Origin of the sequence: Paenibacillus hubeiensis (assembly GCF_032334105.1) — a bacterium.
Lineage (GTDB): Bacteria > Bacillota > Bacilli > Paenibacillales > Paenibacillaceae > Paenibacillus > Paenibacillus hubeiensis.
Window position 1 is genome coordinate 861,787 of the sequence record NZ_JAVYAE020000001.1, and the last position, 57,671, is coordinate 919,457.

General features: G+C 50.5%; 48 protein-coding genes and 1 riboswitch (1 of these 49 running past the window's edge). Of the genes, 9 read left to right on the forward strand and 39 right to left on the reverse strand.

Annotated features, from left to right (window positions below):
• Positions 1–174: 174 nt before the first annotated feature.
• The 3 genes from RSX24_RS04140 to RSX24_RS04150 form a co-directional block, all read right to left on the reverse strand.
• Entirely contained in the window at positions 175–1,179 is a 1,005-nt protein-coding gene (locus tag RSX24_RS04140; protein WP_236415863.1) for a LacI family DNA-binding transcriptional regulator, read from the reverse strand.
• Between the two features lie 130 nt (positions 1,180–1,309).
• Complete coding sequence (locus tag RSX24_RS04145; RefSeq protein ID WP_236415865.1) at positions 1,310–2,314, reverse strand: globin-coupled sensor protein; 1,005 nt, start codon at positions 2,312–2,314, stop codon at positions 1,310–1,312.
• A gap of 345 nt (positions 2,315–2,659) precedes the next feature.
• On the reverse strand, positions 2,660–4,555 hold the full coding sequence (locus tag RSX24_RS04150) for a PrkA family serine protein kinase (RefSeq protein ID WP_236415866.1): 1,896 nt from the start codon (positions 4,553–4,555) through the stop codon (positions 2,660–2,662).
• 422 nt (positions 4,556–4,977) lie between these two features.
• On the opposite strand from RSX24_RS04150, the gene RSX24_RS04155 reads away from it, so the two are divergent.
• On the forward strand, positions 4,978–5,841 hold the full coding sequence (locus RSX24_RS04155) for a DUF2161 domain-containing phosphodiesterase (RefSeq protein WP_236415867.1): 864 nt from the start codon (positions 4,978–4,980) through the stop codon (positions 5,839–5,841).
• Between the two features lie 102 nt (positions 5,842–5,943).
• Here RSX24_RS04155 and RSX24_RS04160 read toward each other — a convergent pair whose 3' ends face one another.
• The 3 genes from RSX24_RS04160 to RSX24_RS04170 form a co-directional block, all read right to left on the reverse strand.
• Positions 5,944–6,570, reverse strand: coding sequence for an FMN-dependent NADH-azoreductase (locus tag RSX24_RS04160; RefSeq protein WP_236415868.1), 627 nt, complete (start codon positions 6,568–6,570; stop codon positions 5,944–5,946).
• A gap of 212 nt (positions 6,571–6,782) precedes the next feature.
• A complete protein-coding gene (locus RSX24_RS04165; RefSeq protein ID WP_236415869.1) occupies positions 6,783–8,006 on the reverse strand; it encodes an aminotransferase-like domain-containing protein in 1,224 nt (407 codons plus the stop codon).
• Between the two features lie 106 nt (positions 8,007–8,112).
• Complete coding sequence (locus RSX24_RS04170; protein WP_343259755.1) at positions 8,113–8,769, reverse strand: response regulator; 657 nt, start codon at positions 8,767–8,769, stop codon at positions 8,113–8,115.
• 381 nt (positions 8,770–9,150) lie between these two features.
• Between RSX24_RS04170 and RSX24_RS04175 the strand changes: the two genes are divergently transcribed.
• Complete coding sequence (locus tag RSX24_RS04175; RefSeq protein ID WP_236415871.1) at positions 9,151–9,561, forward strand: hypothetical protein; 411 nt, start codon at positions 9,151–9,153, stop codon at positions 9,559–9,561.
• The gene (locus RSX24_RS04180; protein WP_236415872.1) at positions 9,558–10,622 is read left to right on the forward strand and encodes a phosphodiester glycosidase family protein; all 1,065 of its coding nucleotides are present in this window, start codon (positions 9,558–9,560) and stop codon (positions 10,620–10,622) included. The genes RSX24_RS04175 and RSX24_RS04180 overlap by 4 nt, the downstream gene beginning before the upstream one ends.
• 335 nt (positions 10,623–10,957) lie before the next feature.
• On the opposite strand, the gene RSX24_RS04185 is transcribed toward RSX24_RS04180, so the two are convergent.
• The 6 genes from RSX24_RS04185 to RSX24_RS04210 form a co-directional block, all read right to left on the reverse strand.
• Complete coding sequence (locus RSX24_RS04185) at positions 10,958–14,326, reverse strand: GH36-type glycosyl hydrolase domain-containing protein (protein WP_343259756.1); 3,369 nt, start codon at positions 14,324–14,326, stop codon at positions 10,958–10,960.
• A 40-nt stretch (positions 14,327–14,366) separates the two neighbouring features.
• The gene (locus tag RSX24_RS04190) at positions 14,367–16,532 is read right to left on the reverse strand and encodes a glycoside hydrolase family 3 N-terminal domain-containing protein (protein WP_343259757.1); all 2,166 of its coding nucleotides are present in this window, start codon (positions 16,530–16,532) and stop codon (positions 14,367–14,369) included.
• Positions 16,533–16,710: 178 nt separating this feature from the next.
• On the reverse strand, positions 16,711–18,309 hold the full coding sequence (locus tag RSX24_RS04195) for a type 2 periplasmic-binding domain-containing protein (RefSeq protein ID WP_236415875.1): 1,599 nt from the start codon (positions 18,307–18,309) through the stop codon (positions 16,711–16,713).
• 55 nt (positions 18,310–18,364) lie between these two features.
• The gene (locus RSX24_RS04200) at positions 18,365–19,264 is read right to left on the reverse strand and encodes a carbohydrate ABC transporter permease (RefSeq protein WP_236415876.1); all 900 of its coding nucleotides are present in this window, start codon (positions 19,262–19,264) and stop codon (positions 18,365–18,367) included.
• Between the two features lie 20 nt (positions 19,265–19,284).
• On the reverse strand, positions 19,285–20,244 hold the full coding sequence (locus RSX24_RS04205) for an ABC transporter permease (RefSeq protein ID WP_236415877.1): 960 nt from the start codon (positions 20,242–20,244) through the stop codon (positions 19,285–19,287).
• Positions 20,245–20,256: 12 nt separating this feature from the next.
• The gene (locus RSX24_RS04210) at positions 20,257–21,021 is read right to left on the reverse strand and encodes an alpha/beta hydrolase (protein WP_343259758.1); all 765 of its coding nucleotides are present in this window, start codon (positions 21,019–21,021) and stop codon (positions 20,257–20,259) included.
• 465 nt (positions 21,022–21,486) lie between these two features.
• On the opposite strand from RSX24_RS04210, the gene RSX24_RS04215 reads away from it, so the two are divergent.
• The gene (locus RSX24_RS04215; protein ID WP_236415879.1) at positions 21,487–22,398 is read left to right on the forward strand and encodes a serine hydrolase domain-containing protein; all 912 of its coding nucleotides are present in this window, start codon (positions 21,487–21,489) and stop codon (positions 22,396–22,398) included.
• Positions 22,399–22,481: 83 nt separating this feature from the next.
• On the opposite strand, the gene RSX24_RS04220 is transcribed toward RSX24_RS04215, so the two are convergent.
• From RSX24_RS04220 to RSX24_RS04295, 16 genes are all read right to left on the reverse strand, one after another.
• On the reverse strand, positions 22,482–22,736 hold the full coding sequence (locus RSX24_RS04220; RefSeq protein WP_236415880.1) for an AbrB/MazE/SpoVT family DNA-binding domain-containing protein: 255 nt from the start codon (positions 22,734–22,736) through the stop codon (positions 22,482–22,484).
• 170 nt (positions 22,737–22,906) lie between these two features.
• Positions 22,907–23,371 (reverse strand): tRNA (uridine(34)/cytosine(34)/5-carboxymethylaminomethyluridine(34)-2'-O)-methyltransferase TrmL, encoded by a 465-nt coding sequence (gene trmL / locus RSX24_RS04225; protein WP_236415882.1) that lies wholly within the window; start codon positions 23,369–23,371, stop codon positions 22,907–22,909.
• Positions 23,372–23,619: 248 nt separating this feature from the next.
• On the reverse strand, positions 23,620–24,729 hold the full coding sequence (gene serC, locus RSX24_RS04230) for a 3-phosphoserine/phosphohydroxythreonine transaminase (protein WP_236415884.1): 1,110 nt from the start codon (positions 24,727–24,729) through the stop codon (positions 23,620–23,622).
• A 336-nt stretch (positions 24,730–25,065) separates the two neighbouring features.
• Positions 25,066–26,490: a type I glutamate--ammonia ligase gene (glnA, locus tag RSX24_RS04235; RefSeq protein WP_236415886.1), complete on the reverse strand. Its 1,425-nt coding sequence runs from the start codon at positions 26,488–26,490 to the stop codon at positions 25,066–25,068.
• Between the two features lie 527 nt (positions 26,491–27,017).
• Positions 27,018–28,082 carry a 3-deoxy-7-phosphoheptulonate synthase gene (gene aroF / locus RSX24_RS04240; RefSeq protein ID WP_236415888.1) on the reverse strand — a complete coding sequence of 355 codons (1,065 nt, stop codon included), beginning with the start codon at positions 28,080–28,082 and terminating at the stop codon, positions 27,018–27,020.
• A gap of 461 nt (positions 28,083–28,543) precedes the next feature.
• The gene (locus tag RSX24_RS04245; RefSeq protein ID WP_236415891.1) at positions 28,544–29,500 is read right to left on the reverse strand and encodes a 4-hydroxy-3-methylbut-2-enyl diphosphate reductase; all 957 of its coding nucleotides are present in this window, start codon (positions 29,498–29,500) and stop codon (positions 28,544–28,546) included.
• Between the two features lie 67 nt (positions 29,501–29,567).
• A complete protein-coding gene (locus tag RSX24_RS04250) occupies positions 29,568–31,028 on the reverse strand; it encodes a sensor histidine kinase (protein ID WP_343259759.1) in 1,461 nt (486 codons plus the stop codon).
• Position 31,029: 1 nt separating this feature from the next.
• On the reverse strand, positions 31,030–31,719 hold the full coding sequence (locus RSX24_RS04255; protein ID WP_236415894.1) for a response regulator transcription factor: 690 nt from the start codon (positions 31,717–31,719) through the stop codon (positions 31,030–31,032).
• A gap of 179 nt (positions 31,720–31,898) precedes the next feature.
• Complete coding sequence (locus RSX24_RS04260; protein WP_343259760.1) at positions 31,899–33,530, reverse strand: S1C family serine protease; 1,632 nt, start codon at positions 33,528–33,530, stop codon at positions 31,899–31,901.
• 140 nt (positions 33,531–33,670) lie between these two features.
• A complete protein-coding gene (locus RSX24_RS04265; RefSeq protein ID WP_236415896.1) occupies positions 33,671–34,333 on the reverse strand; it encodes a response regulator in 663 nt (220 codons plus the stop codon).
• Complete coding sequence (locus RSX24_RS04270) at positions 34,330–35,367, reverse strand: HAMP domain-containing sensor histidine kinase (RefSeq protein WP_236415897.1); 1,038 nt, start codon at positions 35,365–35,367, stop codon at positions 34,330–34,332. The genes RSX24_RS04265 and RSX24_RS04270 overlap by 4 nt, the downstream gene beginning before the upstream one ends.
• A gap of 6 nt (positions 35,368–35,373) precedes the next feature.
• Positions 35,374–36,405 (reverse strand): cell wall-active antibiotics response protein LiaF, encoded by a 1,032-nt coding sequence (gene liaF / locus RSX24_RS04275; protein ID WP_236415898.1) that lies wholly within the window; start codon positions 36,403–36,405, stop codon positions 35,374–35,376.
• Positions 36,406–36,588: 183 nt separating this feature from the next.
• Positions 36,589–36,774, reverse strand: a complete 186-nt coding sequence (locus RSX24_RS04280) for a hypothetical protein (protein ID WP_236415900.1) — start codon at positions 36,772–36,774, stop codon at positions 36,589–36,591.
• A gap of 115 nt (positions 36,775–36,889) precedes the next feature.
• Positions 36,890–37,426 (reverse strand): 3D domain-containing protein, encoded by a 537-nt coding sequence (locus RSX24_RS04285; protein WP_236416314.1) that lies wholly within the window; start codon positions 37,424–37,426, stop codon positions 36,890–36,892.
• Between the two features lie 448 nt (positions 37,427–37,874).
• The gene (gene thrS, locus RSX24_RS04290; protein WP_339277110.1) at positions 37,875–39,812 is read right to left on the reverse strand and encodes a threonine--tRNA ligase; all 1,938 of its coding nucleotides are present in this window, start codon (positions 39,810–39,812) and stop codon (positions 37,875–37,877) included.
• 429 nt (positions 39,813–40,241) lie between these two features.
• The gene (locus RSX24_RS04295; protein ID WP_343259761.1) at positions 40,242–41,195 is read right to left on the reverse strand and encodes a putative sporulation protein YtxC; all 954 of its coding nucleotides are present in this window, start codon (positions 41,193–41,195) and stop codon (positions 40,242–40,244) included.
• Between the two features lie 171 nt (positions 41,196–41,366).
• On the opposite strand from RSX24_RS04295, the gene RSX24_RS04300 reads away from it, so the two are divergent.
• The 4 genes from RSX24_RS04300 (at position 41,367) to RSX24_RS04315 (ending at position 44,852) form a co-directional block, all read left to right on the forward strand.
• The gene (locus tag RSX24_RS04300; protein WP_236415905.1) at positions 41,367–41,768 is read left to right on the forward strand and encodes a hypothetical protein; all 402 of its coding nucleotides are present in this window, start codon (positions 41,367–41,369) and stop codon (positions 41,766–41,768) included.
• A gap of 334 nt (positions 41,769–42,102) precedes the next feature.
• Positions 42,103–42,597: a cation:proton antiporter regulatory subunit gene (locus tag RSX24_RS04305; protein ID WP_236415906.1), complete on the forward strand. Its 495-nt coding sequence runs from the start codon at positions 42,103–42,105 to the stop codon at positions 42,595–42,597.
• A 4-nt stretch (positions 42,598–42,601) separates the two neighbouring features.
• The gene (locus RSX24_RS04310; protein ID WP_339277106.1) at positions 42,602–43,840 is read left to right on the forward strand and encodes a cation:proton antiporter; all 1,239 of its coding nucleotides are present in this window, start codon (positions 42,602–42,604) and stop codon (positions 43,838–43,840) included.
• 106 nt (positions 43,841–43,946) lie between these two features.
• The gene (locus tag RSX24_RS04315) at positions 43,947–44,852 is read left to right on the forward strand and encodes a YitT family protein (protein WP_236415909.1); all 906 of its coding nucleotides are present in this window, start codon (positions 43,947–43,949) and stop codon (positions 44,850–44,852) included.
• Positions 44,853–45,207: 355 nt separating this feature from the next.
• Here RSX24_RS04315 and RSX24_RS04320 read toward each other — a convergent pair whose 3' ends face one another.
• From RSX24_RS04320 to metA, 7 genes are all read right to left on the reverse strand, one after another.
• Positions 45,208–46,221, reverse strand: a complete 1,014-nt coding sequence (locus RSX24_RS04320) for a zinc-binding alcohol dehydrogenase family protein (protein WP_343259762.1) — start codon at positions 46,219–46,221, stop codon at positions 45,208–45,210.
• Positions 46,218–47,183 carry an aldo/keto reductase gene (locus tag RSX24_RS04325; RefSeq protein ID WP_343259763.1) on the reverse strand — a complete coding sequence of 322 codons (966 nt, stop codon included), beginning with the start codon at positions 47,181–47,183 and terminating at the stop codon, positions 46,218–46,220. The genes RSX24_RS04320 and RSX24_RS04325 overlap by 4 nt, the downstream gene beginning before the upstream one ends.
• A 239-nt stretch (positions 47,184–47,422) precedes the next feature.
• Complete coding sequence (gene mqnC, locus RSX24_RS04330) at positions 47,423–48,562, reverse strand: cyclic dehypoxanthinyl futalosine synthase (RefSeq protein WP_236415914.1); 1,140 nt, start codon at positions 48,560–48,562, stop codon at positions 47,423–47,425.
• 342 nt (positions 48,563–48,904) lie between these two features.
• Positions 48,905–49,294: a YybH family protein gene (locus RSX24_RS04335; RefSeq protein ID WP_343259764.1), complete on the reverse strand. Its 390-nt coding sequence runs from the start codon at positions 49,292–49,294 to the stop codon at positions 48,905–48,907.
• Positions 49,295–49,299: 5 nt separating this feature from the next.
• Entirely contained in the window at positions 49,300–50,478 is a 1,179-nt protein-coding gene (locus tag RSX24_RS04340; RefSeq protein ID WP_343259765.1) for an aminotransferase class I/II-fold pyridoxal phosphate-dependent enzyme, read from the reverse strand.
• Positions 50,471–51,658: a PLP-dependent transferase gene (locus RSX24_RS04345; protein ID WP_343259766.1), complete on the reverse strand. Its 1,188-nt coding sequence runs from the start codon at positions 51,656–51,658 to the stop codon at positions 50,471–50,473. Before RSX24_RS04345 ends, RSX24_RS04340 begins: the two co-directional genes overlap by 8 nt.
• Positions 51,659–51,682: 24 nt before the next feature.
• Positions 51,683–52,600, reverse strand: a complete 918-nt coding sequence (metA, locus tag RSX24_RS04350) for a homoserine O-acetyltransferase MetA (RefSeq protein ID WP_236415923.1) — start codon at positions 52,598–52,600, stop codon at positions 51,683–51,685.
• A 256-nt stretch (positions 52,601–52,856) separates the two neighbouring features.
• Positions 52,857–52,987: riboswitch (SAM riboswitch) on the reverse strand.
• A 449-nt stretch (positions 52,988–53,436) separates the two neighbouring features.
• Between metA and corA the strand changes: the two genes are divergently transcribed.
• Positions 53,437–54,372 carry a magnesium/cobalt transporter CorA gene (gene corA, locus RSX24_RS04355; RefSeq protein WP_236415924.1) on the forward strand — a complete coding sequence of 312 codons (936 nt, stop codon included), beginning with the start codon at positions 53,437–53,439 and terminating at the stop codon, positions 54,370–54,372.
• Between the two features lie 109 nt (positions 54,373–54,481).
• Here the strand turns inward: corA and RSX24_RS04360 are convergent, their stop codons facing one another.
• The 4 genes from RSX24_RS04360 to RSX24_RS04375 all read right to left on the reverse strand — a co-directional run.
• Positions 54,482–55,483 (reverse strand): HRDC domain-containing protein, encoded by a 1,002-nt coding sequence (locus RSX24_RS04360; protein ID WP_343259767.1) that lies wholly within the window; start codon positions 55,481–55,483, stop codon positions 54,482–54,484.
• A 228-nt stretch (positions 55,484–55,711) separates the two neighbouring features.
• The gene (locus tag RSX24_RS04365) at positions 55,712–56,590 is read right to left on the reverse strand and encodes an ROK family protein (protein ID WP_290371448.1); all 879 of its coding nucleotides are present in this window, start codon (positions 56,588–56,590) and stop codon (positions 55,712–55,714) included.
• Between the two features lie 25 nt (positions 56,591–56,615).
• Complete coding sequence (locus RSX24_RS04370) at positions 56,616–57,311, reverse strand: MOSC domain-containing protein (RefSeq protein WP_438286755.1); 696 nt, start codon at positions 57,309–57,311, stop codon at positions 56,616–56,618.
• Between the two features lie 24 nt (positions 57,312–57,335).
• On the reverse strand, positions 57,336–57,671 hold the end of the coding sequence (locus RSX24_RS04375) for a phosphodiester glycosidase family protein (protein WP_343260062.1). It continues 771 nt past the right edge of the window; only the last 336 of its 1,107 coding nucleotides appear in the window; its start codon lies beyond the right edge, outside the window; the stop codon is at positions 57,336–57,338.

The following is a 57,671-nucleotide window of genomic DNA, read 5'->3' on the forward strand; positions in this document are numbered from 1 at the left end:
AAGCCATACATAGAAGACCCGTTTATCATAATGAGTATAGTCTAAACGTCACAGGGTCGAAAATCAACACTTTTCCCCAGCATTTCGTGTTGAATTGTGTCGCTGATACCTGACGTTTCGTGAACTTCAACGACAAAAGGCACAGCCTCTCGGCCGTGCCCCTTGCGAAGTGTGTCACCCCTGAACGGGTGCCGTCGTCTGGCGAATAACGAGATGGGACGGCTCCGTAACAACCGGAGGCGTATAATCCGGGTTCTCGATCATCGCGATCAAATATTCGATCGATTTGATTCCGATGGAATATATGTTTTGGTTAATGGTTGTGAGTCCGGGTTTGAACACATGCGCATAATACGTATTGTCAAAACCGACGACCGAAATATCCTCGGGAACACGCAGCCCATGCTTTTCGATTTCGTGGATCGCCCCAAAAGCGGACATGTCCGAAGCACATACGATGCCTGTCGGTTGGTCCCTCTGCGCAAGCAAACGCCGGGCCGCCTTGCTTCCACCATCGAAGGAATAATCGCATACTTCCATGTGCACGGTGGAGTACGGCAGTCCGCATTGCCGCAAACCTTCGCGGTATCCCTCCAGGCGCAGATTGGCGACGGCCGGTCCCAGCGTACCCGAAATATACGCAATTTTCCGGTGGCCTAATTCGTACAGATGTTTGACGCTCATCGCAATGGCATTGGCATTGTCGGTCGTAATGTACCCGGCCCGCTTGCCGAACAGGTCGGTGTCAATGAACATCGTCGGAATCTCCGCATGAATCAATTCTTCAATGCTCTTGTTCTCCCTGCCTTCCCCGAATACAACAACGCCGTCCACGTTCCGGCTGCGGCAATGTTTGATAAACGAATACGCAGGGTCCTCAAAACGCGTGGACAACCGGACCAGGTCGTAGCCGCTGTTCTCCAAGGCGGTTTTGATGCCTTCCAGCAGCTCCGACACAAAAGGGTTCGTAAACGGAACCGTCAACAAAACCCCTACCGTCCAAGAGCGGCGCTTCACCAGTCCACGCGCAACTACATTGGGTTGGTATTTTAACAATTCGATCGCCATATTGACTTTTTTGCGCGTTTTGTCACTTACATCGGGATAATCATTCAGCACTTTGGAAACGGTTGCAACAGATACGCCCGCTTCTTTGGCCACATCATGGATAGAAGCCACCTGATCACCTCAACCTCTTTCAAATCCCCTGTCTCAAGCTGCATTCACTGTTACAACGGCAGGTTTGTTTTCCTATTATAGCTCAAATTCCGGAGAAACGGTATAACCGGCTCCAAGCCGGTTCCCGAATCTACTCCTGATGCTGCAACTCACGCAAATCCGCTGCCAAATTCTCCATCGTGGTTGCAAATACGGCAAGTTCCTGCGAACGGAAAGCTTGGCTGCTGGCACCCTGAGCCGTTTGTTCCGACTCTTCGCGTACACGGACCAGCTTTTTCATGATCTGCTCCAGATTGGCCTGAATTTGGCTCTGGGCTTCCCTCGAGCTGGCTGCAAGTTTGCGCACTTCGGCCGCCACCACTTCAAAGCCCCGCCCGAATTCTCCCGCATGCGCGGCTTCGATGGCCGCGTTCAGGCCCACCAAGTGACTCTGGTCAGAGATTTCACGGATCAGCTCACCCATTTTTCCGATCTGATGGATCTCGGCGGTAAGGTCTTCCAACAACCCATGCGCCTGTCTCTGGGAAGCGGCGGTATCTTTGGCCACGTCGGAAATGGCCTGTGCGTTCTCGTTCAGCTCGCTGATCATACCTGTCAGCTGCTGCGTAATTTGCGTAATCGCCTGCAAGGTGTGCTTCTGGTCGTCGGCAAGCCGGCGCAGCCTGTCCTTTTCCCGGATCTCGTAAGCTTCGAGCACGAGCTGTGCGTCCAAATTGAACATTTTGCTAAGGGCCTGAATGACGCGATGCCACATATCGGGAATGACCTGCTGAAAAATGCTTGTGGCAATATCGAGATAAACCATGTATGTACCCAGATAATAGTCGGTAGACAAGCCAATGCGGGAATGCACTTGCCCAATGGCAATCCGTTGGTCGATGTAAGCATCGTCTACGACGCCGTCAGCCATGGAAAGCCAGTACATCCGTTGGGTCTGCTTCAGTCGTTCCACGGAAGAAAACCGTTCCATCAGCTCCATCAGATTCGGATATTTCCCCAGATGGCAATAGAAATGGTCCACCACCTCTTCAACCACTTTCTCAAAGACGGGACGATGCCCGGCAAGCACTTGAAGGTCGCCTGCGGTCAGTCCGATGTAATCTAGTTGTTTCTGTCTTGCTGCACTTGCGCTCATAACCAATTCCGTCAGCTCCTTATTGCTTCTGTATCGTCGAACGAATCCACCTGTCAATCCACTTCGACGGTCTTCCTGCTACTCCGCTGCTATGTGAATATTAGCTTCGACGTATAAAACTTCACTTCAAATGTAAATAACTGTATTAATTATAGACGAATCGCCCTAAGTTTACATAAACCTTTAGAACCATTTACACAAAGTTTACGTATATTTTTCTCGATTTTCCCGAAAATACAGTCAAGAAAAGCGGCGTTAATAGTAAAAAGGTCCCTGTCGACGCTGTGAAGGAGCATCACAGCTAACCACAGGAACCTTATTCGGAATGGTTATTTTACAATCATCTTACCGATTCAACAGACTGCCCACATAGCGAAGCAGATCGTTGGCGCTGGCCGCCGTATATCCGTGTTCATCAATGAGGCGGCTAATCACCTCATTCATGCGCTTCAGTTGAGTCGCATCCGGTGTTTTGGTCGAAGTCGTGATTTTGACGATATCTTTAAGGTCGGCAAACAGTTTTTTCTCGATGGCTTCGCGCAACCGGTCATGGCTGTTATACTCGAATTTGCGTTTTTTGCGGGAATACGCCGAAATGCGGATCAAAATTTCTTCCCTGAACGCTTTTTTTGCATTTTCGGAAATGCCGATCTGTTCCTCGATCGAACGCATCAAGCGCTCATCCGGGTCGAGTTCCTCATCGGTAAGCGGGTCTCGAATTTTGGTCCAGTTGCAAAAGGCCTCGATATTGTCCAAGTAATTTTCGAACAGCGTCTTGGCCGACTCCTCGAAAGAATAAACAAAGGCCTTCTGCACTTCTTTCTTCGCCAGTTCGTCATATTCCTTCCGTGCCAGCGCGATGTAATTCAGGTAACGCTCCCGCTCTTCCTTCGTGATGGAAGCATGCTGATCCAAACCGTCCTTGATGGCCCGCAAGATGTCCAGCGCGTTAATGCACTGAAGATTTTGTTTAATCAAAGCACTGGAAATCCGGTTGATGACATAGCGCGGATCAATGCCGGACATGCCTTCGTCCAGATATTCGCTCTGCATCTCGCGCAGGTCGGCCTCTTTGTAGCCTTCCACCTCTTCGCCGTCGTACATGCGCATTTTTTTGACCAAGTCCATGCCTTGCTTTTTCGTTTCCTTCAAACGGGTAAGTATGGAAAAAATGGCCGCGGTCCGCAAGGCATGCGGCGCGATATGGACATGCTTCATGTCGCTTTGCTGAATGAGCTTGGCATAAATCTTTTCTTCCTCCGAAACCTTCAGGTTATATGGAATCGGCATCACAATCATCCTGGATTGCAGCGCTTCATTTTTTTTGTTGGCAATGAACGATTTGTATTCGGATTCGTTCGTATGCGCCACAATCATCTCGTCCGCGCTGATCAAGGCAAAGCGCCCTGCCTTGAAATTGCCCTCCTGGGTCAGGGAAAGCAAGTTCCATAGAAATTTTTCGTCGCATTTCAGCATTTCCTGAAACTCCATCAAACCACGATTTGCTTTGTTCAACTCCCCATCGAACCGGTACGCCCGCGGATCCGACTCCGAACCATATTCAGTAATGGTGGAGAAGTCGATGCTTCCCGTCAGATCCGCAATGTCCTGCGATTTCGGATCGGATGGGCTGAACGTTCCGATTCCCACGCGGTTATCTTCGGAAATAAGCACCCGTTCTACCCGCACTTTGCTGATGTCATTGTCATATTCGGTACGAAGACGCATTTGGCAGGAGGGGCACAGATTGCCCTCGATGCGCACGCCGATCTCTTTTTCCACCTCTGCCCGGAGCTCAAGCGGGATTAGATGCAGCGGCTCTTCATGCATCGGGCAGCCTTCTATGGCATACACCGCCCCTTTCTCCGTCCGCGAAAACTGTTCCAATCCCCGTTTCAGCAGCGTAACCAGCGTGGATTTACCACCGCTTACCGGTCCCATCAGCAACAGGATGCGTTTGCGTACATCCAGTCTGCGTGCGGCAGAATGGAAGTATTCTTCCACCAGCTTTTCGATGGAACGGTCCAATCCGAAAATTTCCTGTTCGAAAAATTTGTATCGTTTATGTCCATCCACCTCTTCCACGCCATACGATTCGATCATTTGATATACTCGGGCGTGAGCCGTCATTGCCGGGGTTGGGTCTTTTTTTAGCAGTTCGATGTAGTCTTCGAATGTTCCGTTCCATGACAGACGGTCATTCTCTGCCCGATGCTCCGCAACGCGTTCAAAAATATTCATGCTTGGTACCTCCCATGGCTCCTTTAGTGTGATTGACAACCATCCCGAATGGTATGAATAAATCCATAGAATTGCAACTCTTGCTTGAATATCCAAATTCGCGGTCCTGACCTCGGTCCCGCTGCATCTGTGCGGCGTCTTCTTGCTGTAAAAAGTGTATTACATACCTATGCGGCAAACCGGATAAGTTGACCACTTTTTTTAATCTTGAACCGCGAAACTTCACCGCCCGATGCACCAAGTCCGCAGCGGCAGTGCCGAAAAAAAATCCGGTTTATGATACTATCAGAGGTATATGTAGTTAAAGCAGGATGTCCTTTGTTCCTGGAAACCAGCGATACGGAGCAATTCGCTTTCCGGGTTCTGCGTGGAACAGAGCCGGACATTGTCAAACGGGAGATGGCGGAAGGAGTACGTTGATCATGGCAGTGAAATATGAAACGGATCTGTATTCGCCGATCAAGGCATATTTTGAACAACGCGGATTCGTGGTCAAAGCCGAGGTTAGGCACTGTGACCTGGTTGGCATTAGATCAGACTTGGATGAACCGCTGATCGTGGAAATGAAAAAAACGTTTAATCTGTCCCTGCTGCTGCAAGGGATGCAGCGATTGAAGCTAAGCCCCATCGTTTATCTGGCTGTGGAACGAAACCGGAACAAACGCGGCGCGGTGAATCAGCGTTGGGGGGAATTGACGGCACTCTGCAGCCAGCTTGGGCTCGGTCTGATGACCGTGACCTTTTACAAAACCAAAGCTCCGCTTATTGATGTATTGTGCGAGCCCGCGCGTCGGCCGGAAGGAAGTTCAACAGGGGCCGCGCCTTTGTCCAGCCGCAAGGGCGGCATCCGAAGACAACGGCTGATGCGGGAATTCGATGGACGCAGCGGGGACTTCAACGTCGGAGGCAGCACAGGCAAACCGCTCGTGACCGCATACAGGGAAAAGGCGCTGCGCGTGGCGTCGGCGCTGCGGATAGAAGGTGAAGCTTCTCCGGCAGCGTTGGCCCAATTGGCAAACGTGGCTTCTGCCGCATCCATTTTGCAAAAAAACTATTACGGCTGGTTTGAGCGAATACGGCGCGGTAAGTATGGACTTACCATTAAAGGCATTCAAGCATTGACGGAGCATGCGTTCATGCTGGAACCACTCTCTTCGTCGGATCCGGAGTCAAGCATGCCCGATCGCGACGCCGTGGAACTGCTGTTCGAGCGGGAAGGACAGGAGGACGTGGAGAAACTTGAACGCATTGCCGAGCTTGTGCAAACCTATATCCCCCGTCCTTGACCTTCAAGCACGGGAGCTGACCCGTCAGTTCCACAAACTTCAAAAGCCGTCGCTCCCTTACGGGAACGACGGCTTTTGAATATGGTCGATAACGGGCTGCAATTAGAATTTTGCTGCAGTTTCAGCAGCCAGTTTCACGCCAGCACCCACGATTTCTTCTGCACGGTCAGGGGATGCATTGTGTCCTTCAACGATCACAACTTCAGGGTGTTTGATGCCCCAGAAGTTCAATACGTTGGTTACGTATTTAACGGACATTTCAGCAGAAGCCATAGGCTCAACGGAATACACGCCGCCACGAGCGTTCAGGATCGCTACTTTTTTGTCGCCAACCAGACCTACCGGACCTTCTGCTGTATATTTAAACATTTTGCCAGCTTGGCTCAGGTAAGAGATATAGTTTACCAGCGGTGCAGGAACAGTGAAGTTCCAGAGCGGGAATGCAAACACAACTTTGTCTGCAGCCAGGAATTGATCTTGCAGTTCAGCTGCCAGTGCAGCCGCTTTTTTCTCAGCTTCCGTAGCTTCGATGCCGTTAGCCGCTTTGAAGCCGCCAGCGAGAACATCATTGCCGTAGTATGGGAAATTCGCGCTGTACAAGTCCAGCTCGGTAACGGTGTCACCTGGATGTGTTTCTTTGTATGCGCTCAAGAATGCATCGTACAATTTAACGCTGACTGCCTGATCTGCAGGACGGTCATTGGCTTTGATAAAAAGAATATTAGACATGTTCGTTCCTCCGTTATATAAAATAATTCAGTGCCAATGGGTGCACCGGTCTAAACTGCAGCATGATGAACAAAGCCACAACTTATTAATACACATTATATATAAAAATGTTAGTGGATGCAATAACGTAATTACTATCCATATCAACCGCATAAAACGTCCACACGTTCACGGAGAGGCAGAACCCATCTGAAGAAGCAAAGCATGCCCGATCAGTTCCGTGCCGTGAATTCTCCGATCGCTTCGCTGATCAAATTCATGCCGAGCAGAAGCGCATCACGTCCAGGATGGCTAAAGTTTAAACGAATGTAACCCCGATCGGCATCCCCCGTCGAACACAGCGAACCCGGCAAAAAAGATACGCCCTTGGGCAAGGCGGCTTTGAGCAAGGCGACGCTGTCCAGACCATCGGGCAATCGTACCCAGAGATACATTCCTCCTTTTGGAACCGCATAATGCGTCCCCCTCCAACCGGGTCTTTTCAATAACTCAAGCATCAACTTCAGCCTGGTTTTGTACTCCCGATTGAGCAGGGACAAATGATCGTTCCATTTAAAAGGAGATTGGTCCAGCAGCCGATGCAATAACCGCTGGTTCATGGGACTGGATTGTCCATCCGCAATCCGCTTCACGGAAGCCATGGCTTCAATCAAAGCTGGATGGCCGGCAGCCCAACCGGTACGCAGGGCAGGAGCGACGGTTTTGCTGAACGACCCGATATATAGAACATGTCCACCCTGATCGGCCGTATCCATGGCAAACAGGGAAGGGTAATGACGATAGAAGTCCGAGTTGGACCGTCCATCGAAATGAAGCTCACCGTAAGAGTCATCTTCCACCAACAATACGCCATAACGGGAGCATAGCTCCAATACCGCCTCACGACGCTCCATGCTCCATAACGCCCCCGTCGGATTGGAAAAGCTGGGCGCGGCAAAAAGCAGCTTGGGTTGCGCCTGCTGCATGTGGTGCTCAAGAAGGTCGGGCAATATTCCGTTTTCATCCCCGGTGACCGGAATGATGGTGGCTCCTTGCATTTCCAGAACCTCAAGACAGCCGGGAGACGTTGGATGTTCCACCAACACAGAATCTCCCGGCTCGAGCAGAAGCCTCATAATCAGGTCGATCGCCTGCTGTGTTCCCGTTGTGAGCAAAATTTGCTCAGGGACCGTACGGATGCCTTTACGGCTGTTCCAATCTTGATCCAGCCATTCACGGAGCGGCCTGTAGCCAGCCGGTTCGCCATACTGGAGTGCAGATGGCCCGGAGCTAAAAACAGAGACGGCTGCCTCCTCCAGCAGCTTGAATGGAAATAATTCCTCTGCCGGCAGCTCTTCAGCCAAAGAAATGAAATGATCCCGATCAGACATTTTGCGAATATCCCGAAGCGGGGATGACAACAGTCTGTTCGTACGGGAGGCGAAGAAATATTTCATCAATCCTGTCCCCTTTCATCCTATTCCGAACTATGCTCGCAGTCCGCAGCCCCTACAAGGTATTCCTGGATCATGTTCAATATGACGACCAGACCGTGCCGGATCATCAGGAGATCGTTTTGATCTGCCTTGCATACAGGGCGTAACGCTCTATCGCTTGGGCTCTGCTGCTTACATCCAGCTTAACATAGATTTTTCGCAAGTAATTGTCAATCGAGCGCCGGCTGACATTAATTTCACTGGCTATTTTATCATAAGTTACACCCTGTACAATTCTTTCCATAATAAAAGTTTCCGTTTCCGTCAATGAGGCTGCAAATTCTTTTCCCTCGCCTTCGATCGGCTTGACCCAATCCGTGCTGGCCAGCCACGTCATCGGAATGGATACGCAGCCTTCCCTCAACCCTGCGATGAGATGGATCAGCTGGCCAGGGGAAGCCTGCTTGGACAGCATCCCGCTTGCGCCTAGTCCCATCAGATGGAGAAATAACTTCACATTGTCTTCATCCGTCAGAATAATGATGTGACTATGAGCCGAACGCGCTTTCATCTGGGTAATAAACGGATCGGCCTGTCCCTCCGGCAGCCTGTAATCCATCAGAACGATATCCGGCTGATGCCGGCTTACCAATTCCAAGCCTTCAGTTCCTGAAGAAGTCATTCCGCGAACGATTAAGTCCTGTTGTTCTTCCAAAATTAATTTGCTGCCCAGCATGCTGGTGGGGTGGATATCGACAATGACCACCTGCCATACTTTTTCCATTTTCCTTCTTCCCCCTGATTATGTATTGGACAAAAGTCGAAATATGTCGAATGAAAAAATCATCGAATACAATCTATCTTTCCATTCCCCTTTTTCTTCCCCGACAAATAACGACCTTCTTTTTTTGTCCACATTTCTTTTCCTTTCCAAACCATTCTAATATAGTATAAATATCCTGCATTTCTAGCTAAAAAAGTCGAAAAACCTGCCCAAACTTCCTACTTATTGCATCTATAAGAAATTGTATCCTAGGACTTCCTTCCGATGCAATCTCTTTTTGCGCTCAACGTTAAAGAACTTCATTTTTGCGTAATCGACAGGCGCATGTTAGAATGAAGATTGGAAATTTTCCTTTATCTTCAGATGACCAGGAGTGATGACATGAACCCCGTAGTGGAGCCTGATGACATCCATCACACCCGGAGCGCCAAAGGTAAAGGCCGAGCTTCTGTTAAACTGTTTCTGGCGTTGTGGATTATATTTATTATCATCGGAGTCCTAGGGACCTATTTTTACAGCAACCACCTTCAGAAACAGATGATTGCGCAGTTGCAGACACATAATCAACAGCAGATCGCGGCGTTAAAAGCAGACTATGAGAAGCAGCTAACAACGATCTCAAAGGAAGTATCCAGCCTGCAAGAGCAGGTCCAAGCCTTTAATGAGCTGTTGACCTTTACCAAGGATAATGCAAGCAATAAGACGGATAACAGCAACAAGCTGTACACCCAACTGAGCGAAGTCAAAAAACAACTGGAGACCCTCCAGAAAAAGATGGATCTGCTCAAATGATTACCCACGTTAAACAGGTAAATCGTTTTTTTATGCTTGCACTCGCTCCCTTTATTGGACTTGTTTTATGTCTTTTCTTGTTTCGGCCTGCGGTCGATCCGGGAGACGTGTTGGAAGATGCCTGGGTCAAAGAGAACATTACCCTTCAGACTCAGGCGATTCGCGAAGAGCTTGAGGGTGCCAAGGATACGGCCGTTCAAACTTCTTCTTCCATTAAAAAGACGACCCAGCTTTACAATCAGACAACAAGCGCCATGTCCTCCATCGTACAAACCGCGACCAACCAGGCAGCGCGCCCGGAGTCGATCTATAATCAGCGCATTTCATCCAAACTGGGGACGCCCATCGAACGGGTCAACAGCGATCGGTTGACGATCGAGCTGTACAGGGTTAATCCCGGGACCTATAAAGGTTATGCCATGAAAATTAAGCTGAAGGACCCTTCCGCCATGCAAATGGCTCTGAACAGCGAGCTGGGAAAAGCCGAAACCACCATGCAGGCCGTCAAACGCAGCGGTGCCGTGGCCGGCATTAACGCAGGCGGCTTTGCCGATAGCGGCGGCAAACGTTATCCGCTCAGCACCACGGTCATGGACGGCAAATACGTTACCGGCTTCCAGCCCAGCTTCAAGGACCTGTTCTTCGTCGGATTGAATGATGCAGGCAAGCTGATCGGCGGCAAATTTTTCGACAAAAGTGCACTCGATCGCCTGAAGCCTCAGTTTGGGGCCACATTTGTTCCCGTGCTGCTTCAGGACGGAAAGAAAACTGCCATCCCCGAGAAATGGAAGGTATCTCCGAAACGTGCGCCCCGAACGGTCATCGGCAACTACAAGGATGACCAGCTGCTCGTCGTCGTCGTCGACGGCTACAACGAAAGCGGCAGTTCCGGAGCGACACTGGAGGAGCTCCAGGCAAGATTGTACAAGCTGGGCGTCATGGATGCCTACAATTTGGATGGAGGCGGCTCGTCCTCCCTTATTTTGAACAATCGGGTCGTCAACCATCCGTCAGATGGTTCACTGAGACCCGTGCCTACCCATTTTTTATTTTACAAATGATCCCTGAAAAGCATTTCTTTTCTCTCCTTTACGGTTATAATAGAGGTAAATGAACATGGTTCAGGGAGGTGGCAGGCATGTCGTTTTCATTGACGTTCTGGATTATTGCAATCGTGCTCGCTTTGTACATGACAGGCATTCTCACTGCAGCCTACAACAATGACAAAACAAAAGGCCTTTGATCGGCCAAGCCTCTCTCCGAGAGGCTTTTTTCATTTTCATTTTCGGATGATCCTCGTTATTCTCACCAATGCCCCTGGTAAACCTCACGCCAAAAAGGTTTGAAGGAATGTCGCCATTCCCTCAAACCTTGTTGTTTGCAACCGTATGCCGGATCAACTATAGATTTCGATCACGTTGTGGTCTCCCAAGCGCTGCGCAAGCAATTCGCGCGAAATGCGCAATCCGCCTGCTCGGTATGGCTGGTCAATCGTTTCCGCCTCAAGCTTCTGTCCGTGCAGCACCGCGCGTTTGGCACGAGAACCGCTCAGATGGTAGACAAACGTTACTGGTTTGCCCGCAAATTCGAAGTCAAAGCACAATCCGTCCAGGTGGGCAGGCAATACCGGGTCGATAATCAGGTCTTCCTCAGCCTGGCGAATGCCCAGCGCGTTCGAAATGAGCTGATTCATATAAATCCCAGGACCGCTGGAATAGATTCTCCAACCACCTTTGACTTGAACTTCACCGGAACGGAGCTTGCCAAATTGCTCCTGTGCGTCATAACGGCTGTTGAATTTGCCGTCAGAGCTGCTGAAGTAAGCATTGCTCTGACGAAGTTCCGCGTTGGGAACGACTTCCTGGATGCCGACCGGATTAATGATGCCCAGTCCGTTCCATACTTCTTCCGCATGTCCCAGCTTCGCCATTGCCTCCACATAACGGATATGCGCGTGCACATACTGCAAGCCTACCTCACGTCCAAAATTGGAGGCCTGCTCTGCCCGTTTAAAATGCGTGCTGACTCCGCCATCATATTGTGCAGGACGATTCATGAGCCTTACCCCATCCGGACAGAACAATTCCTTCTTGATGAGACGATAATGGGCATCCGCCTGCTCGGGTTCCAACAGCCCGGCAATCATGCTGCGCGTCATCGGCAGCAGGCGATACTGGATGCCTGTCTCTCGGTCGTCCGGATGAAGCATACGTTTGGCCTGCTCCGGATCCTCCAGATAGATGAAGCCCGGAATGACATCCGTGCTCAGCATATATTTGGTGAAGTCTCTCTTCACGCCGGCTGCCATATTGGCCAATTCCTCGGCAAGCTCCGGCTTGACCGTCCCCAGCGCTTTGGACAGCTGCGTCAGCGTTTGATACGTCAGTGCCACGGTCCAGCTGCTGACCATGTAGCGTTTAAGCTGGGCATTGGCAGGCTGCAGCGTATCATCCCAATCCCCGTCGCCATAAGAAGACAGGAACGTGTCATGCAGGAAGTGGCTTCGGATATATTCCAGCTCTTTCAATGCGTGCGCCAGAATCGTCGCCTTATCTTCGGTGAAATGGAACCCGTGTTTGACCGTAAACGGTACTTCTTCGTCAAGGATGGCGTAATCCCTCGTTGCTATCAAATAATCGCTTAACACTTTGAGCGGCCAGACAATGATGTCGCCGTGGCTCTCTTCCTGCTGAATGTTGAAGTAACGGTCAAACATGAACCACTGCGGCCAGTTGCCGTCGTCTTCATATTGGTGGGAATACACCATTTTGAGAATGTCTCGCACCTCTTCGAATTTGTGAGTAGCCATGAAGTATTCGACCGGCCCCTGGCAGACGTCGCGTGTCCCCCAAGCCGCGCCGCCATATTGTTCAAGCCCATGCGGCACCGAATAATGTACCAGCATGTTATGCGTGTACCACCAGGCAAGCGCGTTTACCTTGAACAGGTCTTCACCGATGGCTTCATTTGGCAAGGAGAGACGGAACCCGTTCATGACTTCGGCATAAAACGCGCGATACGCTTCCTTTTCTACCTCAAAGCTTCGCATAGAAGGCAGGACGGCTTCGCCTTCCAACACTCCTTCCATAGTGAGCGTCCATTCTGCGGCCGTCCCCAGCTGCAGCGTAATCAGCGAACCGTCTCCCGGATGAACCCCGCTGGCAAGACGTGTCTCATCCCCGATCTTCACTGCCGCTCCGTCCACGCGCATGCGGTACTCGAGATTCGGATATTTTTCCGCGCTTGGGGCAGACGTGTGGGCCTGGATCACCAGCACGCCATCCCGCTCGCTGATCCGGGCAGGTGTTTCGTATTCATTCACGTTCATCGTAATCTGGTTGGTCACCAGATAACGATATTCGCGGCCCTGCACCGATTTCACATGCATGCGGATTTCCGGCGTATCCAATGTGGTGTAGTTGGTCACAACCAGCGTATCCTGTTCTGTTTTGTAGTACCAGCGGGCATAGTTGAAGCCCATTTCGAACAGCGAAGGCATCGTCAGCAAGCGGAACACGCCATCCATCTCGACGTACAAACGCTGGCCGGACGACTTCGGAATGTTGAGTGCGCTGCGGGCATTGCTCATCATTTTATTGAAATTGGTATTGCCCACGACGACGTGCGAATTGAAGATACCATACATGTACGATGTGGTCGTTATGACTTGCTGTCCCAACTTCACGTTGTTGCCGCTCATCAAAATATGCCCGTGCGGACGTTCCACGCGAAGTTCTTTTTCTTTCAATACGACATGTTCATGCGTATCGGTGAAGAATGCCAGCAATCGGCCAGCGGATTGCTCCACCTGGCGTCTGTTTGCTTCCGGGAACAATGCGCCCAGTTCTTCCTCTGTCATCGGCAGCGTGCGCAGCGGCTCGCCCAATGCAGGACTCAAAGACACTGCTGGCAGTGCAGCGGCAGCGCGAAGGCCTTCCAAGATCCGGTGGCGTCTGCCCTCGTATTCCTGCCATGCTTGCTGCACGACGTCTTGATACTCCAACGCCTTGACCGCCTCGGGATGATCCGCCTGGAACAACCCGTAAAATACAAAACGCGCTTCGCCGTTCAATGTCGTTTTGCGCGACTGTAACGCCGTGTACGCAAACTCATACTGATAGATTTCGTTAGCCAACGAAGATTGGGTCAGGCTGACGGGTACGTTTGTTTCTTTGTAGCTCAGCCCGAAAAATTGAAATCCGTCCGTCGAATATGCTGCCGAGCCTGTCAATGAACCCTGCTGCATATAAGGAAACGCGCCGCCCTGCGGCTGATTCTGCCGGGAAGCCACAATGTAACCATAGTCTTCGTGCTCGAAGACGGCATGGTCGATATACTGGGACAGATACGCCTCGTTGCTGCGCACGGCACCGGGATCAGCGAGACCGACATCCTGCCCGTACACGACATCGACGCGCTGCCCTTCGCCCCGAAGCGTGACGTCCCAGAACCACACGCCGTGCCCGGTCGGTGCAAATACAACCTCATACGCAACGCCTTTGGCGCGGCCTGTCCACACGATGCCGCTTCCGGCCGAACGGACTGCGCTATTGGCATGAATGCCAAGCAGCGGCACGTAGCTGATCGTTCCATCATCATGGAACCGCAAGTATACATTATTCATGGAGCCGTCCACCGGACTGGACAGCCATTGGTTAATCATCGTCTGCCCGCTCTTGGCCTGGTATAGGTCGCCGCTCTCCCAAAAAGTAAAGTCAAGCTCTCCGGAGCGCACGTTGATCTGTGATTTCGTTATTGTTTTCATATGTCTATTTATTTCCTCCCATGATCATAGCCCTGTTAAACTAAACCAGTCTGAAGCTGCCTTCTTGCACATCGCGGCTATTCGGACCAACGAAGACACGGAAAGCGCCCTTGTCGCTGCGGTAAGACAGATCGGAGTGATGGTAACGGAGCTGCTCCTCTTTCAACGTGAATGCAGCTGTTCCGCTCTCTCCGGCATCCAGATGCAATTTCACGTACCCCTTCAATTCACGCATCGGACGAACCACTTCACCGCTTACGTCCCGAACATATAGTTGAACGGTCTCTACGCCGGCACGATCGCCTGTGTTTGTCACCGAAACCTGAATGGTCAGGGGCTGGCCGGCACTCATTTCCGCACCGGATATTTGCAGTTCCCCATACTCGAAGGTTGTATATGACAAGCCGTAACCAAAGGGAAGCAGCGGTTCGTTCGGGCTGTCGATGTACTTCGATACATAACGTTCTTCGGTTTTCTGCGGATCCAGCGGACGTCCGGTGTTGAAATGGTTGTAGTATACCGGAATCTGGCCTGCCGATCGCGGGAAAGACATGGTAAGCCGTGCAGACGGATTCACCGCGCCCGTGAGCACATCGGCGATGGCCGCACCACCCTCGCTGCCCGGGAACCAGGCTTCGAGCACGGCGTCAGACTCCTCGAACACCCCTTGCAAATCCAGCGGACGTCCGTTGAAGAGCACGGTCGCTATCGGTTTGCCTGCTTGCTTGATCTGTCTGACCAGTTCCAGCTGCGCTTCCGGCAGCCGGATATTGGTACGGGATCCGCCTTCGCCGCTCATTTCCGAATCCTCGCCCAAAGCAAGGATGACGGTATCCGCTTGGCTCGCGGCTTCAAGCGCCTCGGCGATTTGTTCCGGTGTAATGGTGTGAACTCCGCTGCCTGCGGCGATATGCAATTTCCCCGATGGCAGGCGCGCTTCCAGCGCCGTGCCCAATTTCGTTGCATCCGCCTTGACGCCTTCGCATGACCACCAGCCCAGAATGTCCTCGCTTTGAGCGAACGGTCCGATCAATGCCACGCTCGCTTCCGGTCTGATCGGCAGAACGCCATTGTCGTTTTTGAGCAGTACCGCCGATTTGGCAGCCAGCTCATGCGATACCTGGCGATGTTGCTGCGAAAACACGATTTCGCGTTCACGTTCCGGATCGGCGGCACGCAGCGGGTTTTCGAACAGACCCAGCTTGTTTTTCAATTGCAGCACGCGGAGTACCGCTTCATCGATAAGTTTCACATCCACTTCACCGTTCTCGACCAGCTCCGGCAAATGGCGAACATAACATGGTGTCATCATTTCCATGTCCAGACCTGCACGGATCGCACGATAAGCTGCCTCGCGATCATCTTCGGCAGCGCCATGCGCGATCATTTCCCGGACAGATGCCCAGTCCGAGATCAGTACGCCGTCAAATCCCCATTCCTCGCGCAAAATGCCTCTCATCAGTTTTTCGTTGCCGCTGGCCGGAATGCCGTCCACCGTATTGAACGAGGCCATGACCATCTCGCACCCTGCGTCGAGCGCCGCCTTGTATGCAGGCAAATAATACTCGCGCAGCTGCCGTTCCGACATGTCCACCGTGTTATAATCCCGGCCGCCTTCCGCCGCGCCATAAGCAGCAAAGTGTTTCACGCAGGCCGCCAGGCGGTCCAGTTCATCCTTCAGGCTGTCTCCCTGGTAACCGCGCACAAATGCAGCGGCAAACAGACTGTTGAGATACGGGTCTTCACCCGTGGTCTCCATGACCCGGCCCCAACGCGGGTCGCGAACCAGATCAACCATGGGTGCAAAGGTAACGTGGAGACCCGATACGGCCGATTCACGCGCCGCGATCTCCGCGCTTTTCTCCGCCAGCTCGACATCCCACGAGCAGCCGATGGCCAGCGGAATCGGGAAAATGGTTTTATACCCGTGCACCACGTCTGCCATAAATAGCAATGGAATGCCCAAACGGCTTTTCTTCAAATAAGCTTGCTGTACATCGATGATTGCCTGCGCTCCCGACAATCCCAAAATCGAACCGCTGGCGTTCACCGACTGTTCGGTGATGCCCATTTCCTCCATCGGGCCCGTGATTTGCCCCTCGACGTCCGTGCCTTCGTAGAAGTTGGCCGTAAGCTGAAGAAGCTGGGCCGTTTTTTCTTCCAGGGTCATTTGGCTGACCAGGTCTTGTAGTTGCTGATTATCCATCCGTTCCATCCTCCGCAAGTCGTTGAAGTCAAAAATAAATGCGTTACAAACCGTTATTACCGGAAATCATGCCATTCGTTATTTTAAAAAGACCCGGCTGCAGTGAAACTACGCGCCGGGTCCGGATGATCGGACTGACAGACCTGCTGTCACATCCCATCATTGTGTAGCTGAAGCATTACTTGAATTTTTCGTTCAGTTCATCCAAGTAAGGTTGAACCAGAGATTGTTTGCTGGCTACCCATTCCTTCCAGTTGGCTTCGAGATCGCCGCTTTTCAGGATCAGGTTGGCGTATTCGCTCGAATAATCGAATGTAGCTTGGTTTTTCGCTTTGGAATCGTAGAGCTGTACATCCCAATCATACGCGGCAAGCGAGTTCGATTTCGATCCCAGCTCGGCTTTTTCTTGGAACAATTTCACCGCTCTGTCGCGATAATCTTTTTTGATTGCCGGGTTGATTACGCTGAAGTCGTCTCCGAGCAGGTACAGTCCTTCAAAACGTGCTGGGTATTTGTCTTCCAGCGTTGTGCCTTCAGGCAGCAAGCTAACCAATTCGTTGTTTTCGTCGTATTTCCAATCTGTTCCTTCAAAGCCCATGTTAATGAGCATTTGGCCTTCTTTGCTTGTGGAGTAATCCAGCAGATCCATGATCCGTTCGAATTTCTCGTCACTGATGTTTGGATTGAAGATCAGGGCAGACCAGAAGTTGGCTTGCTCCAGGTTGCGGTATTTACCGTCCTCGCCCAATACGATGGCAGTGTGTACCAGATCATCGCTATCTACGCCCAGGTTTTTCTTGATATCTGTATCCAGGCCTTGTCTGTAAGAAGCAAGACCGCCCAAGCTGGTTACAGCGGCTGTTCCCGTCACTTTAAAGTTATTCTGGCCCTCATTGTTCTTCCATGTGTAGAACTCCGGATTCAACAAACCTTCTTTATATGCGTCTTGCATAATTTTCAATGCTTCCAATGTTTCAGGTTCTGCCGGTCCCCAATGGAATTGGCCGTCTTCGCCTTTATAGAACGGTGCATCCGTGATGGCATGTACGCTGTTTGGCATGATGATGTTTGTCATCGCGTCAGCGGCATTGTAGGACAGTGGTACAAGTTTGTTGCCCACTTTGCCCGGATCCTTCTCTTTCACCAGTCTTGCATATTCGTTCAATTCGGATGTGGTATACGCATCCTTCAACTCAAAACCTACCGCTTCAGCCCAGTCTTTGCGAAGGGCAATAACGCCGATTTGGTTCGTCAGCGGATCTGCTGGTTTGTTTTCATAGTAGATTGGTCTAGGCAAAATGTAAGTACCGCCCGTCAATTCTTCCAGCTTGTCTCCGAGGCCTGTCAGCGCGTAGGCTGCAGCCACGTTTGGCCAGCGCTCTTTCCAGTCATCCGGGAATTTGTAGAGCAAACCTTGGTCGATATAATTCATGGCATCGCCATGCACATAGTTCCATACGGCGACGTCCGGCAGGTCGCCGGAGTTGATCCACAAGCGAAGTTTCTCACCCCAGGAATCCCAATCCACGTAGTTGTAATCCCATGTCACGTTGAACTTGTCTGTCCAGAATTTGTGGAAATCGTTATCCAGATTCCCGTCCTTCACTTCGGTCAGATTGGCTACGGAGATGGTCAGATTGTCTTTGTAATTCCCATCCGCATCCTTTTCGTTGCCGCCTTGCGCGCTATTGTTGGAACAAGCGGATACCACCAGCATCAGCATACAGAGCGTGATGGCAAAGATGGATTTTACGGACAACTTTTTGTTCGTTTTCATGCTTTTACCCCCATTTGATTTTGGTAGAAGTCGGGTTATAAATCCTATTGTATAATCAGGTCTTGATAGCCCCTGTTAATACCCCTTTGGCAAAGTGCTTTTGCAGCATCGGGAAGAAACACATAATCGGTACCATCGTTACGAATACGGCAGCCATCTTCATGCCCATCGAGAAGTTGCTGGCTTTGACGGCATCGAGGCTTGATGCGTTGGACGCGTTCGTTTGCGATTGAACGATGATGGAGCGCAATACGTTCTGCAGCGGAAGCTGGTCCGCTTTTCTCAGGAAGATCATCGCGTCGTACCAACTGTTCCAATAAGCGACGCCATAGAAGAGTGTAATGGTTGCGATAATCGGCGTTGCCAGCGGAAGCACGACAGAGAACAAAATTCTCCATTCTCCCGCCCCGTCCAGCCTCGCCGATTCCATCAGCGATTCAGGCACGGTATAGAAGTAGTTCATCATCAGGATCATGTTGAAGGCACTGAAGCTGCCTGCCAGGATGACGGACCACAACGTTCCCGTCAGATGAAGTGTTTTCATGATCAGGTACAGCGGCACGATCCCTCCGTTGAAGATCATGGTGAACAGAACCAGAAAGAAGATGAACCTTTTAAAAGGAAACTTGTTGCGGCTGAGTCCATATGCCATGCTCGTGGTCAAGAACATGCTGAGCGGCAGACCGATGACGAGCAGGATCAGCGTATTTTTGTATCCCGTAAAGATACTTCCATCCGCGAACAGCGCTCGGTATGAATCCAGCGTGAATTCTTTCGGGAACATCAAGAGCGGGTTGCTCGCGTATTCTTTTTGCGTTGCGAACGAAATCATGATGACATTCCAGAACGGAATCAGAATCATGAGCGCAAGCACAAGCAGAACGGCAAAAATGAAATAATCGAGAGCGGTCATTCTATCCGTGCCGATTTTGGATTTGGATCTTTTCTTGCTCATTTGGCTTTTCTTCTCCTCTCTTATCGGAACAAACCGTCTCCGCCAAGCATCTTGGCAAATCTGTCAGCGAGAATCAACAGGATCATGTTCACGAGGGAACGGAACAAGCTGACTGCTGTCGAGAACGAGAAGTCGGTTGAAGACTGGAACGTAATGCGGTAGATATAAACGTCCAGCACTTCCGATACGTTTTTGGTTGCGGCGTTGGCCAAGTTGAAAATCTGGTCGAAACCGGAAGACATCAGACCGCCGACGGACAGGATAAACATGACTGTGATCGTTGGCATAATATTCGGCAATGTGATGCGGAACATTTGCTGCAAACGGGACGCACCGTCAATCTGTGCGGACTCGTATTGATCCTGGTCAATCCCCGAAATGGCGGCCATAAAGATGATTGCGCTCCATCCCGTCGATTTCCAGATATCCGTAAGCAGCAGCATCGGTACAAAGTTGGATTCCGAACCAAGGAAGTTGATGGTTGGCAATCCAAGCAAGGCCAGTGTGCTGTTGACCAGTCCGTCATAAGCCAGAACGTTGATAACGACCCCGGACACGATGATCCAGGACAGGAAATGCGGGAACGTCAGGATGGTCTGGAACCATTTTTTCCCTCTGCGCATTCTCAGTTCGTTCAAGAGCAAGGCCAGAATGATCGGGAACGGGAACTGGATGATCAGTTTCAGGATATTAATGTACAACGTACGCCATACGGCATCGATAAAGGTCGGGTCACGGAACACGTATTTGAAATTCTCGAATCCAACCCATGGACTGCCCAAGATGCCAAGGTTGGCCTTGTAGTCCTTGAAAGCCAGAGACAGACCGCCCATCGGCATGTAAGCGAACAGAATCAACCACGCGAGCCCCGGTATAAGCAGGGTATAGGTCATTCTGTGCTTCCACATCTCTTTCCAGAGCGGATTGCCGCCAGGGCTTCCCTTCAGCTTTTTGCTAGGTCCTTCGGCTGCAGGTTTCAATTTTGCATCTCCTCACTCTACTGTTGTCTTATCTTCAAACAAAAAATGAAACATCGTTTCCAGATGGTGCTCCCAGAATGTCCACTCATGGCTTCCCGGGGATTCCACATATCGAAAATCGTATGCAGTGCCTTGCATGTACTCCGCAAAGCGGCGGTTCATGTCCACGAACGGGTCGCTTTCACCGCAGCAGTTAAGAATTTCCGGCAATCTTCGGCCCTCTTGCAGCAGCTTGGCGGACAGCGCGTACAAATCCTGGTCGGGTTTGACCTGCAAACGTTCTCCAAAAACCGCTTTCATTTCTCTGATCATACCCGGAGGCATTTGCGGGTCTTGAAGCCGGGTTTGAAGATCGGTCACGCCGGAAAGCGAAACGACCTTACGGTAACGTTCGGGATATGTCAGTGCGCATTTTAACGCTCCGTACCCACCCATCGACAACCCAGCTACGTAGGTTTTGTCTGGATCAGGGTTCAGGTTTAACTGGCGCCTGCATAGTTCGGGCAATTCTTGCGTGATGTAATAAAAGTAATTCAGGCCATACTCCATGTCGGTGTAATAGCTTCGGTTTGCTTCCGGCATAATGACGGTACAGCCGTATTTTTGCGCATACATCTCAATCGTAGTCAAGCGATGCCAAGTGCTCGCATTATCACCTGCCCCGTGCAATAGGTATATCGTCCCTCCAGAAGTATTTCCGGAGTCACAGGACACGACATGAATGCTGGTGTTCATGCACAAGGTGGCCGATCCCGTTTCAATCGTGATATGTGCCATTTGCAACTCCTTTCTTGTTTGGCTGTTGGTGTACTGTTCTCTCGCAGCCTTTTCTGTTGCAGTCTTCGTGAATCCCCCAAAATGTGCTAACGATTCGAAACGATTTTCTCGAATCGTTTCAAAAGTAGGTTGACGTTTATTTACATAGACTGAAAAACAGCATTTTTCACTTGGAAGCGATTTCTTCGAATCGTTTCGAGTAAATCATAATCCCGATGAGTAAATCCTGTCAATAACCTTTTTGTTTTTTTGCGTTATTTTATGGATATTGGCTCGATTTAAATGGAAATCACCTTGGATTCCATCCTTTTATTACTAATTTTCATCCGATTATTAACCCAATGTACATTGTTCATTGACATCATTCGCGGATTGTACTAACATAAATTCGAATTTTGTAAACGGATTTAAGAAAACGTTTCACCTCCCTTCCCTCGCGGATTGGATCATGGAAAGGAGCACCTGATGTCTACTCTGCCGAATCAGTTTGTTCGTTCGATCGATGAACAAGGTTTGAATGTATATTCCATTCGTGTCCTCCAGCATGGAGAACTCATCTCGGCCTGGGATCGAAGCAAGGACTGCCGCCGGGTGCAGCATTCGATCAGCAAATCTTTTACGTGCATGGCGATCGGGCTTGCGCTTGAAGAAGGCCTGTTGCGGCTGGATACCCGGCTTGGGGAGTACTTTGCTTATGATGTATTACCCCAGAATCATCCAACTGCCTTGTCTTCAAGAGAGCTTCGCCTGATCGATTTGCTCCGGATGTCTTCCGGACATGACACTCCTCCTTTATTTGCAGATGAACGGGCCGCTTTGAAGGAGAACGATTGGGTCAAACATTATATGTCCCTAGCGCTGGATCGTTTGCCTGGCGAGCATTTCACGTACAGCAGCGGCGATACGTTCATGATTTCGGCATTGTTCCAGGCAGCCGCTGGTCAGACGGTGAAGGATTACCTGACCCCGCGCTTGTTCGAACCGCTAGGCATTCATAACGTAGCGTGGGAAACGTCTCCGCTTGGCATAACGCTGGGATGTGCCGGTTTGCAGATCAGCAACGAGGAACTCAGCCGCTTCGGACAATTTCTGCTGCAGGAAGGCAGCTGGAAAGGCTCGCAGCTGGTGCCTGCCGAATGGATTCGTAGGTCAACCCGCAAACAAATCGAAACAACGGGCGACGGAGACTGGGGGGAAGGATACGGTTATCAATTCTGGATGTGTTCCCATGATGCTTACCGTGCGGATGGCGCTTATGGCCAGCTTTGTGTGGTTCTGCCCAAGCAGCAGGCGGTCGTTGCCGTCAATAGTCAGGAAGAGAACATGCAGGGCATTTTGAACGCGATCTGGGACAGCATTTTACCGCTCTTGAATTAATTTCCTTCAGGCCGGCTGAAAATATACGAGTTCTCTGCAACCTAAAAAAGCCATGGAGCACGAGACTCCATGGCTTTATTGAATTACCCAAGTTGCGGAAGTTGGGTCATGTCCGTCAAACACTGTGCGCATATGTAACGCTCTTTGAACTCGTTCACTTCTTCCATCGATCCACAGAAAATGCACTTCGGACGATATCTCTCCAAAATGATATGGTCCCCTTGGACTAAAATCTCTACTGGATCCCCTTCATTCATTTGATACCTTTTGCGCAAAGATTTAGGCAATACGATTCTACCCAATTGGTCAACCTTGCGGACAACTCCTGCTGGTTTCATGCTAAGGCACACCTCTCCTATCGAACTCTAAATTTCTAGGTACATTTGTACTATGTTTATAGATTCGCCGGGCATTTGTCGAATCCTGCTGGAAATAAACATTTTTTGTCCTTTTTTTTGAAAATTGTTTTTTTGCTGAATTTTACCCGCGCTCTTTCTGGTGTCAACGATTAGTCCAGACCCGGAAATTGGAGCTGACGCAATGCTTCATATACGATGATCGCCGCGGAATTGGATAAATTGAGAGATCTCACATCCCCTGTCATCGGCATTCTCATGGCCGTTTCCGGATTGGCGGCAATCAGCTCGGGAGGCAAACCTTTGGTTTCTTTGCCAAACACAAAAAAGTCCCCGTCACGGAACTCGAAGTCGCTATACCGGTTTTTCGCCTTGGTTGTCGCATAAAAAAAACGCCCCTCCGGGTATTTCTGCTGTACCTCTTCAAACGAATCATGGTATTCGATATGCACAGCATGCCAATAATCCAATCCGGCACGTTTCAATGTAGCGTCATCCGTTCGAAAGCCCAACGGACGCACCAGATGAAGATGCGCACCCGTTGCTGCGCAAGTCCGCGAAATATTGCCTGTATTTGCCGGGATTTCAGGTTCAACCAGAACGATGTGTAATGCCATATGTGTTCAATCTCCTTTTATGTGTTCATGAAATGTAATGTAATGTACACGCTTCAAGTCGTTTTTATTCGGCGCACTCCCCTTCAACGGCTGCTTGTTCGCCATCTAATGCGTCCGCTGCTCCGATGCGCATGCTTCTGCTATCTTAAAAGAAAAGCCCCCCACACGTCAAATGTGGGAGGCCTTGGCATCACATTATGCCGCGCGTCCATAGCCATGGCCGCCAGCCAATGCTGCGATACTGCTCGTTAACCGTTCGTTTGTTGGAAATGGTTCATGAAATCGGTCAATGCTTTTACGCTCTCATAAGGTGCCGCATTGTAAATGGAGGCACGAAGACCGCCTACGCTGCGGTGTCCTTTCAGACCGACGAACCCTTCTTGTTCTGACGCTTTGATGAATTGTTTTTCCAGCTCCTCCGTAGCAAGACGGAACGTCACGTTCATCAGAGAGCGATCGGAAGCATCGACGCAACCGCGATAGAAGCCTTGGGAAGCATCGATGGCGTTATAAAGAAGCTCTGCTTTTTTGACGTTTTTCTGTTCGATGCCAGCCAGTCCGCCCTGCTCCTCGATCCATTTCAACACTTCATTTACCATGTATACCGAGAAGGAAGGCGGTGTGTTGTAGAGGGAATTGTTGTCCAGGTGCGTGCTGTAACGGAACATCGTCGGGATCGTTTTTGGCGAGCTGCTCAGCAGCTCTTCACGAGCGATGACCACCGTAATTCCGGACGGCCCCAGGTTTTTCTGAGCACCGGCATAAATCATGCCGAATTGATTCAAGTCGAAAGGCTTGCAGAAAATGTCACTCGACATGTCTGCGATGAGCGGCACGGCTCCTGTGTCCGGGAATGCTTTGAACTGGGTGCCTTCAATCGTTTCATTGGACGTCAAGTGCACATAAGCCGCATTTGCAGGCAGATCCAGGTTGGAAACGTCAGGCAAACGCATGTATTTGTCGGCTTCGGAAGATGCGGCGATATGTGTCTCCCCGATCAGCTTCGCTTCAGCCAGCGCCTTTTTGGCCCAGCTGCCCGTCATGACGTAGCTCGCAGTCTTCCCTTCGCTAAGAAGATTCAGCGGCAGCATGGCGAATTGGGTGCTCGCTCCGCCCTGAAGGAACAATACCTTGTATCCTTTTGGGTTGCCCAGCAGCGACAGCAAACGTTCCTGCGCCTCGTTATGTACAGATTCGTACACGGCTCCACGGTGAGACATCTCCATGATGGACATGCCCGTATTGCGGAAATCTACGAACTCGGCTTGGGCTCTTTCCAATACCTCCAATGGCAATGCTGCTGGTCCTGCATTAAAATTGTAAGCTCTCTTTGTCAAAACTTCCCCCACCCTTTCCATCCGTAACTGACATATGAAGTAAATATTATCGCTATGATATCAGTATTCCCTGTCCACTTCAAGGGCAATAAGCACCGTAGCCGACGATCCGGGCAATCAAATTCCTTTATCGCCCTGCAAAGTTAATGCACTGCCACATCAAAATAAAAAAATTCTGCCACTATACGCCGAGTGAAAAGACAGCCTATATTGGATAGAAGCTTCTGCAAAATCCGGAAATGCGCTTCATTCGAATTTCCATTCCACTTCCCGCCCCATCTTATCAGGAAAAAACCTCCGGGAAACGTTGTTCCGGAGGTTTTTCCTTCATTAATAGCACGATTCTTCGTCGGCTGATTAGCAGTCGAAGTAGAGGCTGTATTCGTGTGGATGAATACGAATCGCAACGGATTTTGCTTCATCACGTTTCAGGTTGATGTAGTTATCGATGAATTCTTTTGTAAATACGTTACCTTCAGTCAAGAACTCATGGTCTGCTGCCAAAGCATCCAATGCTTCTTCGAGGGAAGCAGGTACGCTGCGGATGTTTTCTTTGTCAGCATCGGACAGGTCGTAGATGTTTTTGTCAAGCGGTCCGTAACCCAGCTCCGTCGGGTTGATTTTGCGTTTGATTCCGTCCAGACCGGCCATCAGCATGGCTGCGAACGCCAAGTATGGGTTAGCTGTGGAGTCAGGTGTACGGAACTCGATACGACAACCTTTAGGTGTCACGGCTGCAACCGGAATACGTACCGCTGCAGAACGGTTACCTTTGGAGTAAACCAGGTTAACCGGTGCTTCGTAACCAGGAACCAAACGTTTGAACGAGTTCGTGCTTGGGTTTGTCAAAGCGATCAGCGCAGGTGCATGGTACAGAATACCGCCGATGTAGTGCAAAGCCATTTCGCTCAGGTTGGCATATCCGCCTTTTTCATAGAACAATGGGATATCGCCGTTGAAGATCGATTGGTGAACGTGCATTCCGCTACCATTGTCGCCGAACAGCGGTTTAGGCATGAACGTTGCCGTTTTGCCATACTGGCGAGCTGTGTTGTGAACGATATATTTGTATACGAGCAGGTTATCTGCTGTTTTTACCAAGGTATCAAAACGGAAGTTGATTTCGGCTTGACCTGCTGTCGCCACTTCATGGTGATGACGTTCAACGGACAGGCCTGCTTCTTCAAGAAGGCGACACATTTCGCTGCGGATATCTTGTTGTGTATCTACTGGAGCTACCGGTACATAACCACCTTTGGTACGTACCTTGAAGCCCAGGTTTCCACCTTCTTCTTTACGGTTGGTGTTCCAGGAAGCTTCTTCGGAATCAACGTAGTAGGAAGAGCTGTTCGTGCCGCTCTCGTAACGTACGTCGTCGAAAATGAAGAACTCGGATTCTGGTGCGAAGAATGCAGCTGTGCCGATGCCTGTTTCTTGCAGGTAAGCTTCAGCCTTTACAGCGATGCTGCGTGGGTCACGCTCATAGCGCTCTCCGTCCGGTGTGAAAATGTCACACATAACATTCAGCGTAGGATGTGCAGTGAACGGATCGACGTAAGTCGATTCAGGATCGGGCATCATAACCATATCGGACTCTTCAATTCCACGGAAACCTGCAATCGAGGAACCGTCAAAGGCAACTCCATTCACAAAGGTGTCTGCGTCAACGGCGGAAGCCGGCAAGGAAATGTGATGCGCACGACCAGCCAAATCTACGAAACGAAAATCTACCCACTCGATGTTGTTCTCTTGAATTGATTTCAATACGTTTTCTACCGACATGTATTCGTCCTCCCAAATTTTCCGAACATTAAACAGCCCCGCTAAAGAAAATGTTCATATTCGAATTTTTTTCTGTCGTCATTATAAATCTCAGACTTTACACCGTCAATACTTATGTAAGGTATTTTTTGCGGAGATGTAAGATATGCTCACATTTTATAAATTCTCTGAATTCTCGTAACAAAGTGCAAATGCAGTATTTGACCAGTTTAATGCGGTAAAGCAGGCACTATCTTGTCCTAAATATTGGATATTACCTGCCATATAAATGTTTCTTATCAGTATTGATTAATAAATACGTTCAATGGAGGTGAAATGTGACATCGAAATATGGACTTTTCCCGGAGCTCTACCACAATTCGCGGTCTATTTTATGGGGGCAGCTCCATTCCTCTTTACCCAAACGATAGTTAATCTCTAATCTAAAAAAAGGGCACCTGCCCCGATCACCAGTATACTTGGCAATCTAGGCAGCTACCCAACATCATATGTCTATGCGCAAAATCGAAACATCATTGAATTAAACGTTAAACGCCCACTCTGGCCGGGAAGAAATCTGCCGGCTGTTTGGCCGTGCTGAACGTTCTGCCCACCAATGGAGCCAACTTCTCCAGATCCTGCAGCAGGCCCGCAAATTGGTCAGGGAACAAGGATTGCACGCCATCGCCCGTCATGGAATTGTCCGGGTCGGTATGCATCTCGATAATCAGTCCGTTCGCGCCAGCTGCCACGGAGGCCTTCGTCATCGGCTCTACGAGCTCGCGGCGGCCCGTGCCATGGCTAGGGTCGGAAATGACCGGCAAATGACTCAGAGACTGCAGAACAGGGATTGCAGACAGGTCAAGCGTGTTGCGCGTGTACGTTTCAAACGTACGAATGCCGCGTTCACACAGCATAACATTTGGATTCCCCCCCGCCAGAATGTACTCGGCAGCGTTAAGGAATTCATCGTATGTCGCACTGAATCCACGTTTTAGCAGAACAGGTTTCCCGCACTCGCCCAATTTGCGCAGCAAGTCAAAGTTCTGCATGTTACGTGTGCCTACCTGCAGAATGTCCGCATATTCAGCACAAATATCAACGTATTCGGGAGTCATGACTTCCGTGATGGTCAACAGGTCATGCTTCTTGCCCGCTTCGGCCATCATGATCAAGCCTTCCACGCCTGTTCCTTGGAAGCTGTATGGACCTGTGCGCGGTTTGAACGCTCCGCCGCGAAGCACCTGTCCGCCAGCAGCTTTGACCAATCCGGCAATTTCGTCGATCTGTGCAGCCGATTCAACAGCACAAGGTCCGCCCATGACAACCAGTTCTTTTCCGCCGATTTCGACGCCTTTAATGTTGATGACCGTGTCGGACGGGTGGAAATCACGGCTTGCCAGTTTATAGGATTTCGAGATTTTCACAACATTTTCGACGCCCTTCATTTGGCGCAAATGCTCGGCCATCTTTGGCTCCACCTTGCCGATGAGACCAATAATCGTACGATCTTCCCCTCGGGATACATGAGCTTGAAGCCCTTCCTTTTCGATTACGGTCACGATTTCCTGAATTTGTTCCTCCGCGGCTGACTTGCCTGCAATTACGATCATGATTATCCATCCTTTCATATATGAGAGCTCGCTTGAGATGTATCGATGTCATTATACGATCAAATTCTCTTCCACTTAAACGCTTGTTCGCTTTTAAGCTTTTTAGCTTTTATCCGTTAAAGTGAATATACCATGTTTTTTCCTTATCGTCAAACCTTTTCGTACCACAAACACATCCATCTGTTCTGGTATACAGACTTTCTGTGCAAAGCAGCATGCTCCAATTTAATATTTTCTTCATCTGGTACATCACCCTATCAATGTCGCTATATATATGTAGAAAAGTTTTGTTAATGCTCTGCTTTCCCCCTTGGAAAATGTCTTGCATGCCGCTTCAACGTTTTAACTGCATTTTTCAATCATACTTCATATGGAATGTATGTCTATAACCTCAAAAAAGCCGGCCTCTCAGATCTCAGATCTGAAAAGCCGGCTTCATTCAACCGAATGCATTTACCCCGTTATGAATGGTTGCGCGCCTTCTCGCGCACAGGGGGAAGCAGCTTGCTCATGTTCACCGTCCGCTTGATTTCCCACGTTTCCGGTTTGTCGTGTTCGTACTGCTCGAGGTAAGCGATGACTTCTTTCGTAATCGGCGTCGGCGTCGACGCGCCGGAAGTTACCGCCACTTTGGCCACGTCTTGCAGCCATTCCTGCTTGATTTCGGTCACGTCGCCGACGCGGTAAGCACGAACGCCCGCAATCTCTTCCGACACCTGTGCCAGTCGATTGGAGTTGTTGCTGCGCGGGTCGCCAACCACAATAACCAAATCCGCCTGACCGGCCTGCTCTGCCACGGCTTCCTGACGGACCTGGGTCGCGAGACAGATTTCATTGTGGATCTCGGCACCCGGATACTTCTCCAAAAGCCGGCTCATAATGTGCTTAATGTCCCACTGGCTCATCGTGGTCTGATTGGTAATCAATATTTTGCCTGCCGGCACGTCAAGTTCGGCGATCTCTTCTTCCTTTTCGATCAGATGAACCTTGTCTGGCGCAACGCCGATCGCTCCTTCAGGCTCAGGATGGTTCTTTTTGCCGATGTAAATGATCTCGTATCCCTCGGCCGTTTTTTCCCGAATAAGATCATGGGTTTTCGTCACGTCCGGACAGGTCGCGTCAACGGTGGTCAAGCCTTTCTCCCGCGCCAGTTTGCGTACTTCAGGCGATACGCCATGAGCCGTAAATATAACCGTTCCGCTCTCCACCTGGCTTAAGATTTCCATTCGATTCGGACCGTCCAGCGTTATGATGCCTTCATCCTCAAAGGAATCCGTTACATGTTGATTATGCACGATCATGCCCAATATATATATAGGCCGGGGCAAATCAAGGTTGCGCGCTGCCTGGCGTGCCAACACCATCGCATCCACAACCCCGTAGCAATACCCCCGCGGCGAAATTCGCAATACTTCCACTTGGTTGCCACCCGCTTTCTTTTTTGGCATTGCTGCCAATGGTTTTGCAGTCTACTCCATTATACCTTTATTCAATAGGCGGAGCAAAGACTACCGGCAGCCAGATTATAAAGGTCGTTCCTTCGTCGCGTCTCGTCACCACTTCCACAGAACCATGGTGTTCCTCGATGATCCATTTTGCGATGGACAAGCCGAGGCCGATGCCAGGCGTTGCCCCGCGCGACTCGTCCGCGCGATAGAAGCGATCAAAGATATGAGGCACTTCATCCCGTTCCATGCCAATCCCCGTATCGCTGACTCGCAGTCCCACCTGCCCCTTGTACAAAATGGCATCCATCGTCACCGATCCGTCCGGTGTATACTTGAATGCATTTTCAATAAAAATAAACAGCATTTGCTGCAAATAATCCTTGTTGCCGTTCACGTAGATGCCGTTCAGGATGGAGAAGTCTCCCGGACGCCACTCTGCCTGCCTATCGAGGAATTGGGATCTGCGCGCCACTTCCTGCACTAGAATCTGCAGCGGAATCGGCTGCAGCTCGATTTTTTGGCCGGTATCCGCCCTGGCCAGGGACAACATGTCGCTGATCAGCCTGCTCATACGCTTGCCTTCGTCGGCCATGTCATCAATGGCTTCCAAAGACATTTGCTTGATCGTGTCCTCGTCAAGGTTGGATCGCTCCAAGCTTTCCTCGTCCCATAGCTTTTTAAGGAAATCCACATTGCCCCTGATCGTCGTCAGCGGCGTGCGCAGCTCATGCGAAGCATCCGACACGAACCGCCGCTGTGCCGCATTCGTCTCCTCCAGTCCGCGGAAAGACTGCTCCGTGCGCTCCAGCATATTATTTACCGTCTCGATGAGGCGACCGATCTCATCCTTCGGCCCCGAATACTGGATGCGGACGCTCAGGTCATCTCCCGACTGAATCTGATTGGCGGCGTCGACCACGTTGACCAGTGGGCGCATCGACTTGCGCGCCAAGATCAGCCCGGACGTAATCGCCAGAGCCATCGCGACAAGCCAGCCGAAAATAAGAATGTTGAGCAAGGCCTCAAGCAATCTTTCCTGAGAGCTCACGTTGGCGCCAACCTGCAATGTGCCTCTGATCTCATTGGTTCCCTGAAGGGACAAGGGCTGTTGATTCACCAGAAATGGCGTTCCGTTAACGTATACTTTGGATATGCCGCGTTCTTTCAAAATTTCGCTTGTACTCAGCACGCGAAACTGGATGCCGAGTTTCTCCATATTGCCGGATATTTTCCCGGATCGGCTCTGATAATCCCACAGCTGGATGTATATTTGCGCTTCCTGAAGCTGACTTTCCGTAAATGGATCCAGATCCAGCGACTGGGACAGCGGATTTACGCCGATTTGTTCCGTAATTCGGGCACTCTTTACCTTTAATTGCTGTTCCACTTCCTGATAGGAATTGAAATATACGAATGCATAGATGACAACTCCCCAGAAGATCAGCACGGCAGCCAGGATGCCTGAATACCAAGCGGTTAATTTTAACCGGATGGACATGTCAGGAGTCACCTCGCAAAATATAACCCGCTCCACGGATCGTTTGGATCAAACGTTTGCCTCCATGTTCTTCCGTTTTCTGCCTGAGCATGGCAATGTAAACCTCAAGCACGTTGGATTCGCCGCTGTAGTCGTAGCCCCATATTTTATCCATGATCAGATCGCGCGACAGCACCCTTTTCGGATTTTGCATGAACAGGTTCAGCAATTCGAACTCTTTGGCGGTAAGCTCAAGCCGTTTGCCGTCGCGAAGCACTTCACGCGAATCATTGTCCAGAATAAGATCTTCATACGTCAGCCGGTTGTCCGCTGCATCGGCGATATCCGATCTGCGACGCAACAAGGCGCGTACTCGCGCGAGCAGTTCCTCCAAAGCGAATGGTTTTACGAGATAATCGTCCGCGCCGGTATCGAGTCCGGTCACCCGGCTTTGAACCTCATCTTTTGCCGTTAGCATCAAAATGGGTACCTTGCTTCCTGCCGCACGCAGCCTGCGACATACTTCAAATCCGTCGATCTGCGGCATCATGACGTCCAGCACGACAACGTCCGGTTCCTTATCCATCAATTTGTTCAACCCTTCGGCGCCATTGGACGCCGTCTGCACTTCATACCCTTCGAATGCCAGCCCCCGCCGGAGCATGGACACGATTTTTTCGTCGTCATCCACAATCAGTATCGTTGATCGCATGGTCTTTCCCCTTTATCTTGACGTTTGTATGGTTGTATTTCCATTGTAGCAGGCTGTCACCCCGTCTGCATCTTTATGCCCGGCTGCCTTTGGTTCGGACAAAAAAACGGAAGGGCATTCAAGCCCTCCCGTTCGTCCCGAGCCTCGAATCCAAAACATTTCGCTCCTTCAGGCTGCCGTTATTGTTGCTCGGTCGTTTGTGTTGTATCGTAATCGTTTTTGTTGCCGACTTTCACTTTGATGTCCATTTTTTTGCCATCACGCACCACATTTAATGTGATTTCACTGCCAATCTTTTGCGTTTTGATGAAATCGATCAAATCTTGGCTCGTGCTGTAAGCTGTGCCATTCGCACCTGTAATGATATCGTACGGACGCAGGTCCGCTTGATAAGCAGGGGATTGGTAGATCGTGCTGGCCACGACGGAACCTTCGGTAATGTCCGTGCCCATTTGTTTTGCCACTTCAGGAGTCAAAGCCATAAGAGAAGCGCCGATGAACGGAACCGGCTCCTTTGGAACCTCTTTGTTTTCTTTCAGGTATTTGACGGCTTCCGAAATGACGCTGGACGGAATGGCAAAGCCGATCCCTTGTGCATCTGCGCTGACCGCAACATTCATCCCGATGACTTCCCCATTCAGGTTAAGCAATGGGCCGCCGGAGTTACCAGGGTTGATCGAAGCATCGGTTTGCAGCAAGTGGCTGTATTCACGCGTTTTGCCCGTATCCTCGTCCGGAATGCTGATTGTACGTTCTTTCGCACTCAATACACCTGCAGTAACCGTGTGTTCAAAGCCTTCCGGGTTACCGATGGCAACCAGCCATTCACCAACTTGGGTGCTGTTGGAATCCCCAAGGGGAGCTACAGGGAAATCGTCGTCCCCGCTATTTTTTTCGATTTTCAACACGGCAAGGTCAAGATCAAAGCTGCTGCCGAGCAGTTTTGCTTCATATGGCTTGCTGTTGTTCTCCAGCGTTACTTGAATGACGTCAGCGCCCTGTACCACGTGTTGGTTGGTGAGGATATAGCCCGCTTTATCGAAAATAAATCCCGAACCGATGCCGAGCGGAGTCAGCTGGTTGGTGCTTTGCTGCTGCTGCTGTTGGCTTTGGCCGCCATTCATACCGCCTTGGCCCCCGAAGAAGTATTGATACAACGGGTCGCTCAAAGTCGATCCGCCCTGACTGCTGCGCGTAGATTGTTTGGCCAGCGTTTCGATTTTGACTACGGCAGGACTTGTGTTGCTGACAACGGTGGATACATCCGTTTTGCCGGTCGGCAGCAGCGATGCCGTCACGTTGTTGCTGTTTCCCGAATTCGTTGGCGTTGTCTCGCTAGTGCTTTCAGTCTGCGTGCTGGTCAGCGCCTCTTGCGGCGTAAACATATTTGTACGATCTGCGGTGTACATCAGCACCGTAATAACGAGCATGCCGGCAATAAAGGAAAACAAGAGCGAACGGATCGAAGAACGACGAGGTTTGCCGCTGCCTCCGTTATTGTTGAAATTCCAATTCCCATTGCCGTTGCCGCCATTCCCGTCGTTGCCTCCGTTCCCTTGGCTGCGAGGAGGTTCGGATGGCCCTGCACTGTAGAATGCGGGTACAGCCTTCACCGGCTCGGGTCTTGTAATCTCAACCGTTCCTTCTTCACGATGATTCGAAGACGATGTATCATTTTGGTTCACGGACTGGAAAGGTCCATAAGAGTAATAATATGAGGAGTCTTCCGTTCCGGATGTATTGCGATTGTCCGCCTGATTAGGTTCGTTTTGTCCCTCTTGGCGGTTAGGTCTGTAAGTACGTTCATCCATGCCATTCTACCTCCCAATCTCCTGTATGCAAGAGATATTCTTTAACTGTCCTTATTTTGTACTTTAAACCTTAACTGTACCTTAAAAACAATTAAAAAGGAGATAAAACCGCATCACGACTGCATTTTTCACGGTTTATGTCATTGAGGCGGCTTTACCCATCCTTGTCGATAGGCATAAATGGCCAATTGGGTGCGGTCATCCATCTCGCATTTCATCAGCAGATTGCTCACATGGGTTTTGACCGTTTTGATGCTGATATGTAGTTCCTCACCGATATCCTTGTTGCTTTTCCCTTCGGCAATAAGCAGAAGGACCTCTTTCTCCCGTTCCGTAAGTCCGGATTCGTTCTCCCTTGCCGTGCGCTGCCGAATGCCCCTTGTCAACGCCTGGGACACATCTCCCGTCATGACAGGCATGCCGCGATGGGCGCCTTGCAGCGCATAAATCAGCTCCTCCGCCGATACGGTCTTGAGTACGTAACTTACCGCGCCTGCTTCAATCGCCTGCACGACCAAATCATCTTCGAGAAAGCTCGTTAACATGACGATTTTCATACCCGGAAATTCGGACATAACCGCCTGCGTAGCTTCTGCTCCATTCATAATCGGCATCATAAGATCCATCAGGATCAGATCAGGCAGTTCCTCTTTGCCCAATCGACGCAGCTGATCCAGCGCATCCTGGCCATTTCCCGCTTCAGCCACGACATGAAAGGCAGGCTCCAGCATCAAATACGTCTTGAGCCCCATGCGAACCATGTCATGATCGTCCACAATCATAATGTTGACTTTACCGCTCATACCGTTTCCCCCTCAAACTTGTCCTGGAATCTCGGGATGAACACGCGCACCGTCGTTCCCGCTCCCGGTTTGGAAATAATCTGAACCTGTCCCCCCAGTTTCTCGGCCCGTTCCCGCATCGTCGACAGCCCATAAGAACCAGGGCGGTCGGTTTGCTGCAAAAAACCCTGCCCATCATCGCTGACGCTGACGCTGATCTGATGCTCGCTTTCCCTGATCGAAAGACTGACCATGCAAGCTTCGGCATGCTTTACCACGTTGGCCACAGCTTCCTGAATAATGAGAAATAGCTGGTGCTCAATGGCCTCGGACACTCCGCCATCCAGTTCCAGCTCTTTGACGCCCCTAAGGCCATTTTGCCTGCAATAATCGGGAAACCAGCTATCCAGCGCTTCGGCAAGATTACGTCCTTCCAGTTCAACCGGACGGAGCTGGGCGATCAATCCCCGCATCTGACGCTGGGCGACATGTGACATTTGGATAAGCTGGGCAAGCACATTGCGGCCATGCTCCGGATTGATTTCCAGCAGTTTAGGCAGGGAAGAAGCCGACATGTGGATCGCGAACAACTGCTGGCTGACCGTATCGTGCAGATCTCTCGCCATCCGCCTGCGCTCTTCCAGGACCGCGTGTTCGGACGCCTTTTCCTTCTCGATCACCTCGTGTTCTCCAAGACGTTGAAGCAGCCTCATCTTTTTCTCGATGGACTCCATCATAACGTTGAATTCTTCATATACGCGGCCAAAAGAAGAATCTTCCGTCTCCGGCATGCGAACGGCCAGATTCCCCTTGGACACTTTGAGCATGTTGAGATCCAGCAGATCGATCTTGCGCTGCAGCCGCAGTGCCGCGATGTATCCGGTAATCATCGTAGCCAGTACGACGATTGCGGCATACGTCCATGCACGGTGACGGCCGGCCTCGGCCAGCACATCGCCGTACATTAGATAGAAGCCCCCCAGCGTAATCAGCCCGGTCAGGACAAAGTACATCATAAGCTCCCATTTATTCGCCTTTAGAATTGTTCGAAGCATTTTATCTTACCCCACCTTGTTTACTTTGACGTCGCCAATAAATACGCTGACTACGATGCGAACTTTTTTGCCGGCTTCGCGGTAATGCGGAGTTTCTGTCTGTGCGCTGCTCAAAAATCCGCCCCGCTTCTGATTCAGCAAACTCATGTCGCCAATAAACGAGTTGGTGGTTACCGTGATCCCCAGGTCCATGTCGGCCGGCACAAACACCTTGACGTCTCCAATAAAGGAAGAGATGTTAATTTTGGTTTCACCGTAAGGGATTTGGGCTTTGGTAAGATCAATGACCGTGTCTCCAATGAATGTCGAGATATTCATCGGCTTCAATTGGAAGACGTCCTGTCCGAGATGAAGGTCCCCGATGAACGTGGATTTATTGATGTTTCTGCCGTCGCCGTAATCTTCATAGCCGTAGCCGTGCTGCCCATGTTTCCCATGTTGGCCGTCTTCGTAACCTTTGGAATCGTGGGAGAATTGTTTCCAGGATTGCTGTTCCCCGGAATGGTGTGAACCATGTGGCGTTGAGGCGTTACCCTGCACTCCGCTTGTTTCTCCGCCATTCGGTTTGCCGAACGTTTTTTCGAATTGCTCGTCAAACGTGGAAGGCATCTCCAATTCTTCCGGAGTAAGCGGCTTGTAGGTTTCGGATGCCTCAGGCGGAGGGGACTGCATTTGGTCTTTATGCTTGCGGTCTCTTCGGCGTGGCCCGATCAAAACAAACAATCCTCCGCCAATCAGCATGACGGGAATGAGGTACCGGATAAACTCACCCATGGAATAGTCGATCCAATCCAGATTACGCGCAAGGAAGTACCCGCCTATGGCAAGCACGATGACCGGTCCGATCGCCGCGTAACCTCCGTTTCGCCGGATTTCGGTTAGGCCCTTGAATCCCCACCAAATCAAAAATACCGGCCAGTATGTTCTAAACACGTATCCGATGTCAATATCGTAACCCATTTGTTTGAGCAGAATGACCAGACCGACCGCGATCAACGGTATGCCAATCCACCAACGGTCCCGCATAGAATGTTTCATCGCTCATTTCTCCTTCTTCATTGATTCTGTAACCAGTTTAACGCAGACAAGGAGTCATGAACAGCGGCGGCAGATGGAACCCAACTCCGTCTCGAGACCGATGTGAATGGGTATTTATGTAAAAAAAATAAATAAAACAACACCCTGGAGCACATCAGCTCCAGGGCGTTGATCGTTACTTGATTACTTTTCGTTAAGGCCTTGGTCTTCTACGGCAAACTCGGAGTTAAATTTTTCATCCGGAGTTTTGTAGTTTTCCTGCACTTTGTTTTGCGCAGCCTTTTGCACTTTTCCTTTTACGTTTTCTTGACCAAATTCTGCATTGAACTTCTGGTTAGGAGTTTGACCTGTTTGGAAATTTTTTGGCACGATGAATGCACCTCACTTTTAGTATTTGGGATTCAAGCACGATATGCACAAACGCTCTTGTCCCCAGAAGTATTATGTGTAGAGTCCTTTGCCGTTATTCATCGTGCAAATCACCCTAGATGGCCTTGTCTAACCAAGAATCCGGAATGCTTCGATACACATTGATTGTTTTTGTCAGCTCATCCAGCATTTTTTCGGTACACTTTCCGTTTCCTTGTTTGATGACCTGCACTTCAACGTCTTTTTTGCCCCATTCCTTATATACCTGTTTGATGGTCGGGAAATAAAGATCGATTTTGTTGCCCTTGATGGCTGAACCCGTATCGGCAACGATTCCGTAGCCATACCCAGGAATGTATAGAATGGAGCCCATGGGGAACAATTTCGGATCTGCAGCGATCGTGGATACGGTTTCCTTGTCCCGCCGCACCTTTACTCCCGAATACGTTATCCCGTACTGCGGATGTTTGGGTCCTTTGCCCGTGGATTCTACGCCTGCCGTATAACCGGTTGCCGTTACTTTATGTGTATCCAGTATTTGTTCGGATCGCGGAGCCAACACAGGTATGGATGATTCATCGCCGTTCTTGGCCAGTTTCCCTGCATTGGAATCGTTCACATTCGAGGACCACAGCAAGGATAATACTCCCATCGTCGTCACCCGAGCATGGTCATTGGTGATGAGTCGTTGTGCATAATGGCTGCTTATGCCTGCAGAAACGAGATGCGGAGGGTTCATATGCTCGACAAATTGTTCGCCATTATCCTCTTCGAACGTGTAAGCTAACGCCTGTCTTCCCTCTATAAACATCAGTACAACAAAGATGACACTGCACATAAACAGAAATGGTACGGTTCGGATTGAACTTGTTTTGAACATGGACATGGATATAACCTCCCCCTTACTGCAAAGGTTTTCCAAAATGCCCTGTTGTTATACCAATCCCAATAACTCTAAAATCGATATCCATCAAAAAAGACCCGCACCCAGCACGCGGCCATAACCGCATACTGAATGACGGATCTTCCAATCACGGGCTGCTTATCATCGATCGCCTTTCCCGAGTTAGTTTAGATTTCAGTGTAGAACGTGTAGAACGTCACACCCGTTTTGAAGCAATCTCTTCTTTCAATTGAGCCACGATTTCATCCAAAGGCTTCATGCCTAAATCGCCTTCGCCCCGTTTACGCACGGATACACCTTCGGCATTGCGCTCGTTCTCTCCGACAACGAACATATATGGAAGTTTCTCCAATTGGGCTTCGCGAATTTTATAACCCAGCTTTTCGTTGCGAAGATCGGCTTCGGCGGAAATGCCTGCACGTTTCAGCTTGGCCTCCACTTCGCGGGCATAGTCGTCGAAATGGGTGGATACCGGAATAACTTTAGCCTGTACCGGAGAGAGCCAGAGCGGCAGTGCGCCCGCAAAGTTCTCCAGCAGGAATGCCGTGAAACGCTCCATCGTACTGATTACGCCGCGATGAATAACGACTGGGCGGTGTTTCTGTCCATCATCTCCGACATATTCCAGTTCGAAGCGTTCAGGGAGAAGGAAATCGAGCTGTACAGTGGACAGCGTTTCTTCCTTGCCCAGAGCGGTTTTGATCTGAACGTCCAGCTTCGGACCGTAGAATGCCGCTTCGCCTTCGGCTTCATAGAACGGCAGGTTAAGCTCTTCTACGACTTCACGCAGCATACGCTGGGACATTTCCCACATTTCGTCGTTTTGGAAATACTTTTCCGTATCCTGCGGATCGCGGTACGAGAGACGGAAACGGTACTCGTCAATGCCGAAATCTTTATAAACCGTCTGAATCAGTTCGATCACGCGTGCAAATTCTTCTTTGATCTGGTCCGGACGGCAGAAAATATGGGAATCGTTCAGCGTCATTGCACGCACGCGATGCAGTCCTGTCAGTGCACCGGACATTTCGTAACGATGCATCATGCCCAGTTCGGCAATGCGGATCGGAAGGTCGCGATAGCTGTGCATGCTGGACTTGTACACCATCATATGGTGAGGACAGTTCATTGGGCGGAGCACGAGCTCTTCGTTATCCATTTCCATTTTCGGGAACATGTCCTCTTGATAATGCTCCCAGTGACCGGACGTTTTGTACAATTCCACGTTACCCAGAACCGGTGTGTAGACATGCTGGTATCCCAGGCTTTCCTCCAGGTCCACGATGTAACGCTCCAGTGTACGGCGAAGCTTCGCCCCGTTCGGCAGCCAGATCGGCAAGCCTTGACCCACGAGTTGGGAGAAGGTGAAGATTTCCAGTTCCTTGCCCAGCTTGCGGTGATCCCGCTTGCGGGCTTCTTCCAGCAGGCGCAGGTGCTCGTCCAGTTGTGCCTTTTTCACAAAAGCCGTTCCGTAGATGCGCTGCAGCATTTTGTTTTTGCTGTCTCCGCGCCAGTAAGCCCCGGCAACGTTCATCAATTTAAACACTTTGATTTTGCCTGTGGAAGGCACGTGCGGACCACGGCAAAGGTCAAAGAACTCGCCTTGCTCATAAATCGTAATTACGCTGTCTTCGGGCAGGTCACGGATCAGTTCCAGCTTGTACGGATCGCCCACCTCTTCAAAGGTGCGGATCGCTTCTTCGCGGCTAACTTCTTTACGAACGATCGGCAGGTTTTCGCCAACAATGCGTTCCATTTCCTTCTCGATCTTTTGCAAATCTTCCGGGTTAAGCGGATGTTCCAAATCCATGTCGTAATAAAATCCGTCTTCGATAACAGGTCCCACGCCGAGATGAACCTCTTTGCTTCCGTACAAGCGTTTAACGGCTTGAGCGAGCAAGTGTGCGGTACTATGGCGCATCACTTCAAGTCCTTCGGGAGTATCCTGGGTCACGATTTCGACCAAAGCTCCTTCATGAAGCGGTGTGGACAAGTCTACCACGATGCCATCCAATTTGCCGGCTACCGCATTTTTGCGCAATCCGCTGCTAATCGAAGCTGCTACGTCCTCAATGTTGCTTCCTTCGGCATATTCGCGGACGGAGCCGTCCGGAAGTTTAATGTTTACTGTCATTGGTCTCATTCCTCCTATGAATGTTAGAGCTGTGTCCTCACGGAGACGGACTGAAATCTATGCGGTTCCCGCCATTTCGGCAAAAACGCAAAAAACACCCGTCCCGGTCAAGGGACGAGTGTGATCATACTCGTGGTTCCACCCTAATTCGGCTGCCTTTCACAAAACTTATGGCATGCAGCCCTCATTGGCATGTCGATAACGGGCATGACCCGGCAAGTCCTTACTCGCGACGAATGCCTGTCGTCAGATGCACAGGCTTAGCCGTTTTCAAAACTGCAGCTACAAAGGGGTAAACCAAACGTGGCTTTCGGAGGAAATTTCAGCCTTGTTTCCCCTCTCTGCACCAACCTTGCGCATGGCTCATGTCTTTGTCAACGCTTTTATTATAGATTGAATCGTATGGCCATGAAGTGAAGACTTCATGAATCAACAGTTATTATAATTGCCAAGATCACTTGCGTCAAGACCTGTCATCAGCCCCGTCCGGAGCACCTCGCACTCGGGGCACTGGTGGCAGATCTGAACCTTGTCCTCAAAAATGTTGCGGATCGTTGAAATAATAGGGAGATCCGGAGTGCGTGTGTGCAGCAGCACTTTTTCGGGAGAGATGGAGATCAAGGTGCTGACAATCATGTCCTCAATGTCCATTTCCAGCTCCAGTCCCCGCATTTCGACGACAACCTGCTCGTCTTTTTGAACAGGCAGCGGATTGAACGAAGCATCGAACACGCGGAACTCATGCGAGCCTTTGTGCACAAGATGTACCAGCGGCACCTTCGCTTCCTGGAAAAATACAAAGTATTTAAGCAGCCCCATAAACTCCTCGTACTGGCGATCCATCCAGAACTCGTCAATGGCGTATTCCACCAGCTCCTGAAGCTCCTGTCTGTACTGCTTTATACGGAAACGGATGATGCCTTCCAGCGAAAAAAAATGGACCTCCTCCAGATCCTTTCGCAAACCGCCGGCCAATGTATTTCGTCTCCGTTCCCGCATTCCCTGCTGCCCCATCACATGTTGATCAAGGAGCGGCATGAAAATCCGTTTAACCTTCTCGATCTCGTCTTGCTCCATCACCGAGCAGGCTTTGGAGATCAGGCGCTCCGCGATGGATCGTTCCTGGGTTTCCATAATGAAATCCGCCAAGCCGAATGCCAGCACTTCGCTGATTTTGGGCAGCCATTGCTGAAAATCGGCGTGCTTTTCATTGCCTCTGCATACCCAGACGGCTCTCCCGTTCTTATGTTTGAACGTGAGCCGAAAACCTCTTTTGCTTATATGTAATCCTTTGGTTTTCTCTTTGACGCACCGGTAAAAACGTTCAGCCTCATCCGCTCCGGACACCTCTGTCCATACATTGAACAATTCCACGTCGCTCACTCCTTTCCATCCTGTTCAAAGTATATGGCAAGGCCAACAGGGATATACGAAGCGGATTGATGGAAAGGGTGTCATGATTTCTCAACATCGAATAATCCGGTTTGGAGAAAAGACAAAAATGTGTTATTATTTTTATAACAGTATGTTTCACGGAAAAGGAGGGAAGCCAAGATGAGAACATATTCGGAATTGCTGAGATGCCTCATGATCGTTATTTTGTGCGTATTTCAGGGCTTGTGCTTCCCTATTCCCATGCAGTCGGAATCTGCTGTAGGTGTGTCTGTGGATGCAACCTCCAACAAGGAGGCGGCGCTTCAAATTACGGAGTCCCAGCAAAAGCCTTTAATTCGCAAATATCCGCAAATCATGTCCAAGCTGCTGGCGGTTACGCATAGCAGGCCTGTGTTTCTTGTGGTCAACTTATTGTTGCTGCTGCGAATTCCCGCTCCCCGTCTGCCCTTTAAACCGTTGATTTATCTGTTTAAACGCAGATTATTTCTGCTGCCCATCAAATTCACGAGTTTGTTTGTGTCATCCCCTTCCTTTGCACCAAAGTACGCGAATGCGCTCTGATTGTGACGCAATCCGTATTTTAGGCTGCCTTGCATAGAGTCGCCTCTGCCCTCTTGGCACGACGGTGCGCTTGTGCATAACTTAATACCCATTATGCAAACGTTAATGATTGGATTGTTCGATAGCATCGTCTTATTTGAGCTGTAATTGTTGTACCTTGCTCACCCAAATTACGACAAAGGCTGTGTAGTTGAAAGTCACGGCTCTGTTTACCTGTCTGAGCATGGCGTATTTTCACGTCCTCAATCCCCCGTTCCTCGGTGGACTATCATCGGATTTTCGGGTAATCGCCTGACTTTCGACCGGCCTTCAATATTAAGGAGGCATTTAACGAATGGATGTACGTGAAACGGATTTGCCGGGAATCGGCCGAAAATTTCAGATTGAAACGAGCAGCGGAGACAAAATCGTTGTCATTATCCATGATGACGGAAGACGGGAAATGTATCATTTCGAATACGACGACCCTGATCAAAGCATCTCCATGATCACGCTCGATGATCATGAGGCAAGACAAATTGCCGCCATTGTAGGCGGATTGACCTACAAACCGAAGCAGCTCGAAAACATTGAAGTCACTTTCGATGACCTGATCATCGAATGGTATAAAATCGAATCCTCTTTTGGCTGCATCGGCAAATCCATCGGAGAACTGGATGTGCGTCAGAACTCCGGGGCAACAGTCATTGCCGTTGTAGAGAAAAATCACAAAAAACATATCAGCCCCGGTCCGGAGGTCGTGATCACGGCAGAATCCACGGTTGTTGCCGTTGGCGAACGCAACCAGCAGAAGCTGTTCAAGTCTCTCCTTCTGACCGGAAGGGGGTGACTGCATGGACCATTTGGTATTTGAAATCGGTTTGGCCCTTGTGCTCATCGCGGCTGCGGGCCTGATCTCGGCAAAACTGCGCTTTTCGGTCGTTCCGTTCTACATCTTGATTGGGATGGCCGTCGGCCCCCATGCGATGAAAATCTGGCATTTGGATTTTCGTTTTATCGAAAGCCAACCCTTCATCGACTTTATGGGACGAATCGGGATTCTGTTCCTGCTCTTCTATCTCGGATTGGAATTCTCGGTCGGAAGATTGATCAAATCTGGCCGTTCCATCGCGGTCGGTGGTTCGATCTATATCGCCATCAACTTTACGCTAGGTTTGGTACTCGGTTTTGCTGCGCAATTTCCGGTAGCGGAAGCCCTCGTTATCGCTGGAATCACGACCATCTCCTCCAGTGCCATCGTGGCCAAAGTGCTGGTTGACCTTAAACGGACGGCAAACCCGGAAACGGAAATGATTCTTGGCATTATTATGTTCGAGGATGTGTTCCTCGCCGTATATATTTCCATCCTGTCCGGACTGGTGCTCAGCGACTCGTCTTCCATCGGAGGCGTCCTCCTGTCCGCTCTTGTCGCACTTGGTTTCATGCTTATCGTCATCATACTGGGGCGCAAGGCGACGCCATTGCTGAACAAAGCTCTCAAAATCCGTTCCAACGAGTTATTCTCGCTTGTCGTTTTCGGTGCATTGTTCCTGGTCGCCGGCTTCTCCGAAACCATTCACGTTGCGGAAGCGATCGGTGCCTTGCTCGTTGGTCTGGTACTGGCGGAAACGGAGCATGCGAAACGCATTGAACACTTGATTCTGCCATTCCGCGACTTCTTCGGCGCCATCTTTTTCTTCAGCTTCGGTCTGTCTATCGATCCGTTGGCCTTGGGCGGGGAAGCGGTATGGCTTGCCTTGATCGCGGTGGTCGTTACCTTGTTCGGCAACTTCCTGGCAGGCATGCTGGCAGGACGAAGCGCCGGACTTTCACCGAAAGCTTCCGCCAATATCGGGTTAACCATCGTTTCGCGCGGCGAGTTTTCCATCATTATGGCCAACATGGGCAAAGCTGGCGGACTACTGCCGATCCTGCAGCCTTTTGCGGCGCTGTACGTTCTGATTTTGGCCATACTCGGGCCGTTGTTGACCAAAGAGTCCAAGCATGTCTTCCGTTTGCTGGACAAAATATTCAAGTTCAAGAACCCTCGTAAAAAGAAAGAAGAAACCAAGGTGCTTCAGGAAGAAGGCTGATGCCTTCTGACCCAGGCAATCCCTTGAAACCAATCGCGGCTCATTCGCCGTTCTTTCTGTAACCCACCCGGGGAGAAGGGCTCGCAGCCGCAAAGGAGGATGACGCATGAAAGCACCTCTGATCTCGGCTAATCCGGCGCAATCGCCCGCCAAGACCCGAACGAAGCCCACCCATCGCCTGCTTAACCTGCTTTTGGTGGTCGTTGGCGGCATTCTGGCCTCCGTGGGCCTTGAATTGTTCTTGCATCCGAACAAAATCATTATCGGCGGAATCACGGGCCTGTCCTCGCTATTCGCTCACTGGACAGAGATGCGAATCGGTTTGTTCCTGTTTTTGTTTAATGTACCTTTTATTTTTCTGTCCTATCGGATCGTTCAAAAAAAGTTCGTATTGGTCAGCGTTCTCGGGCTGGTTGTCTTTTCGATCGGCGCCCTCGTGCTTTATCCAATGCCGCCACTGGTAGAGCATCCTCTGGCTGCAGCCATCTTCGGCGGTCTGTGCCTTGGACTAGGCATCGGACTTGTAGTAAGGTATGGCGGAACGCTGGATACGCTGGAAATCGGTGATCCGTCCTCCCGTCCGCCGGAACGCCTGTTTAGCGGGAAGCGGATGCTGGTTGAAAAAATAATTATGCTGATCAACTTGTTGATTCTGACGGCAGCCGGTGTTGTATTCGGCTGGGATCAAGCGATGTATTCCGTGATTGCCTACCTGATTGCGTACGAGATGGTGTATATTGCTTTTCGGGGATTTACGTCGAAGCGCAAGTTGTATATATTGACCTCCAAAAGCGATCAGGTGCAGGCCGCGCTGCGCAAACGACTGCGTCGTGAACCTGGAATACCGTTTGCAGCTGCAGACATAACGCAACCCGCTAACGCGGATGGCTGGATTCAGCAAATTCCCGGCACGCTCTATTATGAAATCCACGTTCTGGAAATGATCTGGCTCAAATCGGTCGTACGGCATATCGATCCGCATGCCGGCATCGTTACCCACCCTGAAAAATAACCAGGGGATTCAAATAAAAACTCTCTCTGATCTGTGTGTGGCATGCTTCCGCACCAGATCAGAGAGAGTTTTTTGTTGTTATAGAAACTGCATTAATCAATCACACTAGGCCACTACGAGTGCAGTACCATCTTCCGATCGCTGTTATCCCCAGATTATTTTGAATCTCCTTTTCTAAGGAGTAATCCGGTGATAAGCCTATGCTTCCGATGCAGCTTTCTTTCAGAAAGCTTTTAAGCGAACGCTTCGCTTCTTCAGATTGGTTCTGCCTCTTCGTTAACGTGTGTATATTTTTTGCCGTTTATATATTTATTTCGCAGCACACGTCCGCCAAATTCCCGGTCGGCACATTTCTTTACAGTTCAACAACGGCTTTTACGGCCTGCGTTTCAGGGAGCAGCAGCCGATTCATGAAATCAGGCAATTCCTCGAAGCGTGCCCTGTGGGTAATGAAGCCGTCCATATTCAACGTTTTCCCGCGCAATACAGCCATCACACGTTCAAAGTCCTCACGCGTGGCGTTGCGGCTTCCCAGCACTTCCATCTCGCGTTTGTGAAATTCGGGATCATGCAAAACAATGTCCGCCTTCACCAAACCGACATAAATCAATTGCCCACCATGAGCAACATAACGAATCGCTTCATTCATCGATTGCACGTTTCCGGTGGCGTCAAAAACGGAGGTTGCAAAATCCCCTGAGGTTAAATCGGCAATCCGGCCTGCTGCGTCGTCCGCTGCAATAACAAGTTCATCCGCCCCGGCCCAGGTCCGGCCGAGTTCCAGCCTGTTCGCATTTCGGTCGACAGCAATGACCCTCGCTCCTGCCTGCTTCGCAAATGCCATAACGCCCAGACCGATCGGTCCGGCTCCGATGACCACGAGCTGATCTCCAGGTTGTATGGCCGACCTTCTGACGGCATGCGCGCCAATGCTGAGTGGTTCGATCATGGCCGTTTCGTCCAGGGTCAGGCCGTTTGCCTTGACCAGGTGTGACACGGGAACGGCAATTTGCTCGCGCATTCCGCCATCCACATGCACGCCCATCACCTGCATGGAAACACAACAGTTGGTTTTGCCTCTTCGGCACGCGATGCATTGACCGCAGTGAAGATAAGGAATGATGCTAACCTGATCTCCCGGCCGCAAACCGGCTTCATTGTTTCCGATTTGATCAATTACGCCTGCCAATTCATGCCCCAAAATACGCGGGTAAGTAAAAAAAGGCTGATTTCCTTTATACGCATGAAGATCGGTGCCGCAAATGCCTATTCTGCGAATCGATACCAGCGCTTCTTGATCACCCATGACTGGCTCGTCCACATGCCGATGGGCCAGACGGTTAATCTCTTCGCATACGATTGCTCTCATTTCGGTTCCCCCTTGGCTGTCTGCTGCCTTTTTTCGTTATATTCGGGCCGTCCGCTCGTCCAGGTGACATTATGGATCGGAGCCAAAATGCGGAGCACCTCGTTCAGCAATTCCTCATCCATAGGCTCCTCGATCCAGGCCACGTTGTTGCGAATGTTCCGCTCATTTGCACTGCTCACCAACGTGGTCGGAATTCGTTCGTGGGCTGTGGCAAACTGCACGGCCAGCTTGGCGATATCGCTCCCCTGCTCCATGCAGAAGCGGGCTGCGTCCAGACATGCCTGCTTCACCTCGTCATCCGCAGGATGCCAAGCAGGCGTTCCTCTCGTGCTTAACAATCCCATCGAAAGAGGAGAGGCGTTGACCAGGCCCACGCCTTCTTTGTCCAGAAGCGGCAGCAAGGACAATAAAGAATTGTCGTTCAGCGCATAATGGCAATAGGAGATGATGGCATCCGCCTCAAGCCGAGGCAGCATGTATTCGAACAGCAGCAGGGGCAAGCCGCAAATGCCCGCATATCGGATAATGCCTTGTTCTTTCAGCTGCAACAGCGTCGGAAACGCTTCCTCAATGATGATGTCGGCCGGAACGAATTCGATATCATGCAAAAAGAGGATATCGATATACTCCGTATGGAGCCGCGCCAAACTTTCCTGCACGCTGTCCAATATGCGTTGGCGGGAGAAATCGAATGCGTTTTCACCGTAACGTCCTGCTTTGGTAGAGAGCGTATACGAACTGCGCGGGAGCGACTTAAGCGCCTCGCCGAGCACCGTTTCCGCTTTGGTCAACCCATAATAAGGGGAAACATCGATATAATTCATTCCTGCGTCCACCGCCGCATGCACGGTCCGCATGCCTTCGCTGCGATCAATATCCCGAAATACCGAACCCAGGGAGGATGCACCAAAACTGAGCACGGGCACCTTCAGGCCTGTATTGCCCAACACTCTTTGTTTCATAAGGAAGCCCACTCCTTTCATGATGATATATACTTCTTCCGTTCTGAATGCCCTTTCATTTTATCAGCTTAAAATGATTATAAAATAGCGTTCAACGTGCAATATGTACTCTTTTTTGATCTTTTTCTGAGCTTTATTCGATTATATTTTTTGTAGGTACATGATCATCCTGAAAAAACCCGCCCCTTCTCTTGAAGAGAAAAAGGCGGGCCGGAAGATATTATAATGACGTTTACATCCTAGTTTTGCATCACGAAATCATGCTCTACCGCATTCTGTTCTTCGTCGAACATGCGCAGGATTTCATATTTGGTATTACGCTGTGCCGGAATATAGCCGGATTCGCGAATCAGCTGCAAAATGGAGCCAATGTTGACCTTATATGTCGCACCTGCGGCAGAAACGACGTTTTCTTCAATCATCGTGCTGCCGAAATCGTTACATCCGAATTCCAGCGATTTTTTGCCGATTTCCGGTCCCATCGTTACCCAGGAAGACTGGATATTTTTGATGTTGTCGAGCACGAGGCGGCTGATCGCGACCGTTTTCAAGTACTCTTCCGGCGTTTGGCGCTCCAGCTTGAGATTTGTGTTATCCGGCTGGAAGGTCCATGGAATAAAGGCCAGAAAACCTTCGGAATCATAGTTGTTCGCGATGCATTCATCCTGGGCTTCGCGGACGCGCATCAAGTGCAGCGCACGCTCTTCCATCGTTTCGCCCAACCCGATCACCATCGTTGCGGTTGTGTTCATGCCGATGCGGTGAGCCGTCTGCATGACGTCCATCCAATCCCGCCAGGAACCTTTCAGGCGGCTGATTTTGCGGCGAGTCCGATCATCGAGGATTTCCGCTCCGCCGCCAGGCAAGGAATCGAGTCCGGCAGCATGAATTTCCCGCATAACCTCTTCCAATGTCAGGCCGTCCGACACTTCGACCATTTTGCGGATTTCAGCCGGCGAGAAGGAGTGCATCGTAATTTCAGGGAAACGCTCCTTGATCGCTTTGAGCAAATTGGTGTAATAGCTGAATGGCAGATTGGGGTTGGTGCCGCCCTGCATCAAAATTTCGGTGCCGTTAACGTCAACGGTTTCCTGAATTTTCTGGAAAATCACCTCATCTGGAAGCACATAGCCTTCATCCGAACCCGGCCGGCGATAGAAAGCACAAAAACGGCAGTACACGTCGCACACGTTGGTGTAGTTGACGTTACGCCCAATGACGAAAGTTCTGTAAGGCTCGGGATGCATGCGTTTCATAATAACATTGGCAGCAGCCCCGATTTTGTCGATCTCGTTCGATTCAAACAGCTGAATCGTGTCTTCCAGGTCCAAACGTTCGCCCCGAAGGGCTTTATCTAGGATACGGTCTACCGTACTCATTGTGAAAAGCCTCCCTCATGAAGAGAAATATGATCACGATCCGTCCCGACTTGTTCAATGGCATTTTGCAGCAGGCCAACCTGCATATCGATCATTGGATGCAATTGCAAAATGCGTTTCATATATAGGCAAGTTCTGGTGGCAACATCGCAGTTCGTTAATGCTCTATCTATCGTAACACAGGTTACATGTGAAAAAAAGCACCTTATGAATAAGGTGCTTTAAAAATAAGTAAAAATATGAATATTCAAAAGACGCGATAATGGCAGCGATGCTTGAGCCCTGAAATTGCCTGAAACAGTTGGAATACTTCCCCAAAGAGCATCGTATTCCGAGGTTCCGTTACCCAGGAATGCTGCTTAAATGTTCGTGGATCAGTTTCCAGCCTAGCTCCGTATCTTTAATGAATACATTGGTTGCCCGTCCACTGCCCTTGACCAATTTCCCCTGCAAATATCCTTCATATTTATATTGGTAAACGCAGGTCGCCGTATTCCCGTCAACGGCAATCCATTGGACATCTGCTGCAGAGTAGACCTCTTCCTTGATCATATCCCAGGCATGTTCAAAATAAGCCTGGATCTCTTCTGGCGATGTACACGTTTTATCCGAGAACCAATAAACCGCATTGGGGTGCAGCAGCTGTCTAACATTTTGGAAATCATGCGTATTCGTTGCTTCGATATAACGGTCCAATGCTTGGATATAATCCTCTGCCTCGATAAATCCCAATAAAGTTACCCCCGTAATGCCTGATCCAGATCTGCAATCAGGTCGTCGATATCCTCAAGCCCGACGGAGAACCGGAGTAATCCGTCCGTAATGCCGCGATCACGCCGTACTTCGGCAGGCATGGCGGCATGCGACATCATCGCAGGATAGGACAGGATGCTTTCGACCGCTCCGAGACTCACGGCAACAATTGGAAGTTTCACGCGGTTCAATACGGCTTTGGCACGCTCACCGGACCCTACGTCAAAGGATACAACGGCTCCATATCCGCTCGATTGACGCTCATGCACTTCGCGCCCGGGATGCTCCTGCAGCCCTGGATAGAAGACAGCCTCGATGTCACTGCGTCCGCTGAGCCATGCGGCCAGTTTGGCCGTGCTCTGTTCGCTGTGCGCCATGCGTGCGCCCAGCGTTTTCATCCCGCGCATGAGCAGCCACGATTCCTGTACGCCAAGAACGGTTCCCAGACCGTTTTGCAGCTGTTTCAACTGGCGTCCCAGCGACTCCGTACGCGCAACGGCAAGACCTGCCAGCACGTCACTGTGTCCTCCCAGAAACTTGGTCGCACTGTGCACCACGATATCAACGCCAAGCTCGATCGGGCGCTGGTAATAAGGTGTCATAAACGTGTTGTCCAAAATGCTGATCAGGTTATTTTCTTGAGCCCATGAAGCTACCGCGCCGATGTCGGTAATTTTCAGCGTCGGGTTGGACGGTGTTTCAATATATACTGCTTTGGTGTTTGGCTTGATTGCCGCCTTCACCTCGCCGAGGTTCGTCATGTCCACGAATGTCGTCTCAATGTTCATCCGGTTCAAAATGGACGTCAGCAGGCGGTAAGTGCCGCCGTATACGTCTTCCGTCACGATGACATGGTCCCCGGCAGAAAACATCATAAACACGCTGGAGATCGCCGCCATGCCCGATGAATAGGCAAAGCCTCGTACGCCGCCTTCCAGCAGGGCAATATAATCTTCCAGCGCCTGGCGTGTCGGGTTGCCCGAACGGGAGTAGTCATGCTGCGGCGGATTGTGAATATCGAAATGATGGAACGTCGAAGCCTGATAAATCGGCACGCTGGATGCGCCGGTGGCCTTGTCCACCTCATCGCCGAAATGAAGCAATTTGGTATCGAATTTCAGCTCGCTTGCCTGTTCGTTCCCGTTATGGTTCTGCTCACTCATGGCTTTCCCCTCCTTCAACTTCGCGCTGCGCTGCCTCAAGCGCACCGCCCAGGTCGGCAATCAGGTCATCCACATGCTCGATGCCAACGGAGAAGCGAAGCAAACGGTCATCCACGCCGACGGCGTCGCGGATTTCAAGCGGGATGTCGGCATGTGTCTGCACGGTAGGATACGTCATCAACGATTCGACTCCGCCCAGGCTTTCGGCAAAAGCGATCAGCTTGATATGGCGCAGGATCGGCTCTACATAACGGGCATCCTTCACCTTGAAGGAGAAAATCCCGGTGTTACCGCTGGACTGTTTGTTTTGCAGCTCATGGCCTGGATGATCCGACAGACCGGGATGGAACACTTCGGCCACTGCAGGATGCTCCAGCAAATACTTCGCAATCGTCAACGCGTTGTGCTCATGGCGTTCCATGCGGAGAGCCAGCGTTTTCATCCCTCTCATCAACTGGTAAGAATCGCTCGGGGACAACACGGCACCGATGGAGTTATGCAGGAATGCCATTTCGGCAGACAATTGCTCGCCTTTCGTTACGATCAGACCGGCAAGCACGTCATTGTGACCGCCCAAATATTTGGTCGCGCTGTGGATGACGATGTCGGCTCCAAGCTCAATCGGACGTTGGAAGAACGGCGTCAAGAGCGTATTATCGACGATGGTCAACAGACCATGGCTTTTCGCCCAAGCACTAACGGCCTCTATATCTGTGATCATCATCAGCGGATTTGTCGGTGTTTCAATGAATACCGCCTTTGTATTCGGTTTGCGCACTTCTTCAAGCGCCGCGAGGTCATTGGTATCTACATAGCTGGCAGTTACGCCGAAACGGGATAAAATCCGTTCCAGCAGGCGATACGTTCCGCCATACAGGTCCAGCGAAACGATTAGGTGATCCCCCTGTCCGAACAGGGAGAAGATCGTTTGCAGGGCAGCCATGCCCGAACTACACGCAAACCCGGCATCGCCGGATTCCAATGCAGCTGCTGCTTCCTCCAACACTTTGCGGGTCGGATTGGTCGTGCGGATATAATCGAACCCGGTGCTCTGCCCCAGCTTTGGATGGCGGAACGCCGTTGATTGATAGATCGGAAAATTCACCGCGCCCGTGACCGGTTCATTGACGGACCCGATTTGGGCCAGTCGACTTTCAATTTTCAGCTTGTTGTCTTCCATTGCTGCATCCTCCTGTTATCACAATTAAATTTGCGGACCAATATCGTAAGGGGTTTCCTGATACACATAGTAATTGAGCCAATTAGAGAATAATAAGTTTGCATGCGCCCGCCAGGTTGCCGGAGGAACACGGGAAGGGTCGTCATTCGGGAAGTAATGTTTCGGCGGATCGATGTTCAATCCTTTGGCCACATCACGATCATATTCCCATTTCAGCGAAAGAGGATCGTATTCGGCATGGCCTGTCACGAAAATTTGCTTGCCGTCCTTGGTGGCTACCAGGAACACGCCTGCCTCCTCCGACTCGGACAAAATTTCGAGATTGTCGTTTTTCAAAATATCTTCGCGCCGTACTTCCGTATGGCGGGAATGCGGGATGTTGAACACTTCGTCAAATCCGCGCAGGAGCGGAACATGGGATTTGTTCACCGTGTGCGGGAAAACGCCGAAGCATTTTTCGGCCAGCGGAATTTTCGGCACGTCAAAATGATGATACAAGCCCGCCTGCGAAGCCCAACATATATGCATGGTCGACGTAACGTTGGTTTTGGTCCATTCGAAAATCTCCTGGATTTCCTTCCAATAGTTCACGTCTTCGAAATCCATCTGTTCCACTGGAGCGCCGGTAATGATCATGCCGTCGAAACGGCGATGCTCAATCTCGTCAAACGTTTTGTAGAACAGGTTGAGATATTCCTGAGACGTGTTTTTGGAGGTATGGGATTTCGGATGCACCAGCACGATGTCCACCTGAATCGGCGTATTCCCCACAAGGCGGAGCAATTGGGTTTCCGTTGTTTCTTTGGTCGGCATCAGGTTTAAAATAGCAATGCGCAATGGGCGAATATCCTGCTTGTAAGCAGACGATTCATCCATTACGAAAATGTTCTCTCCCGCAAGCACTTCCTTTGCGGGCAAGGCATCTGGTATTTTGATCGGCATGGTGTGTAACTCCTCCTTAAGCATAGATAGATGCAGGCTTAGCTGCCAAGAGCTGGTCTCCGAGCGCAGACGCAATGTCCACATGCAGCCCTTGTCGTCTACGGGACAGCCTTAAATTGCTTAGCGAAAATCAGTGCTGAGAAGTCGGTGCATATACCAGAACAATCGGATGCCCAAAGCCCAGTCATTCCGATAATTATAACAAAGACCTTCCTCGGACTCCGAGAAAGGTCATATGTAAAACGGATATGCGCCTCTCTCATCTCTCAGTAACAACAGTGCCTCAATGTATGTGCACTTAGTCGCTGCAAGAATTAGCACCGTGCGGTTATGCCGCCGGTTGCCGGGTTTCATCGGGCCAGTCCCTCCACCTACTCTTGATAAGATTTCGCCGTATTCAATTGTTGATAGCATGTTTAACGTATACTTTAAAACAATAACGCCTACTCGTCAAGCATATGTTTGCAGGTCTGTTTTTATGAAGCGGAACCGTTTGTTCCCTACATTCATAGACTGCTGTGTGGCGCCAAAATCGACACATTTTTACGCTTGAAAGCACCATGTACGAGCGGTATACTAGACAAGTGTTGCATACCCTTATGTGAGAGGTGACATATTCAATGGATGGCGACCCGAGGCCTGATTGGCAGACGAGTTCCAGCAAACTGCATAGTGAATTGACATCAGCATGCCGGCAGCGGGACGTTTATTCCGTTTGGATACCAAGTCATCCCGTCTGATCTCCAGACCCCGCTGCCGACCGGCTGATCTGTTCCTTTGCGCCCTAATTCAAGAGTGATCCGCCATAGTGGCGGGTGCAGAAGGAGTGGATAACGATGAAAATCCGGTTGGTAAACAACGGTGTATTTATCCCGGTGGACGATATTGAACAAACGCTGACGCCACCAGCAGAGGGATTCTACTGGATCGATGCAGACGTTGACGATTTGGCGGTGCTCCAGCCCCTGTTCATGATCCATGATCTGGCGGTGGAGGACTGCCTTAGCGAGGACGAACAGCGTCCAAAAATCGAAATTTACGAAAATCATTATTTTATCGTCATTAACAGCATTCGATTCGATGATGAAGAAATCTTCTTGCGGGCTGTCAACCTGTTTTTGGGCAGACATTTCATTATAAGCGTGACCAAACAAAAGGTCAGCGAGCTGCGTACACTGAAGCCCATCTTATGGGAACAGGAAGCCAACACGCCGGACCGTTTCTTGTACTTGTTGATCGACTTGATCGTCGACAATTACTTCACGGTGGGCGATCGGATCGAGGCCCGCATCGAGAAGCTCGAGGAAGACATTCTGATGCACACCAAAAAATCCCACCTGAACGAAATCATCGGGCTTCGCAGTGAGATTTTATGGTTGAAAAAAGTACTGGGACCTCAGAAAGAGGTCATCAATACGCTGAACAAAAAAGATTTGCGTCTCATCGATGATCAGCTGCAGAAATACTTCAGCGACATCTACGAGAACGCCGTTAAAATATCGGAGACATTCGAAACGTACCGGGATCTTATGGGCAACTTGCGCGAAGCCTATCAATCCAGCATCGCCAACCGCGCGAATGAGATCATGCGTGTGTTTACCGCCATTACGACGGTATTTATGCCGCTGACAGTCATTACCGGAATTTACGGCATGAACTTCACGAACATGCCTGAGCTCGATTGGAAATATGGTTATTTCGTCGTCATCGGCATCATGATTACTTTAGGTTTGAGCATGTTCTTTATTTTCCGCAAAAAAGACTGGATTTGAACAACCTATGCAACTGTCAAACGGTCGACGAGGCAGCCCTGGTTTCGGGTATGCCTCGTCTTTTTTTTGCCTCCGTCACAACACCCCTCCCGTTTCCGTTCTCCCGGTGTTATCCTGCATTTTTCGCGGTTTCTGCAGAGCGGCGAAAACGAATGCGAATCATGCGCAAACGCTCGTACACTTGCTCCAAATTCGTTCCGCTAGGTCTGTCCGGGCCATATACTTTCTGCATCACAGGTTTAAGAAACGAATCGCCAAGCACTTCATACGCATTCCACACTGCTTCCTGTTCTTCCTCGGGCATCACGGCCAGTTCGGCATCCAGCAAGGAATCCGTGTCGTATCCTTCGTCATCCAAAATTTCAAGCCATTCAATCAGTTCCCTGCGCGACAAACCGGACCGGTTGACGATCTCTTCCAAAGTAAGTCCTTCTTTCATGCCTTCAAGCACCAGTTTGCGCGTCGTAAATTTTTCCAGTTCCTGCTTGTATTTATGCTCCTTCTGTTTGTACAGCCAACTCTCGTATTCTTCTTCCTTGAGCTCAGCATATACCCAATCGAGCGGAAAACCATGGGATCGCTGCAAGCCATGAGTATGCTCGAGCCACTCTTGGCCGTATTCGGACGCTTTGCTCTCGCCCACGCCCGGGAGCTGCATCAACTCCTCCAACGTTTGAGGAACATATGCGCTAATCATGCGGAGCAAGCGATTCGTCGCGATGAAATACGGGGCTTTGCGGTCCGAAGCGGCTCGTTGCCTGCGCCAGGCGCAAAGATCCTCATACAACACCTCATTGCTGTGCAATTCGCTGTAACATTGCAGACGCTGTCCGCCATAACCGCGATCTTTCAACTCGTCGCCGTCATGAAACAAGCCTTGCAGCAGCGGTCGATACCCTTCACCCATGCGCGTAGCCAACTGATGGCGGTAAACATGCAGCAATTCGTCCCATGAATCCCCCTCGTACCAGACCATATCCTCGCGATCCCCTGCTTCATAACGGCTCCACACCAACTGCCAGCTTCCCTCTTCTTCACCGATCCACAACTGGGCAGGCTGCTCTTCCTGCTCGAACATTCTGGTTAATCTGTTCATGAAAATAATTTCCATCTTGGACTCCTCCTTATGTTGTAGCAGAGCACAGCCAACCAGACACCATGCCAGGCCATCATGCTGATGGGCAGCACAAAAAGCACCCCTCCTGCAATGTAATGCAAGAGAGGTGCTTCCTCATCAACCGTGCTATGCTGTTGTTCATATCATACCATATTGGAAAAATTCGTCAACCGTTTCGAAGGTAAAAAGAGGCATTATTTCTATATTGCAAATAGAACAAACCTATTTTTCCAATGCTAATTTCGCAAGCGCAAGCGAACCGCACAAGCCCGCGTTATCGCCCAGTCCAGGCGGAACGATATACTGATCGATTTCGGATTGAATCATAGGATGCTGGACGTATCCAGCCAGAAGCTCCTGCAATTTGCCCTGAATCATCGGGAAGAGATGCTCTTGCTTCATGACCCCGCCACCCATAACGATCTTTTGCGGGGAGAGGATCAGCACAAAGTTCATCAATGCCTGTGCCAGATAATGGGCTTCGAGCTCCCACGCCTTATGGTCCGGCGACAGTTCATAAGCCGGTTGCTCCCAACGTTTGTTGATCGCCGGACCTGCTGCCAACCCTTCCAGGCAATCGCCGTGATAAGGGCAGAAGCCTTCATACGCATCTTCTGGATGACGGCGCACCACGATATGTCCCATCTCCGGGTGGGATAAACCGTGAACCATTTTGCCCCCGACGACCGCACCTGCCCCGATGCCTGTCCCCACGGTGATATACAAGCAGCTGTCCAACCCTTGAGCAGCCCCCCAAGTAGCTTCACCCAATGCTGCCCCGTTAACATCCGTATCAAACGTCATTGGCACGTCGAAATGCTCTTTCAGTTTGCCGATCAGGTTGTACTGCCCCCAATGCGGTTTTGGCGTTGTCGTAATGTAGCCATAGGTCGGACTTCCTTCGATCGGATCGATGGGTCCAAAGGATCCTACCCCAAGCGCCGCAATATCTTTGCCTTCAAAGAAAGCGATGACTTGAGCCATCGTCTCTTCCGGCGTTGTCGTCGGAAAACTTACCCGTTCAAGCACCTCGCCTTGCTCTGTCCCAATTCCACACACAAATTTGGTACCACCTGCTTCAATTGCACCTAAAATCGTCAATTCAGTCACGCTCCCATTCAGATCATCAGTTGTTTTCGTTGTCCAGCTTGTCCAGCCGTTGAAGCAATGTCTCTCTCCAACTATCCGACAACGCGGAAATAGTCAAAAGCGAACGCATCGCAGCAGCATCCTGCTTTCCTTGATGCATGATCCGGTTGGCTTCCATTACGGTCATCGATGTTTCATCCGTGGTCACACGTCTAAACGCCGAGCCAGGGCCGATTTCACCTTCACGGAGTACGCGAAAATAAAATCCGGTATGCCCGCTTTCCTGAAAATAGACCGGAAGCTCTTTGTAATCATACCTGGCGCCCAATTTGAAACATGGCTGCCTCGGTTGGCTGACCTGTACGACGGCTTCACCGAGTTCAAACACGTCGCCAATCCGAATCACTTCTTCCGGACAGCCCGTCACCGTCAGATTTTCACCAAATGCCCCCCAGTCAAGCCTGCGATCCATCAGCTGCTCCAAAGCCGGGTAACGGCTGTAGTCATATACGCAGAGGGCCTTGTCCGGTCCGCCATGGTGCACCAGGTCGGCCTGGCCATCCCCGGCCAAACCGGTGAACGACAGGAATACCTGTGTCGACACGGGCGTTTTCACGATGCCGCTCAAAACTTCCCGCTTCTGGCCAGGCAGCGGCCGGGGCTGCCCAACGTTGACCGCAAGCACGGCTGGGCCAGCCTGATCTGACTTCGGATGATGCGTCATCTTCATCATGACAACCTCCTATGCTTCTCCGTTTTATTTCACCGAACCGCCGAATACAAGGGTGTTGCTAAGCAACCGCCCGGGGGAAGTCAGCATCTTGCCGCCGGCATAAAGGCCTGAAGAGGCTCCGCCATCCAGGTTCATCGCTTGTTTGGCTCCAAGCTTCTGCATGACGGCAGCCCACTCCTTGATCGTGGCTCCCGGAACGGTAGCCAGCATTACGGAGCCGTCCGCCATGATGGCGATTCCGCTTCGAGCGCCTGAAGCGTTCAGAATCTTGGTATCCTTAAAGCCCTCGCTCACCGGATTGACCGCCACTTTCCCGTCTTTTACCAAACGCGGACCGGCTCCTACCGCAGTCACAACGTC

Coding starts and splice junctions, on each gene's coding strand:
- RSX24_RS04270 (WP_236415897.1), bottom strand. CDS start 35,367: ATGCTTCGAACAATTCTAAAGGCGAATAAATGGGAGCTTATGATGTAC.
- RSX24_RS04370 (WP_438286755.1), bottom strand. CDS start 57,311: ATGATGAAGATGACGCATCATCCGAAGTCAGATCAGGCTGGCCCAGCC.
- thrS (WP_339277110.1), bottom strand. CDS start 39,812: ATGACAGTAAACATTAAACTTCCGGACGGCTCCGTCCGCGAATATGCC.
- serC (WP_236415884.1), bottom strand. CDS start 24,729: ATGGAAAGGGTGGGGGAAGTTTTGACAAAGAGAGCTTACAATTTTAAT.
- metA (WP_236415923.1), bottom strand. CDS start 52,600: ATGCCGATCAAAATACCAGATGCCTTGCCCGCAAAGGAAGTGCTTGCG.
- RSX24_RS04255 (WP_236415894.1), bottom strand. CDS start 31,719: ATGCGATCAACGATACTGATTGTGGATGACGACGAAAAAATCGTGTCC.
- RSX24_RS04285 (WP_236416314.1), bottom strand. CDS start 37,426: ATGGGAGTATTATCCTTGCTGTGGTCCTCGAATGTGAACGATTCCAAT.
- liaF (WP_236415898.1), bottom strand. CDS start 36,405: ATGAAACATTCTATGCGGGACCGTTGGTGGATTGGCATACCGTTGATC.
- RSX24_RS04220 (WP_236415880.1), bottom strand. CDS start 22,736: ATGAAACCAGCAGGAGTTGTCCGCAAGGTTGACCAATTGGGTAGAATC.
- RSX24_RS04215 (WP_236415879.1), top strand. CDS start 21,487: ATGTCTACTCTGCCGAATCAGTTTGTTCGTTCGATCGATGAACAAGGT.
- RSX24_RS04265 (WP_236415896.1), bottom strand. CDS start 34,333: ATGAGCGGTAAAGTCAACATTATGATTGTGGACGATCATGACATGGTT.
- RSX24_RS04210 (WP_343259758.1), bottom strand. CDS start 21,021: ATGGCACATATCACGATTGAAACGGGATCGGCCACCTTGTGCATGAAC.
- RSX24_RS04305 (WP_236415906.1), top strand. CDS start 42,103: ATGGATGTACGTGAAACGGATTTGCCGGGAATCGGCCGAAAATTTCAG.
- RSX24_RS04315 (WP_236415909.1), top strand. CDS start 43,947: ATGAAAGCACCTCTGATCTCGGCTAATCCGGCGCAATCGCCCGCCAAG.
- RSX24_RS04300 (WP_236415905.1), top strand. CDS start 41,367: ATGAGAACATATTCGGAATTGCTGAGATGCCTCATGATCGTTATTTTG.
- RSX24_RS04200 (WP_236415876.1), bottom strand. CDS start 19,264: ATGAGCAAGAAAAGATCCAAATCCAAAATCGGCACGGATAGAATGACC.
- glnA (WP_236415886.1), bottom strand. CDS start 26,490: ATGTCGGTAGAAAACGTATTGAAATCAATTCAAGAGAACAACATCGAG.
- RSX24_RS04150 (WP_236415866.1), bottom strand. CDS start 4,555: ATGAATATTTTTGAACGCGTTGCGGAGCATCGGGCAGAGAATGACCGT.
- RSX24_RS04310 (WP_339277106.1), top strand. CDS start 42,602: ATGGACCATTTGGTATTTGAAATCGGTTTGGCCCTTGTGCTCATCGCG.
- RSX24_RS04190 (WP_343259757.1), bottom strand. CDS start 16,532: ATGGATAATCAGCAACTACAAGACCTGGTCAGCCAAATGACCCTGGAA.
- RSX24_RS04320 (WP_343259762.1), bottom strand. CDS start 46,221: ATGAGAGCAATCGTATGCGAAGAGATTAACCGTCTGGCCCATCGGCAT.
- RSX24_RS04160 (WP_236415868.1), bottom strand. CDS start 6,570: ATGTCTAATATTCTTTTTATCAAAGCCAATGACCGTCCTGCAGATCAG.
- RSX24_RS04325 (WP_343259763.1), bottom strand. CDS start 47,183: ATGAAACAAAGAGTGTTGGGCAATACAGGCCTGAAGGTGCCCGTGCTC.
- RSX24_RS04345 (WP_343259766.1), bottom strand. CDS start 51,658: ATGGAAGACAACAAGCTGAAAATTGAAAGTCGACTGGCCCAAATCGGG.
- RSX24_RS04155 (WP_236415867.1), top strand. CDS start 4,978: ATGGCAGTGAAATATGAAACGGATCTGTATTCGCCGATCAAGGCATAT.
- RSX24_RS04165 (WP_236415869.1), bottom strand. CDS start 8,006: ATGAAATATTTCTTCGCCTCCCGTACGAACAGACTGTTGTCATCCCCG.
- trmL (WP_236415882.1), bottom strand. CDS start 23,371: ATGGCATTACACATCGTTCTGGTTGAACCTGAAATCCCGGCAAATACA.
- mqnC (WP_236415914.1), bottom strand. CDS start 48,562: ATGAGTACGGTAGACCGTATCCTAGATAAAGCCCTTCGGGGCGAACGT.
- RSX24_RS04170 (WP_343259755.1), bottom strand. CDS start 8,769: ATGGAAAAAGTATGGCAGGTGGTCATTGTCGATATCCACCCCACCAGC.
- RSX24_RS04360 (WP_343259767.1), bottom strand. CDS start 55,483: ATGGAAATTATTTTCATGAACAGATTAACCAGAATGTTCGAGCAGGAA.
- aroF (WP_236415888.1), bottom strand. CDS start 28,082: ATGATCGTAATTGCAGGCAAGTCAGCCGCGGAGGAACAAATTCAGGAA.
- RSX24_RS04340 (WP_343259765.1), bottom strand. CDS start 50,478: ATGAGTGAGCAGAACCATAACGGGAACGAACAGGCAAGCGAGCTGAAA.
- corA (WP_236415924.1), top strand. CDS start 53,437: ATGAAAATCCGGTTGGTAAACAACGGTGTATTTATCCCGGTGGACGAT.
- RSX24_RS04175 (WP_236415871.1), top strand. CDS start 9,151: ATGAACCCCGTAGTGGAGCCTGATGACATCCATCACACCCGGAGCGCC.
- RSX24_RS04185 (WP_343259756.1), bottom strand. CDS start 14,326: ATGAAAACAATAACGAAATCACAGATCAACGTGCGCTCCGGAGAGCTT.
- RSX24_RS04180 (WP_236415872.1), top strand. CDS start 9,558: ATGATTACCCACGTTAAACAGGTAAATCGTTTTTTTATGCTTGCACTC.
- RSX24_RS04260 (WP_343259760.1), bottom strand. CDS start 33,530: ATGGATGAACGTACTTACAGACCTAACCGCCAAGAGGGACAAAACGAA.
- RSX24_RS04195 (WP_236415875.1), bottom strand. CDS start 18,309: ATGAAAACGAACAAAAAGTTGTCCGTAAAATCCATCTTTGCCATCACG.
- RSX24_RS04250 (WP_343259759.1), bottom strand. CDS start 31,028: ATGTCCATCCGGTTAAAATTAACCGCTTGGTATTCAGGCATCCTGGCT.
- RSX24_RS04145 (WP_236415865.1), bottom strand. CDS start 2,314: ATGAGCGCAAGTGCAGCAAGACAGAAACAACTAGATTACATCGGACTG.